The sequence below is a fragment of the Paenibacillus sp. FSL M7-0134 genome (assembly GCF_038007865.1).
GTDB lineage: Bacteria > Bacillota > Bacilli > Paenibacillales > Paenibacillaceae > Paenibacillus > Paenibacillus polymyxa_B.
The window spans coordinates 576,714-634,384 of sequence record NZ_JBBOXV010000002.1 but is presented as its reverse complement, the minus strand read 5'-3'; the positions used below and the strand labels follow the sequence as shown (position 1 = coordinate 634,384).

The window sequence follows — 57,671 nt, the reverse complement described above, 5'->3', positions numbered from 1 at the left end:
CGCTGGCATCCGAGTTCTGTGGACGTTGTTCCTCATGCTGGCTCCAAAGCGAAGGGCATTCGCGAAATTACATCCAGACTGGGCATTGCCGATGAAAATCAATACGCCTTTGGCGATGGCTTAAATGATGTCGAGATGCTGACAGCTATACATAACAGCGTCGCGATGGGCAACGGCTGTGATGAAGCCAAAGCCGCAGCTAAAATGGTCACAAAACGCGCAGATGAAGACGGTATTTTGTACGGACTGCAAAAGCTTGGCTTGTTAAGCTAATAGGATTGCTGATAGACTGGGCATGTTTCGGGAAAAATAAAGTCTGTTTAAAGACTTACATATGAGAAAATAGGAGGTTGTCCTTAAATATGGAGACGGAAGGCTTACGCAATGTCGAACAGCTAGCCATGAAGAAGTACAAAATTTATAAGCAGAGCCTACTCCGGTATTTGGCACGTTCCATGCTGGCGAGTATGTTCATCGGGTTCGGCGTTATTGTAGCCTTCAAGACGGGCAACTTTTTTTACATGGAGCATTCTCCATTCACTTATCCCATGGCGGCACTCACGTTCGGAGCGGCCATCATTCTGATCGCTTACGGCGGCGGGGATTTGTTTACAGGTAACACCTTCTATTACACGTATGCTGCGCTCCGTAAAAAGCTGCGCTGGGGGCAGGTGCTTCGATTATGGGCTGCCAGCTATGGTGGTAATTTGCTGGGTGCAGGGGTATTTGCACTCCTTATTTACTTGACCGGGCTGTTTGACTCCTCCAGCGTGAACAGCTTTCTACTGAACGTGGTTGAGCATAAAATGGAAGCGCCTGCAATGCAGCTATTCTTCCGAGCTATTTTGTGTAATTGGCTGGTCTGTCTTGCCTTTTTTGTTCCAATGTTTATGAAGGAAAATGGCGCAAAGATGTTTGCCATGATGCTGTTTGTGTTCTGCTTTTTCATTTCGGGATATGAGCATAGTGTGGCTAATATGTGTACTTTCGCCATTGCGCTCGTGTTGGATCATCCGGGTACGGTTTCTATCGCTGGTGTGATCCATAATCTCGTTCCGGTTACGCTCGGAAATCTGGTTGGTGGCGTGCTGCTTATGGGGGTTATGTACTATTCGGTGAATCTCCCGTTTTTGGACGAGGAAGAACACTAAAAAAAGAAGCCGTGGGACTTAGGTTCCACGGCTTCTTTGCGTTATTTTAGTAATAGAGCAGATGCTTTCTTGCCTTTTATCCTTCTTGAGCAGGAAAATGGATAAACTCCTCCAACTCCTTGAACAGCTTCTTGGGATTAACATTGTCAGGTACAACCAGAGTTAGCGGCTCATCCAGCTTCAGCACATACATGCCTAAAATGGATTTGGCATCTGCCATGCCGCTTTTGCCATGAATCCAGATGTCATAGGTATAATTCGAAACGATTTGATTGATTTTTTCAATATCCTTCACGTCTTTTACCTTGATGGGTGTCATCATTGCACAGCACTCCCCTGTATTGAATTGGGGCTTACGAAACAAGCCTTAACATCACTTTACCCCATATGAAGCCTGTTGCAAAATCTTAATTTAGAAAATGACATGCGGCGCGGAGCTGATTTTCCAGTAGCTGCCGACCTTTTCAAAATTCACGGTGATTTTCGCATTCGGCTGCTTGGTTTCTGCCGGATAAGGCACGGTTAGCAGGTAGCTGCGCTTCACCGGAGTCATGGTTACCATTTTCGCCGTAGCCCGGCTGAACTCTAGCAAATTGCCACCATCTGCGTTCAACTGAGCTAATCTGCCGTTAACTTCAACGAAAAATTTACCGACAAATTGCTCACTGGCCTGCTTTGTGTAAGCCTGCGTCAGATAGCTGATCAATTTGGTCTTCGTGCCGATGTCCTCGGACAGATAGCGGTAGCTTTTACCGTTCAACTGGAACGACTCACCTACCGGGCTGCCACCACTAATCGCATACTGATAACGAGACTGCGCCTCCAGCACTAGCGGAACCGCACTCTCGTGGTTCAGCTTGTCCAGCTGCGTCGGTTTCACGCTGGTAGCCGCGGCTGCTGGCGCCGAAGTGGACGGCTGTTGCGGCTTAGACGGCTTCACAGTCGACGGTACGGACGGAGCAGCCGCTGGTGCTACCGATGTAGATGGACGCTGTGCTGGTGCAGACGGAGCTACTGGTGTAGCGGCTTTAGCAGAACCTGCGGCTGCAGCCGGGGTCGAGGCTGCTGGAACCGATGGCGCTTGCGCCGGGGCTGGCATCGTAGCCGATGCAGACGCTGCTGGTGCTGGCACCTGGGCTGGGACGGATGCAGCCGGATTGGCCACGCTCGGTTGCGTCGCTTCCGCTGGAGCGGTCACGGCGGGCGCGGCAGCAGCGGCCTGTGCCACGCTCATAAGTGTGGCCGCAATGCATAATGCGGATAGCTTCGTATTTATTTTCATACTCATATACACCTCCATAATCATATGTCTGCATAAACTGCACACGTTTCTATTATAAGAATTTCGCTTCTCGATTGGGTTGCTAAATTGTTTCTATTTGCCTTTTTTTGTTCATTCTGCACGAAGTTTGTCCGTATTTGCCGGGGACGGCTGTTCTGATTGTTTCAACTGCTTTGCCTCCATCTCTTCCAAGGATAGCGACAGTTGCTTAACAGATCGGTCCAGCTCCTCCAATCTGCGACTCAAAGTGACGAGGATGTATTTTAACAGAATCAGACTTAATGCAGCAGGGAATCCGACATTAGTTACGAGCTCGATCATGCCTTCAGTCGTTAAAGAACTCACAGATTCCGCCTCCTTCTTCATACATATGTTCCATCAATAAGAACTAATGTTCCCATTTTTATGGAAATCATACGTATCTTTTGGGCTCTCATGACAAAAAGAGCTCCAATTAGCTAGGAGCCCTCTCTGTTTTTGTTCATTCTAGCTGCTTTCAGACCACTTTCGAACGACATATCAAGGAGTATATATATTCGGCTGCTGGGGCTTGGACATCCCTTCTCCGAGATAAAACCCGGTGTGCGGCGGCTGATTATAAGCTACGTTCTGCCAGGCAACACTCAGGCGATACACTGGATCATGCATAAGCGTATAGAATCGATGTTCTGACTCGTATGGTGTTGTGTAGATCCGCAGCGCCGAATTATCACTTTTGCGCCAAATGACTTCCTCACGCCAGTCACCGAAGAGATCGGCCTGCAAGGACGGTGTTCCTTTGGTTCCGTTATTGGAACTCGTTCCTGTTGCCGTAAGCAAGTTGGAAGTAGTCGAGTTCGTATAGTTCCACTTGTCTATCTTTCCAGCGCTTGATGAGGTATGATCCAGCAGTTCACGGAGGAGATCCCCATCCCACCAGATGCCAAAATTAATGGAAGACGGTAGCGTGTTGGTGATGAGCTGCCCCTTGGCTGAACGCAAACCAATACCCGGTGCCCACTGCTCGTTCCCTTTGGTCCGCGGGTCAATGTCTGCCGACATGCCTCTTCCGGTATCCTTGCCTGTATTTACGCCCCATAAAATATTTCCATTACGCGGGTCGTACATGGCAGCTCCGTAGGTGGCATTTTTGTCCTCGTTCACCTTGAACACTTCATAACCTGAACGGTCGGGGTCCAGATCGCCAACATGAAGTGCATCTCCATGTCCCATCCCCGTGTTAGCCAGCTTCGCTCCATTATCGTCTACAACCAGCGAGCCATACACGATCTCATCCTTATCATCTCCATCCACATCCGCCACGCTCAAACTGTGGTTCCCCTGTCCAGCCGTCCCGGCATTGGTGGAGCTGTTGCTGTCAAAGGTCCAGCGTCGGCTCAGGTTACCGTTCCGCCAATCATATGCGACCAGAACGGTGCGGGTGTAATAACCACGTGCCATCACAATGCTGGGTCTCACGCCATCCAGATAAGCAACCCCGGCGAGAAAACGATCCACACGGTTACCATAATTATCTCCCCAGCTCGATACCGTTCCGCGCGGTGGCACATAGTCAATCGTACTAAGAGCCTTGCCTGCATCACCTGAGAACACAGTTAGAAACTCAGGACCTTTCAAAATATATCCGCTCGTGTTTCGATGATCAGCCGAAGCGTCCCCAATCTTTACACCTGCACCATCCACCGTGCCGTCTGCTGTTTTACATACGATCTCTGCTTTACCATCTCCATCAAAATCGTAGACGAGAAATTGCGTGTAGTGAGCTCCAGCCCGTATGTTCCGTCCCAGGTCGATCCGCCATTTGCGTGTTCCATCCAGCTCGTAGCCATCCAAAAATACATTTCCCGTATAACCGGATTGCGAATTATCCTTGGCATTGGAAGGGTCCCATTTTAACACAATCTCATACTCGCCATCCCCATCCAGATCCCCTACGCTGGCATCATTGGCATGGTATGTGTAGTTCACATTATCCGGAGTTGTGCCTCCCGCGGGCTGCTGGATCGGAACATCCAGGTAGTTGTTGTTCCATACCTTCACCGCAGGAGAAGCGCCCTGCTCTGCTCCATTGACCACGGCACGAACGGTATACGAAGATGAGGTCGTACCTGCCTTGTCCAAAAAGTTGGTTCTCGATGTAATCGGCGCATCGTTCACCTTGCTTGTCCCTCTGTACAAATTAAAGCCGACCGAATCCGCTTCCGTGCCCAGCAAGCGCCAGCTCACCAGTACACCCTCAGGCACCTTAACAGCGACAGCTCCCCGGCTTAGCTTTTCCATTTGCCTCGTAGAAGCAGCAGAGACCTGGCTATCCATCGGGGTGACCACTCCACTCAACATTACACCGAGACAGAGCAACGCAGTATACCGAAACCTTTTGTTCATCTGAATCATTAGCTCCTTTCATGGTTTGTATTTTCAATAGATTTATTTTATGTGACTGATAAGTTATTGTTATTTAAATTTTATGATAGCGCTTACATAAATGTAAAGGGACGAATACGTCCTTTTTGTTCAAAAATCCGGGCTAATGCTTTAAAAATCAGAGGTCCATGAATAATCGTTCTTCATCCGCAATGCTCTGGATATCCTCCGAGCTGATGCTGATATACTGATAGCCCTCTGCCTGTTGTTTTTTCAATGCAAGTTCCTTCATAAAACGTGGGCTGCCCTCTCCCGCATCCTCATCGTAAACAAGCAATAAACCGTCTGTTTTGCGGAAAAGGAGTTCATCCCGTGCCTTAAGTTGCCATATTCCCTGATAAGGCTGGCGGCTGACTACTCCCACATAGTCAACTTCGGCACAAATCTGCTGAAAATATTCCTTTTTGTCCTCTTTCCATTTTTCTTCCATATTTTGATAAGCCATCATAATAGAGCATTTGAGGTGGGGATATTGCTGTTTTAGTGCAGTAACGACCTCACAGGCCCACAAGTCCACCCCGTATTGGCCGGGGGTAATCACCCATTCCAACCCTTCTTCGACCAGGGGAATAAGCCTGCCTGCAATCGCCTTTTTAATATATGGAATGCCTTCGTGCTTCTGACTGAAAATATTCAGCTCATGGGCACGATAGCCCGAAACAAGCAAGTTTTTCATCTTCTCAACGTCCTTCTCCGATTATCATAAAGGTTATTGTACCACTTCAGAGCAGACCACTAAACACTTCGTTTTTTGGAGGAACGAATTGAATATAACGCAAAAGACGAACCTCTTCCAATTGGGCTGGATCAGGATCGTCTTTTGGAGTTTGGTGTTCATTCAGAACTGCTTTTTGGGTGCCTAATGAATTCCTATTATCTATTCTGAGCATAATCCTCACTTGGTATTTTCATTAAAACGACATACAGGCTGGACGTAGTATCTGCGCCGTTGCGATAAGCAAAATGCTCGTCTCCGGTGATATGAATGATATCCCCTTTGACTACCGCCGCTTCCTTATGAATAATGCGTTTGGTGAATTTGTTCTCCTGATATTATTGAAATTGGGTAAGATTATTTTTTTCCATTCCCTATCACTTCTCAGACGATTTTATGCGGACATCTTTAATTCTAATGTTGCTACTAAATATACCGGCATCACTACTTAGCTTGAATGACGGGTAACTAGGGTCTGCCTCAAGCCGCATTCTGCTATCGAACTGCTGCTCCTGCTGCTGATCTACCCAAAAAGAATAAGACTCAGACTGAACTACTTTATCAGTTGTATTCGGTGTAGTGACAACCAAGATGACGAGTACGCCATTGCATCCACAATCCTCGGTGTCATAAAACAACTTGAACATTCCCGGTCGTCCTGAAAGGGCCAATTCTAGTCTTTCAACGGACAAGGAATCCAATTCTAAATGTATGCTCATGAGATGAATTCTCTCCTTTGTAAATGAGATGTTTGGAACCGTCAGCTCCATAAAGACTAAATTTTAACTATGTGTTCATTATAGTCATGTTTTCGTATGTGTCTATGTGACTGCACTCACTGCTATCAATGAACTCTTACATAAAAAGGCAACCCGATTACACCGGGTCACCTCCGTCATCTCTCATCTTATCTAAACCAACATTCTAGTCACAACTTCTATCCTTTGTAAAAAGGATTATGACCTGTGCCTTTGCCCGATGGCATCGCCCCAGGCACCCCGTCCGCTTCAAGCAGCGGACGGACAATGAGCTTCACCGGCCATTCCCTGCTCTCGAATACCGCTTGGAACAGCTCAGCCCGGTCAGCTTCGGGAAGCGGCACCACCCGAAGCGCTTCCTTCCACGCCTGCTCGGTGATATCCCATAATTTCGCTTCCGGGATAGGATACACCTCGCTTAGCGCTTCCATAATCGCAGCCAGGTTCACCTGCGTGCCCAGCGACTGCACATAGAAGATCAGCTTGCGGATCGTCTCATTATACAAGCTGTTCGAGTATCCTGGCCGGATATGATAACCCGGGTCTGCAATGCCGTGTTTGTCCAGATATGGCTGATGCAAACGAACGGAGTCGTGGTCACGGAATAACAGACCGTTCACCTGTCCGTCCTGCAGGACCACGCAGCAGTTCTGACCGTGAATTTCGGGTACAACGCCTACCTTGAACAGCCGCATCACCACATCATAGAATAACGCCGTCAGATCGGTGTAGAATCCCATGACCTCTTCACTGGTTAACTCTCTGCCCAGCAGGTCAGATAACATATGGCGACCTTCCAGCGTCACCCCAAGTGCAGCCATGGGAATGACCTGCACACCTTCTTCCAGCAACTTTGGCGGATAGATGCGAATCTGGGCGGCCAGATGGCGAGGATGATCATCGAACAATCCCATGGATTCCGGCATGTATCCCCACCAATTCCGTTCCTCGCAGAGCCACACTTTACCTGTGAGCGATTCATCGCAGGCCACCGCCTGTCGTAACATCTTCTCCCCAGCCAGACCATTCAGCAGCTTCACCACCGGGAGATAGCGGGCGGCCCCGAGAGACAACACACTGACCGGAAGCTTGAGCATCTGTGTGGATTCTTCCATCGGGGCCATCGAGCGCAGGGACGATGTCGCCTGAACCTCTCCCAATTCAATATCCAGTACAACGATGGTACCGTCCCCGATCTCTCCGTTGAAACGTGGCAAAATGATATGTTCCATCTGCCATGGATGTACTGGCATGGGCATGTATTCTTGCAGATTCAGGCCCTTCCGGGCCAATTCTGCTTCCAGCCTGCTCCGCTGTTCTTCATCCAGTACATCCAGTGTGGACAATCCTTCCTTACATCCCTGTTGTACGGCATCCCAACGCACCGCCACCCATCGCAGCGGGATCTCCTTCCTGAATTCCGCTGCATACCGGGTCACATCCGCTTCTGTGAACCCCACCTTGGCCTTGGAGGTGGGGTGAAATGGACGATCTCGCAGCGCTGCAACCTGCTCTCCCTTGATAAACCAATCGTAGGCATTGAACGGAACTTGTTCTCTCAGACGTTGTACCTGCTGGAGTCCCAGTGCCAATTGCTCGGTGGCTATTTTCACGCCTGCGAAGAATTCCGCAACCCCGGGATGCGCGTATGCTTCATCCGAAAGCGTCATCCGAAGCACAGCCTGTCCTACGACTGCTGGAGATTCAAGAAGCTTCCAGCCTCCATCCGGTGTCTCTCCATAGACGGGTGAACCTTGTACCCATTGATATCCCTGCCTTTTGCCTGCTTTCACCAGAAACAAAATCCCTTTCTGATGCAGCATAAGCTGTCCACTATGTCTACCTGCCCCATTCTCATCCTGCTTATCCTTACCTGCGACATTGCCGTCGGTTCTGTTCCCCGTTCCCCATCTGCTCTGCGAAGGACCTCCATTACCATCCCCCAGAAACATTCGGCGGAACGGTTCTGGTGAAGTAGAGAGTTCAATGAACGGATGCCCTTCCAGCGGAAGCAATTGCTCGGCCAGAAATGCATTGATCAGATCCTCCATAATCCGGCGCTCAGCGTCTTGCAGACTGGCACGCTTCATCACTGTTGACATGGTTATTGTCCTCCGTCAAATAATGGAATGCCGGGTGCGGATGACCCAGAAAATCATGATGCGAGATGGTCCAGCAATAGGCTCCCGACTTCTCGAATACAACAATATCGCCTACCCGCAGCCGCTCTACTTCCGCATCTGAATGCATACGATCCTTGGGTGTACACAGTTCTCCGACCACGTGAACTTTGTTGTCCCGTACCTCTGGTCTTGCAAACGAATGCCCCCAACGGTCCGTAGACATAATGTGAAACGGATGGTTGTGTCCCCATGATGCGGGCAAACGATTATGATGTGTACCTCCTCTTAACACGGCAAAATGCTGACCATGCGATGTTTTGATATCCGTAACCTCTGCCGCATAATAACCGTGGTCAGCGACAAGCATGCGACCCGGCTCAAAATACAACTGTATGCCGCGTGAAGCAAGGCGCCCTCTGGCCTCACTTCGCTCAATCAGGGATGTGAACAGGGACCAGTCGAACCCGGGGCTACCATCATATGTGACACCAAACCCGCCTCCGGCGTTAATTACTTCAAGATGCAGGTCATATGCCTGCTGCCACATCTCCACCTTTTGCAAATACATCTCAATCATCTCGGCATGCAGTCTTGCGTCTACATTGTTCGATAACGAGTGAAAATGAAATCCGCATAAACGCACCAAACCCGCGCCTTCCTCACGAATGACCCGGACTGCTTCCTCCACGCTCTCCTCATCCATGCCGAATGGACTCGGACCACCGCCCATTACAATCCGGATCCGTGGCAATGTGCTGCTTCTCAGATTGATCCGCAGCAGAATGCGGACTTCCTCTCCTCTCCTTGTAGCAATGGCGATGACACGCCGCAGTTCCAGCAGGCTCTCCACATGAATGAAACTCACCTGATGCTCGATAGCCTGCTTCAACTCATTCTCCTTTTTCCCTGGACCGCCAAACAGGATTGGAACCTCGCTACTTACGCTCCTCACCTTGAGCAACTCGCCAATGGAAGCTACCTCGAACCCGTGAACCCAGGGCAGCAAAGCCTCAATAATTCGGGAATCCGGATTGGCCTTTATGGCATAGAACAGCCGTGTGCCTCTGGGCAGCGTGTGCAGCATGTGACGGACCTGCTCCTGAATACCAGCCAGATCGTAGACATAAGCACATACCGGGTCTTCACTATCCCTTTGCAGTTCATGAATCATATTCCATACGCTTGATTTCATGTCAGTCCACCCGCATTTCCATAGTCATTCCGTTTCTGTTCGTACGCCCGAAAAGCCGTATTCCGGTCATCGCCCAACACGTATATGTATACCCCTCGTTCGGCCCACAGCGCCATGCCTTCCTTGCTTCTGGCCACTGTTGCATACGGTACCTGGCACTGCTTCGCGGCTTCGTATAATGCGCCTAGCGCACGCTGCACGTCTGGATGTTCCGTCTGCCACGGTACACCAAGTGATTGCGACAGGTCTGCCGCCCCCTCTAGTACCCAGCTCACCTGGGGATGAGACAGAATGCTCGCACTTTGCCGGACGCCCTCCACACTTTCGATCATCGGTACAACCATCACCTGTTCATTCGCTTCCTGAATATACCCGGTGAGTGGATACTTGCCGAATACCCCCGGTCGCCCACTGTTCAGACTCCGCATGCCAAGCGGATGATAATACGCATGACGAACCGCTTCCTCCACCTGCTCCCGCTGTTCCACATGAGGTATGACGATGCCTTGTGCGCCGCAATCCAATACCTTTAGAATCTCTACTCGCTCTACCTTCGAGATGCGTACCAGCGGGGTCATCCCTGCCAGCTCCGCAGCACGAACCAGCTCTTCCACCGATTCCATATTCGTTGCGGCATGTTCCAGGTCGATAATTACAAAATCATACTCCGCATGTCCAATCATCTCAATGATGACCGGATGTGGGATAGAGACAAAAAGACCGAACACCGGCTGTTTACGTTCAATTTTCTCCTTCAGCGTGTTGGTTCTCATCCGAGAACGTCCTTCGCCAACTTCAGCGGATTGCTGGCCTTACGGAAATACAGTTCCCCATCCCCATACAGGCGGCGCTTGGTCATCTCTTCAATCAGCGCATCCTCGGCAAAAAGATCAAACCACTCGAACCGTTCCTCGTACTCCGGGTGCTCTCGCTGATAGTCCACAATCGTGGCCGCGCACAGCTGCCAGAACGCTTCTTCCGTCAGACCGAAATTCTCCAGCGTCAGCGCAATATCCGTCATGCAAATAAAAAAGAACGCATCATACGTATAGTCCCGGACTTCCGACACGTCACCCGCGTAGATAAAGGAATACCGATTGAACTTGCGGTGGGTCTCCGGTTCGGGGTGCAGCTTCGGGGCTCGTTCTGGATTCAGCAACTTCTCGGGTACATAGCGGACACCATCATGAAGGTCCTTGATGATGATCCGTTTCGGCAGATCATTTTCCAGCACCAAAATGATATTCTGGGCATGCGATTCCAGCGCGATGCCGTGTGCATAGAGCAGATGAATAATAGGCAGCGATACCGTTCTAACGAGCGCTTCACTCCACTTCTGAATGCCATGATGCTTAACTGCACCCTGGATAAACGGTACCCCGTTCGACTGTACCAGCATAAGTGCATTTAAGGGCCAGGCAGTCTCGCCTTCTTGCAGATGAACAGATACATTTTCACGCCAGATCGCCCCTGTTGTGCCATACGCCCGTCCATACTGGATTGCAGGCAAATTCTCGTACCGGAGCGAGAGTCCCATGATCTCTTTCAGAATGGAAAACTCTTCCCGTTGCAACAACTCATCCTCTCGAATGAGTGCTTCCAGCCAGTCGCTGATTAGCGGTGCATTCTGGGTCGTGTGCTGTGCCAAAATGCGTATGCTCGATGTATTGGTAATACTCAGCGACAGCTTGAGATACGGTGCCTTCGAATTCATCCGGTTCGACAGGGAACGAATGGACTGCTGGGCGCGATAGGTTGAGTCCGAAGGGCCGAGAAAAACGATATCTCTGTCCATTCGTTGCCGGGCAAACACCGATTCCAGCTGGTGTTCCCACTGCCACGGATGAACAGGAATGAATATATAGCGGTTACCCTCCGTGTCTTCCGACTGAAGTATCCGATTAAATCGGCTGATATCCTCCTCTGTGAGATGTTGTCTCACCAACTGTTCTGACGTGTAGCCTGTGGAAAGAGACGTTTGCACAAGTCCTTCTTTCACGGCAATCCAGTATACGGTCACATCCGAGTTAAACTCTGGACCGTAAGCAAGATTGTCTTTTAGGGTGAAGCCAAGCCTCGACTTGTAGCTTGGATGGTAGAGATGACCATCGCTCATATGGCTTTCGAGGGCATCATAGTGCAGGTCTTCATCCGGAATCTTCTCAGGCAGCAAAGCCCGGCACTGACTGTCCTTCGCCATCGTCTCCAGCAATTCCTGAATGAAGGCCGTCACATTCGCACCCTCCAGAAGGTTCAGTACCATTTCCTCCAGAAACAGATCCATATCGGTGCAGGGAACGCCCTCTCTTCGAATCGAGCCCTTCGCCACCTTCACTCGGCCAAATGAAAATTTTCGCTCCGCCTCACAGCTGTATGTCACAGCCTGCCCTGACGTACTCCGCCCCACAGTACACCATTCGTTTTCCCCCACCTTACAGTCAAGGATACCCTCGAACCACATGGCTTCCAGCGCCTGCCGCATGATCCGTTCCTGTACATCCGTGTATACTGCCGTCTTGTGACCTTTCTCAGCCCTGTACCCTATGAACCCCACGCCACTTCACTCCCTATTCGGTTCATTATATTGCTCACCGGCACATACGCCGGGGTCTGACTGATCCCCCTGAGACAGCTCACCAGATTTTGTTTCGCCAGAAAACTGTCCGCGGTCAGCAAATGCTGCACATACACGTTTCCAGTTCGATCCAGTTCCTTCACAAGCACTTCGCGGACCTTTGCCCAGAAATGCTCCTCCGATACGTTCACATCCCTTGCCATCGCATGAATGAGGGAACCCAGATGATTGATAATAAAGTAATAGGATGTCCTCGCCCAAGCCTTGTCCCGTGGATAAAACAACAATCTAGAGGGAGCGGTATCCACCTCATGGATCAGCTCCTCATCGACACTGACTCCTTCCAAGTCACGCACGATAAATGCCTCAGGCATTCCGTCTCTTAGCGTCACGAGAGTATTTTGCAAATGAGCTTCAAAGTGAATGCCTCGCTCTCCGGCCGCTCGTACAATGGGCAGCAAAGACAAGGTCAGATAACGTGCAAACCAGCGCTCGGCTTCAGCACGTACGCCACCCAGCATCGTCATAAGTCGTGATCGCATTCCCGGCAAGGGGGCTTCTACCAGACTCGACAGGACATATGTACATTCCGGGTCAAACTCAATCGGTCTGTATGCGACGGTAAACAGACTCGTTAATTCTCCCTCCTGAAAGTCACAAGTAGCTACACCTGTCTCATAGGCAATCTGCGTATGCTGATCTGCACCGAAACAATTCTGCTGCCTGACGTACCTGGAGGCGTCCAGCGTCCTTCGCATCTGCTCTGCACTATTGGTGCGAATCATGTTGGTAATCTGCATGTTCAGCGACAGCTTGATATTGCAATTCAGCTCTGGAATATAAACAGTGCGTACCGAGGAGGTCGGGTAGGCCTTCGGTCCGCCGTTGCCCATCGGAATGAGTTTCTTGTCCAGAATATACTGCTGGACCTCGGACAAGCCCAACACGTACGCATACTGCCAGGGATGGATAGGCAGTAGTTCATACTCATCCCCATGCTCACCCCACTCTGCTTCCCAAGCTTGTTCCACATGCCCGTGCAGGCTGGCATGCAGATTGATCCTAGTGTAATCATCCACCCATTCCTGCATGTACACATCCTTCCTCACAGCAACGTAACAGAGTTGGAACGAGGTACGCAGTTCTGGGCTGTACATCCGTACGTCGTGTTCGGTGAAGCCTTTGGAGTTTTTCGGAAACGGGTGAAAGGGATGACCATATACCAGAGACTGTTCGGAAGTACAGTAATCATATATGCCAAGTCCAGCAGCCTGCTCGATATACAGTGCAAGATTATTCACGCTGTTATCTACCTTTTCCGCAAAATCACGCACATCAGCCGCATGGGTCAACCTGCCTTGCTCATGCCGGCTGTTTCCATACGCCGTGTCTTCACTCAGCTCCCGTGTGATCCAGCGAACCAGGTCCTGATAATGCACCGCTTGCCCGTGCTGTTGTACGCTTCGGTACTCATGCTCTCCCATAGCCGAGTAATACGCTAATTGTCCGGTTATCATCACCCCGCTGGCATGAAAAGCAACTGCGTACGTCATCGCATTCGGATCAATCTGAATGTCGCCCTCCTTCTCCACCGCAAGCTCTCGGATATAACAATTGAGCAGCAGCTTGCAAGAGTGTATACTCGCCTGCTGCTCTGCATCAGACCTGAGCCTGTTTTCCATCTCGAACAATGTTGCCAACCTTCTTTCGGGTTATAAATAAAACAAGGGACAAGGTCACAGGATGGCACAGCCGAGACCCATACTAATCTCTTTCAGTGCCGCCCATCTGGCCGTATCTGCTGGTGTTCTGACCCGTTGAACCATTAGCAGACTAATCATCCAGAGTACCTACACTGCTGACCAGCAGCGGAATGCTGGATGGATGCCACCGCTTGCGGCGGGCAGGCACGTCCATTCGAATATACCGATCACACCATAGGAGCAAGAACAACGCAAAACGCAAGCGGGCTATTGAGCCAGAACAAGCAATGATTTGCCCTTATTCTGCAATCGACTTTTCGAAATGATGTTCCATCTGAAAAAGATACTCCAGGTACAACCGGACGACATCACGTGTGGTCCCCCCAAAGGGGAAGACATGGTGGGTCAGGTCCGGCAATGCGTTGACTTCCAAAATGCCTCCCTGATCTCCTGTCAGCGGCTGGCGGATATTCTCACAACGGATATCAATGCCAGCCACATCAATCCGGAGGGCTCCTGCGGCCTCAATTGCCATTTGTGCATTGTCAGGAAGAATCGCTTCCGTACAGTCCATATAAAATTCACTGATGTTCCCGGCGGCCGAATTGCGAAGATCATATAGCTCGATCTCCCTTCCTGCCGCAGGTACCTCCTCCAGTGTGATTCCCTGTCCAAGCAGAACCTTTCGCAAAGGCTCTGCGTCTTCATTAATCTTGGGAAAGGCCTCGAACTTCCCTATACTGGTATGCTGGATTCGCTGCTGATTCAACATTCGAATCAACGCCCGGATGGTTGAGGTGCCGTCTCCTTCTACATAGACAGGTCGATACTCATTTACTGCCGCCACTTCCCCGTTAATGACCAGTACCCTGTAATCCACACCCGTTACGAATTGCTGCAGCATGATGCTGTTACTATGGGTACCCGCCCGGGCAATAGCCGCTTCCAGTTCCTCGTTTGTTCGAACGTCCAGTGTCACACCTGCACTGCCGCTTGCGTCCAGCGGCTTCACTACAACGGAACGATGCAGTTTCAGAAACTGCGTTGCCTTGTCACCCATTGCCTCGATAACGATAAACGGCGGCACAGGCATTCCCCGCTCATGCAGTAGCATATTACAAACCTGCTTGTTCTTGGCGAGCAGTCCAGCGATCAAGGGTAGACGATGCGATCTGGTTTTATTAATGACTCTGCGCTTATCCCCATAGGATAATTCCAAAAAATCTTCACATTCTGCGAGAAGTGGCTCGCAGGTCATTCCCATTTCTCTTGCTTTGCTTATGATGAGTCGGTTTTGCAGATTATGAATTCCTTTCGGAAACAATGAAAATCCTCCCCGACCGAATGAAGGCGTTCGCTCCTGGTTGTGCTTTCATCGGATTGATTTGATGGAAATAATATTGATAATGATTATCAGTTTCAAACAAAATCTATTTTATGGCAATTTCAGTCACCTTGTCAATAATAAGCTTTTTAGGAAAAATAAGATGGTTTTTGCAGGGAGAGAATCCCCAAATGAAGGAGTGTTCATGGAACAATGGGCACAACAAATAAGGCAAGCTCTGAATTTCGTTATGTCATAAGCTTGCCTGTGCTATTCGCTGTATTGAGATGCAATGAAGTATAGGCTGGGGATGTGGATGATGATCATCGGCATTAATGCTTTAATTTGGGGCAGGTTGGGCAGTAATCTTCTGGATCATCTGCAGCGAGATAATAGAAACAACAGGTTTTGCGCACACGAATGGGTGTATCTGAGACAGCTGTTGCCCGCTTGGGCGTGTTAAACTGCTTGAGCGGATTACGGGATTCACCAAAGAGATGTGCAGGTGCATCACGAATTAGATAATGGAAGTCCTCTTCGACACGCTGCTTTTCTTCAGGCGTGGCTCCTTCAGCAAACTTGTTCTCATAGAGCCAGTATACGTAAATGGCCGTGTTCTCCCACAGGACTGAACGTGAAACCCGCGTTGCCTTGGACAGCGATTGCCACACCTTGGCCAGATTACCGGCGAACATCTGTTCAATCACCTGATCTCTCCATACGCCACGCTGATCCGCCTCCGGTGAGGTCGTCTGCCAATTAGTCAGACGAGCCTTGGGGAGCCATGCCTCCCCCTGATAACTGGATTCGATCGTGCCGTTGGCAATCTCATAATTTAGGCCTTTGTTGAAGCGTGACATGGCATAGAGACCCGAAGCCAAAATCAAGTAAGCATACCGTTTAGCAAAGAGAGATACAGTAGCCGTTTCAGAATCCGTCTCAAAGATGCTACTCACCCCTTGCAAATAGTTCAGGCTTTTGGACGGGTCCAGCAAGTCCGTAAATGGCATCGAAAATGTACGATCTGTCGAAGGCTCCCAGGTCAAACGGTATTCGGCAGCCAAGGCCTGCATCTCTTGATCATCAAGCCAAGTGGCTGTAGCGTGTGGTTTCATTTAACTTCCTTCCCTTCCCGTGCGGAATGCACATTGGTGTGCCAAACAGCGGATCAACCGCAATGTCGCACTCCATCTGGAAGACCGCGCGGACCATGTCCTGCGTAACAATGTCTTCCGGTTTTCCTTCCGCGTAGATGGACTTGTTGTGGACAGCCACGATATGGTGAGCATAGCGACACGCAAGATTCAGATCATGAAGAACCATCACTATGGTGCGCCCCTCCCGTTCATTCAAATCGAACAGCAGATCCAGAATATCAATCTGATGGGTCATATCCAGATAAGTCGTTGGTTCATCCAGCAGCAAGGTCTCTGTTCCCTGTGCGAGTGTCATCGCAATCCAGGCACGCTGGCGTTGTCCGCCGGATAATGCGTCCATGGGCCGATCAGCCAGAGCAGTCAGATGTGTGGATTCCAGCGCGAGCCTGACCATGCGTTCGTCCTCACCGGACCACTGTTTCAGCCAGGTCTGGTGTGGGTACCGTCCTTGCCGAACTAGTTGGTTCACTGTCAGTCCCTCTGGAGCAGAAGGGCCTTGCGGCAGAATGGACATACGTCTTGAAATTTCCTTGGTAGGCAACTTCGCAATCTCCTCGCCATCCAGCAGCACCGAGCCTGAACTGGACTTCAGCAGCCGCGCCATCGTTCGCAGCAAGGTGGACTTCCCGCAACCATTGCTGCCAATCAGGACAGTAGTTTTCCCCTTGGGAATAGTCAGGTTCAGATTCTCAATAATAGGCTCTGCGCCATAGGCGATCGTAAGGTCCTTGGCTTCCAGAATACTCACAGCATTCTCCTCCTCAAAACTGATTTCGATTCTTGAACAACAGATACAGGAAAAACGGTGCTCCTACCCCGGCGGTAAATACCCCTGCCGGAACATCGAGCGGCAGAAATACCGTACGGGCAATCAGATCAGCAGCAAATACAAGCAGGGCACCGACCAGTCCCGAAACGATGAGCATGCTGCCAAACATACGCCCTACCAGCTTCCGGGCAATATGCGGCGCAATCAGACCGACAAAACCAATCGTCCCCGCGACAGCTACAGCACCCCCGGCCAGCAGTACACTGCACAGTAGCAGTGCTGAACGATGACGCTGTACAGTGACCCCCAGCCCGGTGGCTAGATCATCCCCGAATTCCTGTGCGTTCAGACTACGGGCAAACCAGATCGCCAACGGAAGCACGATTACAATCACCGGGATGATCGTTCTGACATCGGTCCACGATGCTCCATACACACTCCCCGTCAGCCAGATATACGCCTGACCAGCCGTATAGAATGGACTAAGGATCAGCATGAAGGTCGTCCCGGCCCCCGTAATGGCTGACACTCCGATTCCGATCAACACCAGTCGAATCGGGCTTACTCCTTTTTTCCAGGCAAGAAGATATATGATGATTGTGGTAATCATCGCGCCCATAATGGCAAACAGCGGCAACAGCTTGATACTGATGGTTCCACCCAGCAGGGTGACAAAACCTACAGCGGCAACGGCAGCTCCTCCCGTTATCCCGATCACATCCGGTGAAGCGAGCGGATTACGAATAATCCCCTGCAATAGGGCACCGGACATGCCTAGTGCTGCACCAACAAGCAACGATAACAGCACACGCGGCAGCCTTAGCGTCAACACGACAAAGTCATGATCGCCTGCGCCCAGACCGAAAATCGTCTGCAGCACATTCAGGGGAGATATGAAATCATTACCCACACTAGTTCCTAGAATGGATGCAATCAATACCAAAACCATACAGATTCCGATGATGAACAGCGATTTGCGCTCCATTTGCAAGGATAACGTATCTTTCTTATTGCGAAAAGTAATCATCTTCCTCATATCTTCGTCCCCCCCTTGCGGGCAATATAGACGAAGAAGGGACCACCAATGAGCGCTGTCATAACGCCAAGCGGAACCTCCTGCGGCATGATGATCAGCCGTGCAACAACATCCGCCGCCAATAACAAAATGGCGCCGCCCAGAATGCAGTAGGGAACAAGCCAGCGGTAGTCGTTGCCAACAAACGCCCGCATGATATGCGGTACAACTAATCCTACCAGACCAATCGAACCGGCCACCGCAACAGAACCACCGGCTAGCAATACCGTAACGACTCCCATAAGCAGCTTAACCAGTAGCACGTTCTGTCCCATGCCTTTGGCGATATCATCACCGGTCAGGAGCAGATTGATCGCCCGGCCCATAAACAGGGATACCACAATGGCAACCGTCATATATGGCAGTACAGGATACAGCATGTCGAGTGTCCGACCGCTCACTGAACCTGCAAGCCAGAACAACACGTCCTGTAATCCCGTTCCATCCAGCACCAGGATTGCCTGCGTGAACGAAGCAAAAAGTGCAGAGATGGCGGTACCCGCCAGCACAATCTTGATGGGAGTCAGACCATCACGACCGATGGACCCAAGCGCGTACACAATCACTGTTGCAATGGTTGCCCCGGCAAAACCAAACCACATCATCGTACTGAGCGAGGACACCGACAGCACCACGATGGCAATAACGATAAAAAAGATGGCGCCCGCATTGATCCCAAACACACTTGGTGAAGCGAGCGGATTACGAGTTAGCGCTTGCATGAGTCCTCCCGCCACCGCCAAACTTGCACCAACAACAGCGGCAATAATTGTGCGTGGTAAACGTTCTGTCAGAAGTACGACATGCTCCACTGAGCTTTCGTCATAGTGTTGTAGTGCATCCACTGCTATTTGAAATGTTATGTGTGTGCGTCCCAGTATCATGCTGGCTACACAGGCGAGTAATAGTAAAATGAATAAGCCGGATAGTCCATACATCTTCGTACTTGCCTTCGTAAAAAGGGGAAACATATTCTCACTCTTTCATTCGTGAAATGCAAAAAGACCTGCCTGCCCATACACTTCGTATACGATGTCCTGGTGCATGGCAGGTCTTGCTCCCATTAATTCAGATTGAACTGCTTGTATAGGTCGTCCAGCATCATGTTGGCCGATGTGTATCCGCCTCCCATGTTCCAGGCCACTTCATCAACCTGTACCAGCTGGTTATTCTTTACCGCATCGAGATTTTTCCAGAGCGGACTGCTGGTCCAATCCTTATAATTCTTCTCAATAGCTTCTGTTTCCGTACCTGAATTGAAGTTGAAGATCATATCTGCGTTCATATCCGGGATGTTCTCTTTCGAAGTCAACTCCACACCCCAGGTGTCTTCATCATGTCCAGGCGGTCTGGTAAATCCAAGCTCTTTCAAAATTTTCCCGGCGTATCCCATATAGAAAATGCGAACCTGATCGGCTCTGAAATTCGTAATAGTCGCTTCAATGGGTAGACGGTCACCCATTTTGTCTTTGAAATCCGCTACCCTTGCATCCCAATCGGCAAGCAACTTGTCCGACTGTTCCTTCATATTCATCGCTTCACCAGCCGTCTTTACCGTCTCTTTCCAGTCAAACAACGTCTCGGTAACTACCGTTGGAGCAATCTGGGACAGTTGATCATAGATATCCTCATGTCTTGTTTTGGTGGCAATGATTAGATCCGGCTTCAACTTGTTGATCTCTTCCAGATTCGGCTGTGATTCCTGACCTACCTGCGTCACGCCATCCAGATCCGCTTTCAAATATTTATATACGGGTTGCTGAACCCAGGATTCCACAACACCTGTTGGCTTCACACCAAGTGCAACAACAACATCATTGGCACCCTGAAACAAGGTTACAATCCTCTTCGGAGTTCCCTTAATTGTCGTTTCACCCATGGCATGTTTGATAACTCTGGTCTGCTCGTCCGCACCACTTTCTACTGAATTGCTCTTATTACCACTTGCAGACTTGCTTGAAGGGTCAGTTGTCCCTGTAGTTCCACCCGAGGCACAACCAGCCAGCACCGATATCATCAGAATAAGTGCTATATAAATATGTAGCTTTTTTGTCAATCCAAACATGTAGTTCAACTCCCCCTTCTCATCCTAATTGATATTAAAAATCATTATCAATTGTATTGTAATTCAGTTGAGTACATTGTTCAAGCATATTGATACTGCTGCGGAAGAACTCCCCATGCCTCTAGTTTCATGTTGAAAATCTCCTTGTACAGTAAAGGCTTGGATGAATACAAAATGCTCAGTATACAAAAAGGTGTAACCCTCCATAGTTGTTGGGTTACACCTTTATAAGTAATTCATGACCTGTCTTCAACAGACAGCGATCGCAGACAAACATACCGATTAAGGTGTATGTCTGCCTACATATTGATAAGTACCTTTCGGGTATGCAATCCACTCATCCTGCTGATTAAAAACGGGCGAGCCACATGATATACCTTGTCTACGAACAAATGTCCCCCCTTGAGGAAACAATTGATTCTGCGAATGAGGCTCTCCAATCACATCTACCACAGTTTCATGATACTTCAGTACATATGCGACCGTATTAAATTCACTTGGGTTATAGAAATGACCCTCTTGATTAAAATAGGCAACATTCGTGACATCCATGAAATTGTAAAAGATGCTGTTTATGATCAGATACGGAATTACTGGATTAACCGGATATAGCGCTATGCTGGATACGTTCATGCGGTTCGTGTTTTTCATGAATTGGTGAACCTCCAGCTCATATCCTTCTATTTTATGAGAGAAGTCACATTCTCGGTTGTAAAACAATTGCAGCACGATGCGACCGTCTCCACCATCGACATATTGTGAAAAAAACAAAAGAAATGCCTCCTGTGGTTCCTGATGAACCTGAAATATAGTCGCTCTGCCAGCAACTCCTACGACCTACTTAAGCTGGACTCTTAAAAAAGTCAAATAATCATTCTCGAGGGGACAGGAGTCTCCTTGGTGCTACAAAGCATACCGTTTATGGTGTATGAGCGCCGACATATTGATAGGTCCCTTTCGGAAACGCATTCCACTCATCTGGCTGATTATAGGCAGACGATCCGTAGGATATTCCTGGCTTGCGGACGAACGTTCCTCCTTGTGGTGCAAACTGCTCATGCGAATTTGGATTTCCTAATACATCTACCACTTGTCCTTGGTATTTTAAAACATATGCAACGGTATTAAATTCGCTCGGGTTGTAGAAATCGCCCTCATCATTGAAATACCAAGCATTCGTAATATCCATGAAATCATAAAAGATACTGTCGATGATTATATATGGCATGGCAGGATAAAGCGGATTAATCGGTAAAGTGGTAACTTTCATTTGGTTTGTTTTCTTCATCCATTGATGAAACTCAAGTGAGTAACCGTCTGCCCGATGGGAAGGGTCTCCATTCCCGTTATAATGCAATTGCAAAACAATTCTTCCATCCCCGCCATCCACATATTGCGAGAAATATACAGCAGGCGCTTGCTGTGGTTCCTGTTGGACCTGAAATACAGCAGCCCTTCCATCTGCTCCTACTACCCATACCAGTAAAGGTTCGGGAGAAAGGGGGATAGAGGTGCCCATGAGTTCTACAGGACCGAGGAATGTCGATGATGGCGTTCCTCTATATACCAGGAATTTAGATTGTCCTGGGAAATAACTGGATAGATCCACGGTTCTGTGCGGCAAGCCATATTTAACCCCAATCGGAGTGATACCGCCGGAAACCAGCTCCGCGTTGCGTGTATTCAACGTGTATTGAACTGAGCCACCCCGATCATCCGCAGCCGTAATAGTAATTTCAGCAAGGCCGCTGCCTGTACCCGAAGCCAGTGTTAAAATGCTGCCATTAAGCGATGCACTCACCAACGTCGGATCACTGGAGCTGACTGTAAACCGAAGCTCATCCCCATCCTCGTCGTTGAACAGTTGTTGCAGATCATAATCCCTTTGTTGTGTAACTCCGGGGGTCAATACCTGCTCGTTTATAGCCGAAATGACTTGAGGAGCATGATTGAGCTGAGGCATGCTGACGGTAACCGGGAACGTCGCTCCCTCTGCACGTCCGTACTGATCATACACACTGAGTGTTACACTTGTGGTCCCTACACTCACTGGGTTTAGCTGTAGTTTCTGACCATTCATATGGGCCGTAGCAATTCCTGGATCATACGTGTCTGCTGTCACTGACAGGGATGCTAGATCCCAGTTCAACAGGAACGGTGAGAGATCCAGTTCTGATGCAGCATCTCCCAATTGAAGCAACTGCTCAGGAATTGCTGTAATAACTGCATTTTCCAATAGATGAACCTGTAGGTCTGTGCTAATCTCTCCGCCTCTATCGTCTTTAGCCGTGATGGTAATCACGGTATTGCCGCTAGTCAGTCCATGAATGACAAGCTGATCATTTTGAACTGTAGCATCTGCCACGGCTGGATCAGACGAACTGATTTCATAACGAATCGGATCATGATCCGGGTCGGCAAAGATAGTGGACAGATCCACGGTTCCGTCAGCCTTGCCTAAAATCAGATGTACCGCGTCTGGTACACGGGTTACCACCGGGCTACTGTTCGGTATAGGCAAAACCGTTACAATCAAGGTAACTGTATCTGTTCCACCCTTGCTGTCGTCTGCCGTCAGGGTAATACTTACACTCCCCGCTTGCAGCGACTGCAAAGATAGCTGATCTCTCGTTATGGCAGTCTGCACGATAGAAGCATCCGAACTGGTCGCTGTGAACACCAGCGGGTCACCATCTACATCCGTAAATATCGTGGAAAGATCCAGCGTCGTATTCGGCTGACCCAATGTGACGGTTAGCGGTTGAGGGTCTTGTCCATGCGGAGCATGGTTAGGAGTGCCCTGAACCGTTAGCTTGAATTCAATCTGCTTTTGGCCTGTGCTGCCATCTTCTCCTTGCTGTCCGTCATTGGCAGTGACATGAACGATCGTACTGCCCGCGCGAAGCGGACTCAAACGCAATTCATCTCCTGTAAGCACCACCGACGCTACAGCAGGATTATCAACAGTAACCTGATACGTTAAGCTAGCATTTTCCGGGTCCTGAACATAGTCGTTCAAATGCAGTACCGAGTCGGACTGTCCCACAGTAAGCGCCTGATCTGATATACCTGCAGATACAGGATTGCCATTCACGATAATTTTGAAGGTAGACGACACCCTTTTTCCCCGTCCATCATTAGCCGATACACTGATGGATGCTTTTCCGACACTGACTGGCGTAAGCTTTAATGTATTGCCCGATACAGACGCCCGTACGATGCCGGATTGAAGAGAAGCTGCCGAGAAGGTCAAGATATCCCCATCAGGATCGGTAAAGAATTGGCGTAAATCGTACAATTGTTCACCAGCGCCTTCTGTAATTACACGCTCTACAGAAGCATTCACGACTTCCGGTGAACGGTTAGCACTGCTGGATGAACCAGATGAGCTTCCAGAAGATGAGGACGTGCCTGTTACACTTGCCACAGCTAGGCCCGTAACAGCGTTGGAAGCTACTCCGGTACCCAGTGTGACCGCAGATACCTGTACATTTCCACTCACATTCACCCTTGCTGCCGGGTTGCTGACTTGAATATTTTCAATACTACCTGTATTTTTCAATTCCAAGGCACCCGTCCCTGTGACGGTCAGCTGCTGGATCGTGCTATTACCTGTCATTTCGACGGACTGGCTGCCATTTACCTGAACGGTCTGAACCGTTCCCTGAAGATTGACTTTGTTCGCCCCTTCATTAACATTCAGCTGCGGCAAGGATGCATCGACGCTAACCTCAATGCTTGCGTTGGATTGCACGTTCATGACTGTCGCGCTTGCGGTACCACTGAGTACAACGTGAACGTCCGGTTTTGTGACATCCATTTGTGTCAACGTTGAGCTATCAAATACAACTGTATTGTTATCTCCGCCGTTAATATGGGTCTGTCCCTGTACCTGTACATCCTGTGCATAAAAATCCTGCTGCACCCGGGCATCCACCGTTAACTGCTGTTCCACTTTCAAATGCAGCACCGATGTAAAATCCCCGGCAATCACCAAATCTCCGTTTAACGTAGAGCCGTGTCCGTCCAGCACAACGTTGCCGCTGAACTCCGCTTCGCCGTCACGAGCCGAACTCCCGCTGCTGCGAAGCTCCAGCCAAGTGACCTTATCCACCGTCCGGCCTATGGCATGGAAACGAATGCCTGCGTTGCGCAGCGCGGCCTGATTATCCGCGTGAAAAATGCCGCGCAGCGGCTCTGCAACGTCATAAGCGATGCCATTGATCCGTATCTGCTTGCCGTCCATTTCCTGGAGCTGCGAAGCACGCTCCTGTGGAAACAAAGCAGATACGAGCAGGCTGGCCGCATCTACGCGGCTTACCGAGTCTTTGGCGTGCAGATTTCCGCCAAATTCACTCATCAGCCCGTCATTCAGCGCCGCCCGAATCATCGGGGTCGCCCACGGGCTGGCGTCCTTCCACGCCGTCGGCAGCGTCTGCGCCGACGGCGAGTCGGTTGTGCTGGCGGGCGTGCCCGCAGACGTACCCGTCCCAGCGGACCTGACCAACAGCGCGACCAGTTCTTGGGCGCTGATCAGGTCATTCGGACGGAAGTGTCCGTTGGCGTCGCCCTGCATCAGCCCGGCCTTACGGGCTGCCTCTATAGCCGGGCGCCCCCAGCTATCGGCGGGCACGTCCGTGAAGGAGGCAGCGCCGTCCAAGTTGCCCGTCGGAAGCTGCAACGCTTTGACTAGCAGCACGGCTAGCTCCTGACGTGTGAGCTTCTGCTCAGGTCTGAGCGTTCCGGCGGGATCGCCTTGGATAATCCCGAGTTCACGGGCTTTTTGTAGTTGTTCCAATTGCTGTGCTGTAAGCTTCTGTACATCCGTCCAGGTGGCAGTATTGTTCCGTGTGGACCCCTTGGATACGGAAGCCGTATCTATCACGGTAGCTTGCTCTGCTCCGGCAGGAAACGAGGGGGTCAGCAGCAGCAAAGCAGCTGCCAGCTGAGCGGTTAACTTCTTATTTTTCATGGTGCAATTCTCTCCCCACCGATAAATGTAATCATGTATTCAAAATCTTAGGATACGTATGTTTTACGGCCGAGGACGACCGATAAAGTCTCCTAAATTAACAGGGTAGTTCGTCCCTTCCACATTCCATTCACCAGATTGATAATGGTCTGGATTACCAATGACCGTACCGCTATTCCGTCCCAAAGCCTGCCCTTGACCAATAACTGCGATATCTATAAGCGTGTTGTTGTAATACAGCTTAAGCGTAACAGGTTCCGAATTGTTATTTTGTAACTGCAGGAAGGTAAAATACCACTCCTCCGATACGAATGAACTCAGATCATCCGCAATAACAAATGTTTGCCCAGGCATAATTACATCTCCGTCATTGGCATTTATAATAATCGGGTCTGGTTGGTCGGATCGCTCAATCCATATTCTATTTTTCTCCAACGGTCTGTTTGTAGGGTTATACAATTCAATCGCCTGGTCCAGATAATCCGGTTCGCCTTGCCACACGACTTCGGAAATGAACAAGTCTCTTTTCTCAACAATCACTGGAATCGTAAAAGATGTCGTTTCACCACGATTATCATTTGCTGTAATCGTAAGGAACGTCAGACCATTACGCAAAGGTTGTATGAAAAGTGCATTCCCTTCTACCTGCCCCCCTGCCACCAATGGATCAGAAGACACCACAGTATAGGTCAGCGTGTCTCCATCCTCATCAGAGAACATATCATTCAGCTGCAATATTTGCTGACCATCTCCCGGGTCCAAATATTGAGGTTCAGGCACACGGGTCACTACCGGACGATGATTTACTGGTTGAGGAGCTTCAACTTGCAGCATAAATGAAGTGAAAGAAACGCCCCCACGTCCATCATTCGCCGTAATTCCAATCATCGTAATACCAGCATTATGCAGTGTTACAAATGAATCTTCTCCATTCTCCGCCACACTGCCTACTAGGGGGTTGGAGGAAGTTATGGTATACGTCAAGGCGTCGCCATCCTGATCCATAAATAACGAGCCCGGATACAGCATCAGCTTGTCCTGCAACACATTAGCAACTACGATAGGTAAATGAGGTAAAGCCACAGGTATGTGATTCTCAGGCTGCGGATCAGGCAAAGGCGCATTCACCATAGCAGCAAACTGAAGTGAGGCTGTACCTCCCTTGCCGTCATGGGCTGTTATCGTCATTAGACTAATGCCGGCTTGAAGCGGCGTAAGCATAAGCTGATCGCCTGTTACTTCTCCTGTGGCCACTTCTGGCGAAGCCGATTCCACCGTGTAGGTCAGTGCATCGCCATCCTCATCGTTAAACAAGTCAGACAGGATAATCTGCTTCCCACCTTCATTTAAGAGCAAAGGAATGTCATTTAGGCTGTTGCTCACGACAGGACTGTGATTAATGTCCTCCTCATAAGTAGAGCTGGTCACTGTATAGCTGAAAAACACGCTCGCTTTACCGCCTTTTCCATCCTCTGCCGTAACAAATACCTGTGTGCTTCCTACTGATTTAGGTTTTAGTGTAAGCTGTTGATTTGCCACTTCTGCTTCTGCTACGTATACATCCGAAGTGACCGCATGATACGACAGCTCATCCTGATCGGCATCGTAAAACACATTTTTCAAATCCACTAGCGTATCTCCAGAACCCAAAATGGCATATTGATCGGCAGGAACGATAGCTGAGACAGGTACATGATTAGATGTTGGCGTTGGATTCGTTGTAGAACTGCCACCGCCACCACCAGATGAACTTTTTTTAGTGCTTGTTGAGGATGTATCCGAAGATGCACCCAACGTGGTATCACGTATAATTTGAGTCTCTGTTCCCCGCTCCGCAAGACGGGTCTGTACAGTCTGTATCCCATTGGCGAGACGTACCTGTGTATCGGCAAAATTCAGTTTAAGCTGCTGCCATACACCACTTCCCTGAATCTGAATAGGCTCATGCGTATCCACGATCATTTCGTTTACGTCTGCATGAATCTCTACATTTTTGGCACCCCGCATCAGGGTTACCTGAGGTAACGTATCACCTTGAATACGCACATAATCCGCTGCAATAGCTAACTTGCCTTTAAATTCTGTCCCTTTGCTATACAAAGTCACCGGTTGTTGGGCTGTACCACTTTGCACAATTTGAAGTGCTGACAGATCAGCTACGTTTCGGTTCGATGCCTGATAGGTCAGGGTAGCCCCTTGAAGCGCCGGCACATTGTCTGCTCCGAACAGTTGCTTCAATTGCTGGCCGATCAAATAGGGCTTTCCATCCATATAGGCGATATCCCCGTCGATACGAGAAAGGATTCCCGTCCGTTCACCCGATTGGAATACATTCACCAAAAAGGCTGCGATATCCTGACGTTTTACCTGTATTTTAGAGTCAAACCGATTATCCGGCGTATCCATTAATCCCAGTTTGAGAGCTGCCTCTACGTTGCTTTTGGCCCATGCGCTCACCTGATCCCCATCAGAAATGTCCTGAACATCTCCGCCTTGAACATGGGTTCCTCCAATCGCTCTCACCAGAATGGCTGCCAACTCCTCACGACTCACTGCAGCATCCGGGCGGAAAGCACCTGATTCATCTCCGGTCATTAGACCTGCCGCACGTACAGCTTCTATATAAGAAGCTGCCCAACTCCCCTGCGTATCCTTAAAAGTTACTGCTTTCTCCGTTGCGTCAAGCTTAAGTGCATTAGCCAGCAAAGCTGCCATTTCCTTGCGCGTTAACGGTTGATCTGGACGGAAAGAACCATCTGGATAACCCGTGATCAGTCCTTGCTTCACAGCCTCCTGTACCGCCTGTAATGCCTGGGATGACATAGTGGACTGATCTGTAAAAGATACTGTACTGGCTTTAGTCACAATCGCTGACGTCTCCCCTTTCGTTTCCGCATGAACAAGCTGGGGCCCCCATGCCATACCTGCCAGCAACGTCACCATCAGCACTTTTTGCCATTCTTTATTCGTTTCTTGATTCATCAGACTCTCCCCCGTGAACGGTTCATTCTTGTTATTAGTGAAAAGATCTTATCATCCGCCTCTGAACCAATTCTGAACAATATTAAAATTTTATCTTTTTCACAGTCTGGACTTTGTAGCAAATGAAAAAAGAGCGCTCAGCCAGATGGGCTAAGCGCTCTAAAACTTCTATAAAACGTTGATGTACATGCCATATCAGGAAACCGTAGGATTCCATTGAAAGGTAGCTGCGGACTTGGAGGGAAGGGTAGATTTGAAAACCTTATTTCCCTGCCGAACCTTAAATGTCTTTGTGTTCTCTCCCGTATTGGCGGCAATCAGGACAAGCGTACCGTCGGGGTTGCGGTAGGCGACCGTTTCGATACTTCCACTATAATGTGTAGAATCAATACGTACTGCACCTGGACGGACAAATTTGCTGGCGTGCCCAATCGCATAGTACTCCACATTTTTCGTAACTGCACCGCTTAACGGGTCGATGGTCACTACACCTCTACAGTTGGCGCAACCCCCATTGGCCGGACCCCCGGACGGGTCAAGTGCGATATTCCAAAAGAGGACATTTTGCGACCAGTTTCGGGGTGCACCAATGATCAGCTTGGACATATCCCAGCTCAAATCATCTCCAAAGCCCGGACTCCACGCTCCTCCACTACATTCTGTCATATATACAGGCTTATCAGGGAAAGCATTATGCACATCTGTCATCGCTGTGGGCTCTCCTTTGTAGCAATGAAAGGCTGTTCCGTGCGTATAGTTTCGAGCCTGTTCATCTCCTAACACAGTCTTGGCATATTCGCTCCCTGTATCCCAGTTATGGTCAAAGGCAATAATGTGAGTAGATAAATGGTTTCGATTTAGGGTCGGGCCCAGGTATTGTTTAATAAAATTCGCCTGTTCTGCTGCTCCCATGCTCATGCTGGGATACTTGGACGTCGTGAATTCTGGCTCATTTTGAATGGAAATCGCCTGAATCGGAATTCCCTCGTTCGCATAAGCCTGTAGATAACGAACAAAATAGTCAGCATACGCCTGGTAGACGCGCGGATTGGTATAGTCCAAATACCAGCCGTTATAAATCTGCTCCCCATATTTCATCCAGGGCGGAGCTGTCCATGGGGTTCCCATAATCTTTAAATCCTGGTTTCTTCTCAAGATTTGCTTCAGCACATCGATCACATCCCGATCCTTGGCGATGGAGAAATGATTCAGCTCATAGTCCTTACCTGTTGCCACATCGTCATAGGTATAGCTGCCAGGCTGCCCCTGTCCATCTACGGAATAATCTGAGGCTCCAATGGTATGGCGAATATAACTCAGTTGAATGCCACTGGCTGTAAACAAATCATTTAGCAGCTGATCACGCTGATTGGCAGACATGCCATAATTCATCAGGTATGCGGACGAACCGGACACCGCTGCTCCAAATCCCTCCATCGTCTGGTAACGAATATCTGGCTTAATCTCAATCGTCAGTGTATCCGCATTCGCTGCATTTTCTTTACTGTTATCCTTATCCCAACGGATCGGGGTTTGTTGGGTTAGGCGATTCGCCGGATCGGGTGTTGTTAGCCACATGTTGACGTTATTTTCTGCTTTCGGCCCCGGAACATTCCGTATAGCCATACTGGCCAGGACCGCACAGATCAAAATGGCTACTGCAGCTATAAGCAGCCAGATGTCAGTACGTCGTTGCTTTTGGAGTTTTTTCATCTATATCCTCCTCTCCCCATCATTATCCTGTCCCCATCCTCCCTACTATTTCAGCTTTCACTTGGGTTTCCCTTTGCATACCTGTTGGACGTTTACATACCGATAGCAAAAAGAGAGCCGGTGCTTGTGCCCGCGCTCTCTTGAATATAACCATTTTAAAACAAATGTAACGGGATTACTTTTTTGCCTTTTCTGTAGAGGTTGCCAGAATCGTAACACTTCCTGTCAATCGTAAATCCTGAGAGGAACTACCCACATAAATGGGCACTTCACCCGCCGGCATAACCCATGCTTTGGACTTTTCATCCCAATAAGAGAAAGCTTTCGGGTCGAGTTCAATGCGAACCTTCTTCTCTTGACCCGGCTTTAATTCTATCTTGGACCAGCCTGCCAGTTGACGGGATGGAGTCTCTACGTTTGTCGGAAGCTTACCGCTGTACACCTGTACAACCTCAGCTCCGGCTGTTTTGCCCGTGTTCTTCAATTTTAGCGAAACTTCGACGGAACTCGTACGATCGGATTTTTTTCCACTCGCATGCTGTTTTGTTTTCAGATCGCTATATCCGAATGTCGTATAGGATAAACCGTGTCCAAAGGAGAACGCCGGTTGAATACCCGATTTCTCATACCCACGATAGCCTACAAAAATACCATCTGAATAGTCACCTATACCGTTCACACCCGGAAACTTCTCTGGTGAGGACACGGGTGTAGACTGCTCGTTAACCGGGAAGGTTACCGGCAACTTACCCGAAGGATTCACATCCCCGAATAAGACGCGTGCTATAGCATTCCCTTGCTCTTGTCCAGCAAACCATGCTTGTACGATGGAAGGGACTTTGTCCTGCCAGGTATCCATTTGCACGGCTCTGCCGCTCATTTGTACGACAATAGTTTTCGGATTTGCAGCCGCAACCGCACGGATTAGCCGATCCTGATTGTTCGGCAGTTCCATATCGAAACGCTCAACATATCCTTCGCTCTCATACGTACGCGTAACAACAATCGCAACATCCGATTTTTTCGCCAATTTCACAGCGTTGTCAATCAACTTATCTGACGTATCTGCCGGAGGTTCCCAGCCCAGACGAACCATACCACCGGAATCACGACCATTGGTCGGATAATCAGCGCGGTATTCAATACGTATCTTGTGCTTTTCACCCGCTTTAAGGGAGATGTTCTTCTTCGTAGTGCCCAGCTTTTCACCTTGATTGTCCACGAAAAGCTTATCGTCGAGATACAGCTTGCTTGATCCCAAACTGGTTAATGACAATGCATAGTCACCATCCTTGGGAGCTGCAATTGCCCCTGTCCAGCGTGCAGATATCAAGCCGTTCAGTGTCGTTGGTGTATTTGGAACTTTAGGGGACTTCGCATTGAAGCCCTGATAATTATAAAATCCAAGGTTCATATTGACTTGGTCATCATTGCGTACAAGAATCGGATTGCCTTCCATCTTGTTATTCTTCCAGTATTCGCCTCGAAGCCCCTGTTCGCCATCTCCATAAGTCGCATATCCAACACTGATATCCTCTTTCTGATCAGATGTAGTCAACAGTGAAGACGGAACAGCCGATGGGCCAGGCATAATGTCTCCTGCAGAGATCGGGTCTGTACCCGGTGCATATTGGACGGTAACACCTTTGCCGACACGATTGCGGATGCCCTCTAACGGACTCACGGTATACGTCGGGTTCACCAACGAACTGCCTCCGCCTGCCACAGTGCCGTTATCTGCATCGGGGCCAATCACAGCAATGGACTTGAGTTTATCTTTAGACAACGGTAATGCATTATTTTTATTTTGAAGCAGTACCATACTTTCCTCAGCCAATTGACGGGCTGTCTTGCCATGGTCACGGGCATCAATTTGATTATTTTGAGCCGGGTGATCGAATAAACCTTTGCTGAACATTTGCACCAAAATGCGCCCAGCCTTATCATCAATCGTTTTTTCACTTACCTTACCATTTTTGACAGCCGCCAGCAGCTGATCTCCCCATTTACCATAAGGGGTCCCCGGTGTTTCCAGGTCCAATCCGCTATTTGCCGATTCGACTGTACTCAGGTTCGCACCGTAATCACTCATCACGAAGCCCTTGAATTGCAGTTCCTTCTTCAAGAGGTCCGTCAAAAGAGTTTTGTTCTCACAAGCAGACTCGCCGTTGACCTTGTTAAAGGAGCACATTGCCCCTCCTAAATCTGCCTCGGCGATGACTTCTTGAAACGGGCGTATGTAAATCTCATGCAACGCACGGTCACTGACTTTGACATTCGTCGTGAAGCGCTCTGTTTCCTGATTATTCATAAGGTAATGTTTCGCAGTCGCCAAAACAGGGTGGCTTTGTATACCTTTGACATAAGCGGTCGCCATTTGCGATTGCAGTAGCGGGTCCTCACCCATAGATTCAAAGTTTCGCGATCCCCATGGAATACGGGCAATATCCATCCCCGGTCCAAGCGCCACATTATGAGTTGTATTAAAAGCCTCGTCTCCAATCAAATCACCATACTGTTTGGCAGCTTGGGTATCCCACGTTGCAGCCAACGCAATTGGAGCAGGCAACGCAGTAGATTGCTTGTCCTGCACATCTGGATTAGCGATGCGGACACCCGCTGGTCCATCTGCCATCGTCAGCGCCGGAATGCCCAACCGCTCCATCGAATTATTATAGAATCCATAGTAATTGTTGACCTTGCCAGTCACCAAATCTATTTTTTCTTCCAGCGTCATTTCCTGCAGCAGCAACGCTGTCCGTTTCTCAGCCGACAGGGCCGTGTTCATCCAAGGCCGATCTGTCTGGCTTCCTGCCGCTCCTGCAATATTCATAGGTCCGATCACAACAGCCGCGATAACTGTCATCATCACCATACGGAACAACCATGTTGATTTCACTTTCACGTTTGTAATTCCTCCTTGATGTTAGATCATGAGGTGAATGCCTATTCAACTCTCACAGGCTTGCAAAGGCTCTCGATCCTGCGAGCTCCGACAAGAATCCAGAGCCACGGGATAAGCAAGCAAGTCAGCAAAAGCCGCAATGGCTCAAGTGACACGTTTACCACCCTACCGTACATTTCCGAAAATTTCATTGAAAGTTTTTGGAAGTACAGCACTAGGACCTTCACTGTTTTTCATGAAAAGAGAGCGTTAACAATTCAGTTAACCGATAATAAAATTACACTTTTGTAACTAATTAATGACGGTTTTTTAACTAATTTTAATCCATAAAAATGATTCATATGTCCCACTCTTGACTTACTCATATGGCGTTACCTAGCGTGCGACCAAAGTCGCTATTTGGGAATTGGAAATACTTATGTATAAGAATTTTTTTCAAAAATCCAATAATCGACTTCCAATGAACAAGATATAGATCGCAATGTTAATTCGTCTATATCTTGCACTTCGGAGTGACTGGAATCGAATTTCGCAAAATCCTGGTATAAAAAACAACGCTCATAAACAAAAAAATTCCAGAGAACCTGAAAGGTCCCTGGAATTAATGTGATTATTCAAACGGATACCGAAGCCCCCATTGTGAACGAATCTGATCCATCAGTTTCATAATTCCTAACGATTCATCTAAAGAAATAGTAGAACTTTCGAGCAAACCTTCGTTCAAGCAACGCCCGACTTCTTCTGCTTCAAAGGCATAGCCTGTAGAGGATCGGTCATCCTGAAAGTTTTGTGCCTCTTCACCGTCCACAACTAAAGTAGCAGATGTGCTGTTCAGGAATGACGGAATGTGGATATAACCCTTTGTTCCATGGATGTATGCCTCATTCGTCAATCCGAGACGGACTGCCCCGTTAAGCATAGCCGTGCGTCCTTTTCCATAATCCAGCAAGATCGAAAATGTCTCGTCAACGCCTGTCTCCCCGATATGAGCAGTGCTCCATACATGCTCAGGTTCAGGACCGAAGACCATTGAAGCAAAAGAAACCGGATAAATTCCTGCATCTAATAGAGCACCTCCGCCCAGCTCAGGGTTCAAAAGCCGCCCCTCCGGGTTCCAATCTATTCGAAAACCAAATTCCGCCTTAACCAGCTTTACCTCGCCAATGTGTCCCGCATGTATCCACTCCCGCACTTGGCGAATCGGAGGCAAAAAACGTGTCCACATTGCTTCCATCAGGAATAGCTTACGCTCACGTGCAAAGCCGATCATTTCCTCCAATTCTTTGCTGTTGACGGTGAAGGGTTTCTCACACAAGACTGCTTTGCCCGCCCGAAGAGCCGTCAGAACATTTTCTTTATGAAAAGGATGGGGAGTCCCTACGTAAATAGCATCTACCTCGGGATCTTGTGCTAATTCCTCATAGCTCCCGTAAGCCCTTGATATTTGATGCTTAGCTGCAAATTCGGTAGCGCTTTCAATAGTGCGTGATCCAACAGCATACCCTTCTCCATTCGAAACATGCGCCAAATCCGCCACAAATTGATCTGAGATCCAGCCTGTGCCGACAATTCCCCATTTGATCTTTTTGCTCATACTTGTGTCCCTCCCAGCAATTTGGTTAACGTTGACTTGCAACATACCCTTTTATTCTAGCAAACGCCTGTCCTAAACAAAAGAAACATTTGCTAGACGACGGTTTCTTTTGTGACCCAGCAGTATCTTCATTTATACCCATTATTGAATGACGTATCTGTAAAACTTTTTATCCACTTTCATGACTGGAAAACCAATCGGCAATTCTCCTGGAGCTATACTAACAAAGCCGTTCTTCTCATAGAAACGATGAGCTGCTACGAATTGTGGTGTTGTTCCAAGATAGATTTCTTCAATAGACCTTACCCTGGCCCATCCTATGGCATGATGCAATAATTGATTCGAAACATTGAATGTTTTACCTCTATAGTTTTGTTTTACAAACATTTTTCTGAGTGCTGTCTTACGGTTCCCAATATCTAACAAAGCTATAGTCCCTACTACGGTTTCTTCACTAAGAGCCACCCAGAAGTTGCCGTTACCACGCTGATAAAAGTTTTCAATATCAAGCAAATCTGGCTGATCTTCTTTGGTTATGGCGATATTATATTCATCTTTTTGAATATGTAAAATTAAATCGACAACTTGTGATTGATACTCGGTTGAGTACTCTTTTAGAAAGATACTATTAATCATCGTTGTGTTCTCCTATTATCGTCAATTGTTATACTATTAGATTCTCATCAAACCACAGAACCTAAAATATTACCCATATCTCCTTATTGGCGCTTGATACACGCTCAGTATTAAATAACTCAACCTCCGCAACTAAACTAAGTTTCCACCTACACAGTAGAGGATTTGAAACCATTGTCTAGGTGCGAACGTTGAGTTAATTATGAATCTCTATATATCAGAATTCTATTCTACGCTTGAAGCTGTGTAAGAATTTGCGGGTCCTTGATCTTCTGATCCTCAGCCAACAAGACAATTTTAGATAGAATCTCCGCTGTTCTTGGGTCTTCGTCCAGAAACGGCAGGAAGATGCGTCCACGATGCTGCGAATGCACCGGAATAATATGCAGTGCTCCCTTCGCTTGCTTATAGACACCCCCGCTTCCCAGATGCACAGCATATTCGCCAAGAGTCCCATCTACACGTGCATAATTCCCATCCAAGCGTACATTGCTAATTTTCAGCAGGCGAAGTGATTCCTGCACAATCACCCTACGCATTTCAATGGTCGTCAGACTGGCCTCTGGATCAACGCCGCCTATATGGGCAACACTGACGACCAGATCCACGTCCCGCATAACTTCGGAGAACAGAACAGGAGGAACTTCGTCCAACGGTACGCTCTTATACGTTGTCCGATCAAAGAACTGTACTGTCTCCAGCGTAGGAGCCTCAGTATCCGCTGGTGAGAACCAGTCTGCCATGGCATACAGGTTCGCAATCAGATTCTCGGCATAGTACACCTTCTGGAGTCCGTCCTCATAGCTGACTGTCCATTGGCGACCTTTCAATAGGGATACCGTTTTATTCGGCTGTACCTGGTGTCCTGCATATCGACGGGAAACTGTCGCATTTGCACGTTCATCAGCATTCAGCAAGTACAGCTCACGGAACACCTGCTTAAATGGCTGGCGTATCTGGCGGTCGAATAAGTCCTTCTGGAAGTCGCTCCAACGACCACTTTCGAACAAATGAAGGGGGTGAGCGATAATCAGCTTGTCTTCTTCTCCTATAGTATGCTGTTCAGCAAAAGGAGCCGTCAATACCAACGTTTCCTCATTAAAATATCCGAGGTGATCATCGGCCTTGAAAACCAGTGTTCGCACCAACGGAGCAAGCACAGGATTACCCAGCAGTCCTCTCAATTCCTTCACCATAAAGGTCGTACCAGACTCCATAGAGCGTTCCAATTCTTTGCGAGCTCTGCGGTACTGATCCACTAGATCTCCTTTAAGCTCCTTCAGCGACGTAACATACTCATCCTTCTTGAAACGAGCCGGAATGGATTTCAGCGTCTTGCCTTTGCTGACAATTTCAATATCTGCCGCTCCTTCAGCATCAATGACGAGCTGCACCGTTGTAGCCTCGTCCAAAGCATGTGGCTCAAAATAAGACCGGAGATCATCCAGCTTACGAGCTTCCATGTCCCATACGAGACGGATTACATCATCATAACCTGCGTTACGTGCCAAATTCCCGAGTGCAATCCGTGAAACCAGTGCCTCACTGGCCTTACGCTGTGCCCCAAATTTTTTGCTTTGTTCCAGAAACCTCTGGATAAAATCATAACGTTCGCGTACATCTGGTTCAGGCGGCTGAGCAAGTGGAATCAGACTGTAGGTCAGCAAATGGTCTTTGTTTCGCTTGTCCTCCACTGATTTTTCCATTTCACTCCGTTTGAGTTTACCCAGCGTCGCATCCGCAAACAACTGGGATCGACGATGATTGGCTCCAGCTGAAATATACTTGGCACAATCGTACAGCAGATCAAATCGTTCCTCGCCCAACGTCTCATAGGCCTCATGAAACCAGTGAATATCGAAGGCACCATCATTAAAATCTTGCGGAACAATCGGCGAGTAATGAGCTACAATCGTTTCCTTCTCGGCCGAAAAACCTTCATTGATATGTGCATGGAAATACCATGCCGCACTGCGAAGCCCTTCCCAACCGAGATAGTCTGCTACAATCTCAATCCACTGTGGAGCATACATAGCAGCCTCCAGCAGACGTTTATCCGTAATTTTAGTGTTTTTCAGCTTTTCCTTGAGCAATGTGGCATCCTCGCCATCACTCGGATAACATGCTTTGAGCAAGTGGCTGAACGATTCTTTTTTGGTAATACGATCACCGTAGCCGTACACATAACCACGCACAAACGTTTCCTTGTCGAGACCCTCCAGAATACGGATGAAATAATCCATACCTTCAAATTGGCTCAATCCCATAACCTTTGGCGTAGCCTCGGTAGGCAAATCTCCTCGAACCAATTCAACCTCTAACAGTCGATCAATAACCGTGCGACGTATTTCCAAAAATTCATGTTTGCTAGAAATCCATGTATTGCGGGCATTGGTTAAGGAACTCATATGTCTTCTGCTTTCACTACCGGCCAGCAGTTCCCGATAGACTTCCCCTACACCGATCAACCCTTTTTCATATGCTTTGAAATAATCCTCCAGATCCAGCGGAGAATAAAAACGATTTTCCGCTCCTGGCAGTTCTGCGTAGTTCACAAAGGTATGGAAAAAGCGCTTAAAGGACTCACCATCATGAACCTGCCCCTTCTCCAGTGCCACCCACGGGCCGGACAATAGATGGAGCATTCCCATATCCTCAGCAGGTCTGTCCTTAGGCACGCCCTGCATTAGTGAATTTAAAGCAAGGTCAATTACGTCAAATGTTTGGTCACCGGATGTGTCCATAAAATAAGCATTAACTAATGTACTTACCTGATCGGAATAGGTCAGCTCTGCCATCCACTTCTGAACCTCGTTAATCCGATCCAAAGGATACATTTGCTCAGCGAAGTCTTTACGCCATCCTTCCAGCAGCTTGTGCTTGCTTTGTTCTGAATAGTTCATGTTAAAAGAAAAGTATCGATAGTAGCGATCCAACGTTCGGTCCATAGGCTCCAATCGGTCATAAAAAACAAGCTCCAGCAGTTCACGCGCTTCCATGCCGCTTTCCTGCAAATAACGGTCCCACTCCTCATATAGAGGATATAAAGACAGTCTGGAATCTACTTCTTCATCGACCTGAACCAGCCGTAGAGGACGAAGGTTCGTCCCAATAAGCAATGTATCTTTGTAGCCCGAATAATACTCCGCAGTATATTCCACATCACGATGATGATGAACAAGCTCATCCAGTCCGCTCAAGAACTGCTTGAGCTTCTCCAATGGACTAACAAAAACATCGGACAATCGAAAATCACCCAGATCAACTTTCTCTTCCAACCAAGCTTCCTTGACATTCGGATCGTACAGGCCAAAACCGTTAGCCCCTGTATAAGCATCCTCCTGTCCCAGCTTGGACAGCAGTTGCTCCTCTTTGGCTGTGGGTTGCTGAATGATATCCGCCAAAGCCCGCAGGCTTTCATACTGTTCGGCACGATCCGGGTCTGCATATATCTTCGTCAATACTTCCAGTCCACCCAATCGTTGCAGCTCCGCCTTAGCACGAAGCAAGCGTTCCAATGAGCCAGCCAGCGGCCCTTCCGATTGTGAGAGCAACACACCAATGACACTTTGTCGCAACGATCCCGTCTTGAGCTTTAATAAGGCTTCCATTTGTTGCATTTCTGGTTCCGACAGCGTCAGCTTACGCGCCTTGGCCACAGCGAACTCACGGATACTCATACTTTTGTCAGACAAACTGGAAAAAATAAAATCACGCTGTACCGTATCCTCAGGGTTTTGCACAAAATGGTTCAACAGTTCGCCACGCAGATTAGGGCTAATCTGTTCCTTTAAGGCTATGATTTCCCCAATCCAGGAAGCGTCCATATCATAACCAGCGAGATACAGCATTTTTTGAATAGGTGCATCTGAGCGGTGATACAGATTTACAAAATCCAGCACCTTGGAGGGCTCGGTGGACTCACCCTTTTTCATATGTACAAACAGGTTATGAAGTCGTTCAAAATCTTTACGCCGCTCCTCTCTGCTCTCCAGCAAAGGAGTGCGCACCACTTTAACAATCCGATCCGCGACCGTCCCGCCTTCTATCCATTCATAAAAATAATTACTTGTATAGTTCGTCAATATCCAATATTGAAGCTCCGGGTCCGTTTCATCCAGATATTCTCTCGCGATTCCGAGGCGCACATCCTTGTTTTCACTGTTAGACAGTACATAAAGCGCTACGATCTTCTGGTAGGGTGCTCCCTGCTCCATGAGTTTCTGAACCTGTCCATACAGATCACGTTCCTCATGTACTGCAGTAGCCCACAAACTCATATATACTTCATTAGCATTTGAGCTGGTCAGCCATTCTTGGCGCAGTTCACTACGAGTCAATGCTTCATATGCCTGCTCGATCAGTTGACGAACGACCCGCTGGTTGGCGGACTCCAGCCCCATGCCCGTCCATACTGCAAGCGCCCGCACTACCGAGCTGTAACGAATGAAGCCTTGGTCGATGATCACCTTTAACAGATATATTAGAGCCTCCGGGGTTCCTTCATCCATTTGTTCCACGATACTTTGGCGCAATCCCTCCTGGAGCTTGGCGGCTGCCAAGAGCTCGCCGATCATGCGATAATTCTCCTCCTGATGACTCAGGAGCATGCCTTTAATCATATTGCGCGTAAGTAACGCAGCCTGATTATCTCCATAAATAATAGCTTTTAACGCCTCAAGCACCTGTAAATTATCGTTATCCAGCTCATAAGCAATCCAGTCACCAATCGTTTCCTGAATCCGGTAATCCCTGCCTGGTTCATAATCCTTTTTTGTTAAATAATCCATTACAGAGAACCCGATACAGTCCATTCGAATCAACTGCACCATTCTTTTATAAATCCGGGAAGTATGGGCCGTAATATCCGAAGTGCGAAACGGTTTTCGCGCATACCCTGTGCTGTATGGATATTCAGTCACATGCTCTGTTAGATGGGCGAATACATCGCCCGCTGTTTGTCCAATTAGAGCACGTAATACCTCTGTCAGTGGCTTAAACAGCGGTTCTCCGCTTTCTGTCGCCCGTTCTTTTAATATTCGCTGACATTCGTTAAATGGCTCCTCGTTCTCCTGTATGTAATGAAGCTTCCCCAGTTCCACAACATACTGGGCTAACTCCTGTTGTTGTCCATCCAGTTGCGCCGCGCGCTCCTTCAGTGTGGTGAAATATTCTTGCTCATTGTTCTCTTGATGCATATTTCGTTTCCCCCTCTACCATAGGCCTCCAGCCAGCATTGTGAAGCGTATAAATACAATCTCATTCCCATCCTTCAGTGACAAAGGAGCATCCAGTTCAATAGTTTCCTCGTCACATACAAAAACTCTGTATAAACCATCTTCAAAGGCCTGCATCGCCGTGTTCACAGCATCCTTAATATCCGGGACACCCTCATTATATATGGAACCGAATCCTACTTTGCCTATCTCGCCTTGTGCCTGAACTTCCTCTCCCGTGAGGAACGGAATCAGCGCGACACTCTCCTGCTTTTCCCGTAGCTTTTGAACATTCAGAGCAACGGTTGCAGTAATCAAATCTCGCAATGTTTCTGGAGCAGGACTCAGTTCTAATTCCTGTCGTGCGAGTGCGGGCTTGCGCTTTCCCAGACTTTTTACAGTTACAAACAGCTTCATGTCGTTCCCCTTCCTTTTTATTCACGCTTTTGGCCCGTTGTCAGCTGAATTTTTTGACCCATATAAAAACACCGTTAACGAAATCGAAAACGAATGTTTGTTCGTATATTTATTTTAATATGTTCCTTATCATTACTCCATCGCCCTTTATGACCAAAATTCGCAGCGGTGTAACACCCTGAAATCTTAAAAAATAAGACTTTATACCCTGTTTTCGATCATTCCTTTCCATATTAAGGATGAAAAAAAGACCTGCACAAGGGAGACCATCTGCTCTTCACAGACTTCCTTCCATTATACAGGTCGTATTTCATCATAAAACGATGTTTCAACATACTTATTTCAGGATTTTGCAAAATTCGATTCCAGTCGCTCCAACGTGCAAGATATAGACGAACTAAACCATTTCGATCTATATCTTATTCATTGGAAGTCGCTTATTGGATTTTTGCAAAATCCTCATTTATTTAAAATGCTGGAACAACGCTGTCCTTGTAATTATCCTCAAAAAATTTACGTACTTCCGGTCCAGTCATTCGCTTTGCCAGCTTTTGAATAGCATCGGAATCTACATTATCCTTACGCGCTACCAGATTAATGGCAAAATGCGTATCGTCTTTTTCGGTAATCAGCGCGTCCTTCTTCGGTGTCAGACCGAGCGGCTTGGCATATGCGGGATACATGGCAGCCATGTCCACATCATCCAGTGACCGCGCCAGCATCAACAAATCCACTTCTTTAAACACGAATTTTTTCTTATTCTCAATAATATCAGCCTGTGTAGCATTATAGCCTACGCCTTCTTTAAGCTTGATCAAACCGTTTTGCTCCATCATTACTAAAGAGCGTCCGGTATTGGCCGGGTCATTGGCAATAGCAATGGTCGCACCTTCGGGCAGGTCTTTAATGTTCTTGTATTTTTTGGAGTACGCGCCATAAATGGCATTGTAAATTGGTTTTACCGCTACCAAATCGGACTTGTTGCTTTCATTATATTGTTGCATAAAAGGAGCATGCTGAAAGAAGTTAGCATCCACTTCATGGCTTGCCAATGCGTTATTCGGTTGGATATTGTCTGAAAGCACGACGATTTCCAGATTGACTCCGTCCTGTTTAAGCAGCGGCTTCACGATATCCAGCACATCTGTCATCGGTGGGATTAGCGTTGCTACTTTCAAGGTCACTTCTTTTTGGGGAGTTGCTTCTTTAGACTGTGTTTCTGAAGCAGCCTGCTTTTGACCACCGCATCCGGCAACCAGTAGCATAACGACAGCAAATAGTGTGAGTAGTTTCAAGTTCGTTTTCATGTTGTTTTTCCGACTCATTTGATGAGGAACCTCCAAGTAAATTGTAATTGGGAAGATAAAAAATGAGTTACAGTACAGCCGCTTCACGTGCGATTGTTCTTCCGATCGCTGTTGAAATGGGATTCTCTCTGATTTATAACACAATTTATAGGTTAGAATCCCATTTCAAAGGCGAACGCTGACGCTTCTCCAGAACAATTCTGTCCGCTCCGCTTTTGAGGTACTGTAAAGTCATTTTTATTTCCCATAGTGGGTGGTGCAAGTGTAGCGAAAAGTTACATTTTTGCCCTATCGCTTGTCGATCCGGCGGGATATGGTGCTTCCGGTGAACTGGATCGTTTGTACGAAAATAATCATGACGACGATGGTGAACGCCATCAAGCCTGTTTCAAAACGCTGGTAACCGTAGCGGATGGCAAAATCGCCTACCCCGCCGCCGCCCACAATGCCCATCACCGTGGAGTAGGAGATGAAGCTAATGGTGGACGTGGTCAAACCCAGTACAAGCCCGGAACGAGCTTCCACGTACAGAAATTTAAAAATAAGCTGGAGGGTGGATGCCCCCATAGAAGTAGCGGCTTCAATTACACCCTTGGGCACCTCAAGCAATGATTGCTCCACCAGCCTCGAATAATAGGCGATGGCCACCACTGACAAGGGAACCGTTGCAGCCATCGTGCCCAGCGCCGTCCCTACGACCAGACGTGTAAATGGAATCATAAACACGACGAGCAGCAAAAACGGGAACGAGCGGATGACATTGACCACACTGTTCAATAAGGTGAACAGCAGTCGATTTTCATATTTTTGCCCTTTGCCGCACAAATACAAAATCGTTCCTGCCGGAAGCCCTAACAGTACAGCTGCTGCGATAGAAATCCCCACCATGATAAACGTCTCCCCGATGGCTTTCCATATCTCTGACTGGTATTGCACAATGATGCTCAGCATTTCATTCATCAGCTTCACCTGCTTCCGCTGTTGAACCTACCGCAGCGTCAACTACACGTTGCGTTGAAAGCAGCTGCCCATCCCGCATTTCTGATACACGGGTACAAATATTGCGTACCACGTCCATATCGTGCGTTACGATTACAATGGTAACTCCCAGTTCCCGGTTGATCTCCCGTAACACGCCCAGAATATCCGCGGTCGTCTGCGGATCAAGCGCCGAGGTCGGCTCATCACACAGCAGCACCGCAGGTCGATTCGCCAGCGCTCTGGCTATCGCCACACGTTGCTTTTGGCCTCCGCTCAGTTGTGCCGGATACTGTTCTGCTTTATCAGCTAAACCGACGAATTGCAGGCATTCGCGCACACGTTCCACTCTCTCTTTTTTCGCGACACCTGCCAGCTCCAACGACATTGCCACATTTCCACTGACCGTCCGATTGTGAACAAGATGATAATGCTGAAAAATCATCCCTATCGATCGCCGCGCTTCACGGAGACGTTTTTCCGGCATGCGAGTCAAATCTTCCCCGTTTACAACCACGTTTCCCTCATCCGGCCTTTCCAATACATTCATCAACCGGAGCAACGTAGACTTACCGGCACCGCTGGCACCTATGATACCGTGAATTTCCCCCTCCTCCACTTGAAGGGACACGGATTGAACCGCATGAAATTGGCCGCTTGAGGTGGTATAATGCTTGCTTACCTGATGCAGCGTAATCATGAAACCTGGCCTCCTGATGATCCATTTCTCAGGGAAAATGTAATAAGCCCGCCAGCCCAGGCGGGTCTGTACGAGCCGTCAATTCCCATTGCATTAATATACCACAGAGCAGAAAACGGGCAAAGCCTTTTGACAACAATTAACGTACATCCCACACCCCCACGTAAGGAAAGCAGATACCGAGTCCCCAAGCCAGCGTAAGCATTATGACAAAATAGAATATGAACACAATATCTACAGCCGAATAGCCAATCGCATAATAATACGTGCGTTTGGTTTCATTAGTAAAACCCTTGGCTTCCATGGCAATAGCAATTCGCTGTGCACGCCGGATACTTTGAGCGAGCAGCGGAATTGCATACCTGCGAAGCGTGGCATACATATTCCATTTGGACACATGCTGATGTAAACCTCGAATACGATGGGCTTGTCTCAATGCCTGGAATTCCTCCACCATCATGGGCATCAACCGCATGGCTGCCAAAAAGCTATACGCATACTTCGGAGAGAGCCTCCATTGCTGCATCAGTGAATAAAAAAGGTCCACTGGACGAGTCGTTAAACCAAACAGCAACCCTACCGCCGCCATACTCAGCGCACGAAAGCCCAGATGTATACCCCGATAAAAGCTTTCCTGCGTAATATGGATCAGGCCCCATGTCCACCAGGTCGTCACCCCTTTGCCGAACATCATCATGCCCGTTGAGGTTGAAATAAACACCAATATAAAGGGAGATCCATACAGCAGCAGCCGCTTCCATGGATGGCCTGACCAGACAAGCAGCAGCAACATAGCACACGCAACATTAAACATGACATTCGGATCATGAATGACTATAACGACCACAAACAGTATGGAAAACATAACGAGCTTTAGGCCCGGATTCACACGATGCAGCCATGTTTTATGATGGGGAAAGGACAGGTTCATACTGTAGTTCCCCTTTCTGAATCCGCCATATATCGGTACAATATCGATGGACAATTTCTGGGTCATGCGTGACCATCACAATGGCCGTGCCTGCCGCTCTCAGCTGCTCCAACATATCCAGCATGACAAAGGTATTACGCGCATCCTGCCCAAAAGTCGGTTCATCCAGCAGCAGCACTTCCGGCTCACGGATCATAGCCGTAGCAATACTCAACCGCCTTTTTTGGCCCAATGAAAGCTGATACGGATGACGCTCGTCCAGCCGCTCCAGTCCGAACTGTACGAGCATCCGATCGACCCGTTCCCGGCACTGTTCAACGGTGAACAAGCTCTTGGGTAACGAATACTCTAGTTCCTTTCGTACGGTGTGTGCTACGAATTGCAGCTCGGGATTTTGAAACGCGAACCCGATACGCTCTGCCAGTTGTTCCGTACTGCCTGCCTCAATTCCGCGCACGCTATAACGTCCCTGTGTGCGAAGTAAGCGCATCATGGAGAGCAGCAGTGAGCTTTTGCCAGCCCCGTTTTCACCGACCACGCCAATCCAGTCGCCAGGCTTCACCTGCGCATGCTCCACATAAATCACTGAACTTAAACCGCGGAGGCCACTAAAATGTTCCAGCTCCAGCAAATCAATCCCTGTACCATTCCCCGTACCATTCTGCTGTGTCACTGATTCACTCCAACGCGGCGAAGACGATTCACTCCATACTCCCGGGTACCACACGCCATACTCGGACAATGCCTGCCGCTGCCCATGAAATACTTCTTCCGCCCTTCCATCCGCAATGATCTCCCCTTGAGCAGAAAGCACCACAATCCGGTCCACATCATGGACAATTTCATTAATTTTATGCTCCACGATCACCAGTGTCTGGTCTACCGAAATGTTTCGAATGGTATCCCACACCTGTGTAGTGCCTTCCTCGTCCAACAAAGCCGTGGGCTCATCCAGAAAAAGCACTTCTGGCTCCATAGCCAGCACAGACGCAATCGCCAGCCGCTGTTTCATTCCCTGTGACATGCTGCCAATGGGCATGTGTATATCATCCGTTGATAGACCAACCTGTATCAGCAGCTCGCGAATACGGGATCGCATCTGCTCACGAGGAACCTGATTATTTTCCAACACAAAAGCCAGTTCCTCGTCTGCATATGACATACAAAACTGCGTATCAGGATCTTGAAATACAATACCTGAGACACTTGGGATTACAGCAGCATCGCATTTCATAGGCACTTCTATCGTGCGTGGAATCAGACCGCTTAACACTTGGAGCAGCGTTGATTTACCGCATCCACTCGGTCCCAGCAACAGCAGCTTTTCCCCCTTGCGGACAGACAAAGACATATTGTGAAAAAGCAGCTCCTGCTCACCGGGGAATTTCAACCGAAGACGGGTGATCGAAGCCACCACATCTTCGGTTGCCTGGCTCATCAATCCAGCCCCTTATAATCTTGTTCCGTTGCGGGTCTCAAACTTCGCGTGACTCCGGTTACCTCCAATGCCCTAGCCAGATAGAACGCGAATACCCCGGCAATCACAATGCTGCCAATCATGCGAAAACCAATATACAAAACATAGTTCCAGGTCGAAAGCTGATCAATATACCCGTAGCTGAAGTCTAAAATTAGAGAAGCGACAGCCGCCCCGGCCGCAGCTAGCGAAGCAACCCACAAGTTTGCGTTCCGATACAGAAAAGCTGCAAAAAACAGCTCCGCTCCCAAGCCTTGCAGCAGGCCATAGTACAAAGTGGACATCCCCCATTCGCTTCCCAAAAAAGCACTGACCGTTGCCGCTGCCACCTCTGCCAAAATTGCAACACCCGGCTTGCGAATGATGAGATAAGCAAACGTGCCTGCCATAAACCACATGCCATACATCAGTTGCTCGGCGTGTAGACCGAATGGTTTCATCAAATCATAGGCAGGTCCCCATATTTTGTAGACTAACCCGAACACAACAGCGATCACAATCGTGACCAAAATATCAGTCAGCTTCAACCCTTTGGACGCTCTTACAGCAGTATTCATTATTGCGTGCTCCCCTTATCCTTATAATTGGCCTCTTGGCCATAAAAAAAAGCTTGTCTGGAGCTGAATCTCCAGGCAAGCTTTATGCGCAGTAAAAGGTGAAGCACCATACAAAACATCATTCGTCGATATGCCTTATATAACCAGTAGTCTAAGCTACTACACTGATACCAAGCCAAAGTCAGGGTCAAGGTAAAATGCTAGGACATACATTGTATCTATCGACAACCGCGAAACAAGCGGCATTCCTGTATAGTGTTCTTGGTTTCTCTACGCTGGCATTACCCAGATCAGATTTCACGGTCAGTGGCAAGGGCCACCCTCTCAGCCTGACTTTCTCAAGCTCCCGACAATGCTTTTTTAATTCACTATAATATATACCACATCTATGGCTTTGACAATCCTATAATCCGAAGAAACGTTTGGCTGTCTCCGTCGTGGCGATTTCGATCTCCATCATGCTTCGGCCTGTACATTCGGCTATCGTAGCAGCAATGTGAGCGAGATACATCGACTCATTACGCCCTTCTTTGGGCTTCACGGGCAAATTACGCGGGGTCAAAAATGGAGCATCCGTTTCAATCATCAGACGGTCCAAGGGAATATCTCTGACCAGTTCACGCAGATGTTTGCCACGCCGTTCGTCGCAAATCCAGCCGGTGATCCCGATATACAGTCCCATCTCTACATACGTATGCAATTCTTGTTCCGTGCCTGTAAAACAATGCACCACTGCTTTATCGACAAGCCCTTGATATTCCCGCAGCATAGCAACAAAATCCTCATGTGCATCTCGTTCATGCAGAAATAACGGCATATTTAGCTCACCCGCCAGTTGGATTTGCTCCCCAAACCATCGGCGCTGCACATCGCGCGGCGAAAAATCACGGTTATAGTCCAATCCGCATTCCCCTATGGATACGACCTGCGGCTGACTCGCCAGCTGGCGGAGCTGCTGAATCGTATCTGCGCTGCAGTCTTTGGCATCATGGGGATGCACGCCAGCTGTCGCATACAGCTTGCCCGGATAACGTGCTGCATACTGAGAAGCCTCCCGACTGCTGCGGACACTGGTCCCGGTAATAATCAGGGGTGAAATCCCTACAGCTGCTGCTCTCTCTACCACCTGTTCCCGATCCGCATGAAACGAACGGTGCATCAAGTTCACGCCAATATCAATTAACGGTGTACCCCTTTCCATCTCAATCCCTCCTTCGCAAACTACAATCTCGGATCAATCGGCTCCGATTCCAGAGATAGCGCGGCAAGGACGCATTCATGAATACGATCCACCGTATCCTTGCGGACAAAACGTTCCACGCCTTCCATACCAAGCGCTCCTTCCATCAGGGCATGACGCTCCTTTTTGTTCGTTCGACGCTGCTTCAGACGCTTTAAATTCTCAGGGGCAAGATAATCCATACCGTAAATGATGTGCAAATACTTCTGGCCTCTCACCTTGATTGCAGGCTGAATCATCTTGTCCCGATTTTTCATCAAAAAGCGTTCCGGCTTGATCACAATCCCTTCATGACCATCCTCTGTCATCTCGTTCCACCAGCGAATGACCTCTTCCTCGCTTGCTTCGTCCGTGATAACGCGGTACTCTGTCTCCATAAACAGGGAAGACAGCCCAGCGAGCTCCCGGTTTTGCTCCATATGCCAAATATGAGAATGGTCGAAAAAAGTCTTTCCGCTGTGTGCCAGTGTATGGAACGGTGCAATACGAATTTCATCCAGACCGTCCACATCCCAGCAATATTTTTGAAAAGCATCTTGAAACGTTACGGCATTCGCGTACTTCTGTTCCATTTCCTCCAACCAGTCTCCAACCTCTCGACCTGCAACCTTCGCCTGCTTCAGCTTGTCTACCAGCTTACTGCGATCCAACAGAGCTGCCTCCCCCACATGCGCATACTGTGCAGCAATCAGTTCCCGAGCCTTGAGATTCCACGGTACAATTTCCGCATCCAGCAATACAAAATCCGTCTGGTTCCGTTCAAAATATCCAGCAGTCCGTAGATCCACATTAAGCTTCTCCATCACTTGCTTCCCAAGGCTTTGTTCAAAGAAAGCTCTCCCACTCCGACTATAGATCGTGCCCAATGTCGGGTAGCCTACATATTGAACAGCGGCCTGTTCGTTTTTGAATAATAGCAAAATAGCCCGGCTACCCATATGTTTTTTCTCGGCCACCATCGTTTGTACTCCTTGCCCGCGATAATAAGCCAGCGCCTCACGTGGATGCTCCAGATATCCTTCCTCTGCAGACACCGCTGGAGCAGGGCTCATCGTCGGTGGAATATACACCAGCTCCTCCATGGGTACCGTCACATGTGACACGGTATCTATAGCGGATTTGATCCATTCTCCTTGTACGCGCACTTCGCCATACGATTCCGTCAGCACACTGTAACCAGCGATTAGCTTGCGTAAATTCGGCGGGGAAAACCGTTTTCTCTGCCACCGGACAAGTGGGCTATCGGGATCATTCGCATAATTCTCATGTGCCGGAACGCTGACAAATTCCTTTTCCGGATAACGATAAGCGGTCAGCATACCGCCAAATACCACACCCTGATCAATATTCACCGTCTGATTCACAAGGGTAGGCTGCGGTCTCGGATCATGTCCCCATACTACTATTTCTCCCGATTCATGGTCTACGAACCAATCCTTGCGGATCGGTGTTCCGTTCGCATCCTGTCCTTCCGTATCTCCATAGCGGCAATAATCAGAAATACGTGCCGACTGTTTGCCAATAAAATGATCCTTAATCCCGGCATGAGCCACAACCACGTGTCGCAATCCATTTCTGCCAAAAATAAGATGAGAGGGTGCATGTAGCAGAAAATCTCTCAACTCGCTTCTAAGCTGTTCCGCCGCTGTCTTGCCCGCTTTTTGTTCATATTGGGCCAGTTCCTCTGCAAATCGTTCATCGCCATGACTGAGAGTCACCTTTCTCCCATCGAGGTAACGGCCGATTTTCCAGCCATGATTGCTGTCAATCATATACGCTAGTCCGGCATCCACGTGCTTTTTCCAGAACTGCACCGCTTGTAACGATTCTGGGCCACGGCTCATCACATCCCCGACAGATACTAGTCTTCTACCATCTGGATGATGGTATAGTCCTTCCGTATCTTCCGTATATCCTAGCCGCTCTATCACTTCCAGCATCTCACGGTAGCACCCATGGATATCACCAATGATGTCAATACCTGAGCCAATCTCATGAAACAGTGGCTGCACACGGCGAACAAAGTTCATTTCTTCTACATCCTTAAGAACATAGCAAGCGTTAAAGCCTTCCTCACGGATACCACGCAGGTTCCGCTTTAACAGCTGTGCCTGCTGCTTGACCCGTTGGCGGCCACGCGGATGCTCCCTGCCTAAATCACGTTCCAGCAGCACAGATTCGGGTACATCCAGTACCCAGGCCATAACAGGAACATGCGCCTTGGCTGCCAGCTGTACATATTTTTGACGATCCTCAGCATACAAATGGGTGGCATCCACAACCGTCAGTTTATTCAAGCGACAGCGCATAGCCAGAATCGTATCCATCGCCTCAAACGCCTTGGCTGACATTTGCTGATACTCATAGAACAGTACGTCCGATTCCAGCCTTGGAAGTCCACTCCAGTCTATAAATTCCGTATCTCCGACCAGCTTGCGAAAATGATCCGAGGATACCACTTCTGTCTCCAATAGAATCCCTTCGCTCACCAGCCTGTCCAATAATGTGGTTTTGCCACTGTTGGAGGCCCCAACCAACACAACCAGTCCAGCATGCGGTAAATGAATCGTACGTTTGGATGAATTGCTCATGCTTCCTTCTGCTCCTTTCTGCGCGTAAATATAGCCATTTGGGTCGGTTTTCCAAAGCCTTCGACCTCTTCTCCGATCCCCTTCAGCGCTACCGAATAAGGAGCTTCCGCAATCCACTGCTCACATCGTTCCTGAAACTCGCTTCTACTCCATTCAAAACGATGATCGCCATGCCGCAGCTCTTGCTGATTCATACGATACACTTCATTATATTCACGATTGGGAGTCGTCACGATCAGCACGCCTGGCTGATACTCCGTCACAATCGTCTTCATCACCCGGTTCAGACGATGCTCATCCACGTGCTCAATGACCTCACATAGAATCATCACATCTTTGCCCCGCAATTGTTCATCATAATAAAAGAGAGAGCCCATCATGGGTGTAGGACTGATCGCGTCGGCATGCCTTTCCAGCTTGGCAAAACGCTCCATGGCTCTCACCTGTGCATACGCAGACGGCTCCACCGCCCAAATCTCTTCAACGCCCGTCATTCGAGCCAGCCGAGCCGAAAGCTTCCCTTCCCCTGAACCAAAATCTACGATTTTCTGTCTGCGAGGCAGCTTACGAATCACGTCCATAATGGCTTGGTATCGCAGTTCATTCAGCCGTACAGTAGGCTGCTGCTTCCCTTCCTCCTGTGGCTGTTCTTGCTGTTGAACCTGTTCGTGCTTATCCTTTTGAGCTTGGACAGTATCCTTTTCAATGTATTTTTTTGTACCTGTTGTTTCAGCAGAATCAGATTGCTCAAATCGCTCAATCAGATTGGTAAAACGAAGCGTGCGTCGAATGATCAGCTCGCGTAGTGGATGCTCTGGCAGCCAGCCCTCACCGTAACGTCTCAGCTTGTCAAACTCTTCTTCACTAATATAGTAGTGCTTATAATTATCCAGCACCGGAATCAACAGCAATAACTGACGAAGCGCATACTGCACCGTCTGATGACCACTTAACGTGACATATCTGACGGTGCTTCGATTTTTTAGCTGAAAAGAATAGTCCGCTTCCCCTCGTTCTATGGCCACATGATAACCCAGCGGAGCAAATAGTCCCTCCACCACAGAATCCGGCAAATCCGAAGCAACGGGCCCAAACGATAACTCCAGCGAAAAAGGGTGCGTCACCCATCCTACATAGTCTTCCTTGGGTTTGCCGTTCAGGGCCGTGCCAAGCGAGCCACGAATATAAGTGCAAAATAAGCTGCTGGTTACAAACTCCCGGTCATTAATATATTGTGTAATGTCATAGCTGTCTGGACTGTTTTTGACCAAATCAATCGAATCTGGCGAAGCCTGAATGACGATCTCAGCCTCTTCCTCGGTAAAAACGGTGTACACCATGCGTACACGTGCGCCTTTTTCTGTGCGATCATACGTATTGTAAGGATTCTTAGCAAGCAAATGCGAAATCATCCCTGCATGGGTTCCGGTTGCTTTTAGCGTGATGTGCATACTCCACTTCTCCTTCCCAGCTTATGCTTTCCATACTTCATTCACCGCAGCGCGGAACAAATCATCCAACTGCTGATCCCGTCCACTCTCCACATGCTGAAGCAAGGGCGCCTTTTGTTCAAAATAGGCAATTTGCTGCTGGATAAAATCATTCACCACCGAAAGCTGTGGCTCAATATCCAGTTCCTCGCCCGCTTTTTTACGTTGCAGCAAATGCCCGATCACCTGATAAAGTTCTGTATCTGACGGAATTAATTCCTCTAGCAAGTCTCCAAATTCAATCGGAGGCATGCTGTTGTAACGTTCAATCCAGCCACAAGCCAGCAGGGGGCGCAGCACGTAAAAATACTTTTTAATCTTCACCTGCTCTCCTTGCAAATAATCCCGATAGTTTCCTCGCGCCATATTCAGATAATGGTACATACAGGACTTCGGAGAGAAGGTTAACGGCGATATCGCACGAATCTGGTCAGCCACTGAATACTGCTCCAGATAGGGAATCGGAGATTGCAGCCATTCCAGCAAAGGCGGATTGGATTTGCGAAACAAATGGAGTGCCTTTTTCAAATCCCAGCCGTTCATATCCAGCAAACTGCTGATTGGCCGCTCAATCACATCCCGCTTATCAAAAATAGACAAATACCATTCTATGGGTCTTACATAGATAAATCGTACATCATAGTCACTGTCCTGTGAAGGAAACCCCCATGCCCGACTGCCTGATTCACAGGCGTATATAATACGTATTTGCTCCTCTTGCTCCAACGCGCGCAGCTCACGCAAAATCGTTTCGCGCATTTCTGGTTGAATGAAACCCTGCCCATGCTTCACATCTGTCATGTTGTTCCCTCCCTTATCATTAAAGTATTTCCCGAATCTGTTCTCTAATCGACTCATCCGTTTCATCTATTAATAAGCGGCGAAAACGCATAGCCGTTTCCTCTCCCGTCCAAACATGTTGCATCACCCTTCTGTTATGTATTGCTTCTTAATTCATCGTGCTATCTTATATCCCTATGATGCTTTATTTTGGAAGTCGTGAACATGGTGGAAGTATTACAAAGATGAATAAATTCCCTTTTTCCTGCATCCCTTCCCTGTTAGAATAAAGGGATACTTGCTTTCGGAGAACGGCAACAGAAACGGGGAATGCATCATGGCGAGAGAGAGTTTTGATAAAGAAATTCAATTCCTGCGCATGCTCACACTGACCAGCGGCGCTTATAATCGGCAGCAATTTGCAGACAGACTGGGTATTTCAGTGCATACCTTTGATAAAACAATCCGGCGTCTCAAGGAAATCGTCCAATCCGTACAACAGCAGTTGCCTGAGGACCAGGGACATGATTTTAATGAAATGCTGCGCTTTAATTATTATGAATCCGCTGATCCATTACTACTATTCTTGTTTCGGGCCAAATCGCTCAAGGAATCAGAAAGCGTCCGCTTATCTCTTCTGCTGACAGCGCTACAGTCACAGCCTCTGACCACTATGGAATTGCTGGATGCTTGCTGCAACGGGCTACCTTCCGACAGTTCGCTGCCGGATGAGAAAACGATTCGTTCCGATCTGAAATATCTGGTCGAAGTCGGCGTGGTTCGCAAGGAACCCGGCGGCAGACCTTATCGCTATGCTGTCCGCAACGATCTGGTGACAGGACTGACGGACGAGGAATTACTGGACTTATATGATTTTGTAGACATTATGGCCAACACCCAACTTCCCTCTGTTCAGGGATATCTGTTGCGAGATCATCTAAAAAAAGCCATGCGCCGTCAAGCCGGAGATCGGGATTTGGCTGAACCTTTTTTATATAAATACCACTATTATTCACGCATTCTGGACGAAGCCCATATTCATCCGCTTCTACACGCCATTCGGCAACGTCGCTGTGTAACTTTTTTATATTTTTCGACGTCCAAACGAAGCATGTACGGGTCACAGAACACAAACCCGCTGTTTGAAAAAGAGACGGAGGGCCGTGAACATACCATTCTGCCCCTGCAAGTCATCTATGATCATCAATATGGACGTTGGTATGTTCTTGGTCATGTAGGCGGTAAAGGAATCATGAAGTTTCGTATGGAGGGCATGACTCAATTGGTGGTGGGCAAGCCTGTACCAGAGCAGTTTCATGCCGATCTGCTAGCGGTGTTGGAAGAAAAAATGCGGTACAGCTGGCTTGTTGATACAGGTCGTCCTGTGAAGGTACGGGTACGTTTTTTTAATCCTGAGGGCGCGAAGCGCAACTTTATTCGGGAACGTGTACTGTCACAGGGACAATGGGGTACGATCGCGGAGGAAGAAAGTGAATCCTTTATCTATGAAATCACAGTGAATGGAATCACCGAGATTAAACCGTGGATTCGCAGCTTCGGATCAAGCTGTGAGGTATTGGAGCCTCAGCGGCTACGTAAGGAATTCAGACAGGAATGGAAGGAGCTGCAAGCCTATTATGAGTCTGTTCGAGAAAATATTTAACTATCAGATCGTCTCTCGGCTGGATGAATCGGGCGCTTTTGCCACCACATCGCAGGAAAGAGTCTGGCTCCAATCTATGCTGACAGACTCGGCAGCAATAGAGGCTTTCACCCCGTCTACGCTTGATAAGCTTCGGCAGATGCTCGCAGACGACGAGCCTCTGGAGGCCGATGGAAGTTTGCGGGAAAAAGCAGGTATCCCTGCTGTCTCCGTATATCATCCGCTTCTGCTCACATTGCGTCCGATCCTACGATCCCGTTCTGGCATCTGTATGACCTACAAACTGCGCAACGGACGCATGCATGAGCGAATGTCCGGTTTTCCATATAAGCTGGAGTTCTCCATGGTCAAAAAAGAATGGAGCCTGCTGTGGTATAACCGCAGACACCGCGCGCTCATGTCTACCAAGCTGTCTAATATCGTGAACGTTACGGAAGATGAGCTTCTACCCGAAGAGGCCGAAAAATTCATCCAACGTATTCTCGGTATACTGGAGTCGCGCAAAGAACAGGGCATCATCGAAATTATTCCTGTATACAACGGAGAAATGTCCCGTATTTTATATGCTTTTTCCTGCTTTGAAAAAGAAGTCGAATATGTTCAGGAAGCAGATACCTATCGTATTACGCTCACTTTCCAGGCAGACGAATGTGAATATGTACTATCCAAAATCCGTTTCCTTGGCAAACGTGTCAAGGTCGTCCAAGGCTCCCGGCTGATTTCACGAATGAAGGAAACAACGGCCAAGGCCCTTGCACGCTACGAAGAGGAATAGCTGCTGAGACAATATGAGATGCAGCCATGTAAATAGCCCTCCCTCCGTCTGTTAATGAGACGAAGGGAGGGCCTATTAAACTACGGTTCGTATAAACGAAGTCATACACTTACATCCACATACGCCTGCTGTAACAAACGGGTCCGCAGTACGAGTTTATGGCAAGGCTTGTCCGCGCGCACTGACGTACAATTCGTACCATTCCTCACGGGTCATCAGCTCACTCTGGCGTTCCGCATCCTGACATGCCTTGATTCGTTCAGGATTGGCGCTGCCAATGACAGGCTGAATCCGTGCCGGATGTTTCATAAGCCAGCCAAGGACGATCGCTTCACGTGTCGTTTCCTTTTCAGAAGCCAGCTTCTGCACCAGCTCTGCCGTCTTAACGACATGCTCAGGCTCCCCTTTCAAAGAACCTCCGCTAAAACGTCCCTGCGCCAGCGGTCCCCAGGCTTGGAGCTGAATATCCTCGGTTTGGCAATATTCCAGCAAACCTTCGCCAAAATGTACATTCGTCCCCGCCTGCTGGTTCACATGTACTGTCTGATCTACAAAATGCAGATGCGCCAGGCTCATTTCCAGCTGATTAGCGATCAGCGGCTCCGTTAGGCTCCGCTCCAGAAACCGAATTTGGCTTACATTCATATTGGAAACGCCAAAATGCCGTACTTTGCCAGACGTCTTAAGCTCGCTGAACGCCTTCGCTACTTCTTCCGGCTCTACCAGCGGATCGGGGCGATGCAGCAGCAGGATGTCCAAATATTCCGTACCCAGACGCTTCAGAATACCATCCACGGACTCCATAATATGTGCATATGAGAAATCAAAACGGCCCGGGAGCGTACCATCCGGCAGAAAAATGCCGCATTTGGACTGAATTACGATTTGTTCACGCAAGCCCGGCTGTCCCTTTAAAACCCGACCGAAAATTTCTTCCGCTTTCCCCATACGATAGATATCCGCATGATCGAACATCGTAATCCCAATGGATTGTGCAGCTTCTACAGCTCTTTCCGCTTCAACGACATGCGCCTGCGTAAACGGTGCATGGCTCCATTCTCCACCAAAAGGCATACAACCGAGCGCCAGCCGACTATCGGAGATTCCACGTTTCTGTAAAGGCATAATCTTCATGCTGCTCCTCCTTCAACCCTCAAAATATTCCCTGCTTTATCCACATATGAATAGTTCGTGAAACCGCTATCACACACCTATTTTACCACTTACTTACGGTCGTGTATCACTTTGGTCCCAATCCACATCTTTTTATCCGAATATCCCCATGCTCAGATAACGCTCTCCGGTATCCGGGGCAATGCAAAGTACCCGTTTGCCTGCTCCCAAACGCCGAGCTTCCTGAATCGCCGTCCATATCGTAGCTCCGCTAGAGGGGCCAACCAGAATCCCTTCCTGGGCAGCAATCGCCCGTGTCATTGCAATCGCATCCTCATCGGAAACCTGCACGATTTCGTCATACACTTCCGTATTCAGCACGGTGGGAACAAAGCCTGGACTGGTGCCAACCAGCTTATGTGGACCGGGTTTTCCTCCAGATAGCACTGGCGAGCCCTTCGGCTCAACTACAACAATCCGCAGATCCGGCAAATGCTGACGCAGCACTTCACCTGTTCCCGTAATGGTACCGCCCGTTCCCGAAGAAGCGACGAACACATCCAGCTTTCCTTCCGTCTGTTCCAAAATTTCAAGTGCTGTGGTCATACGATGGATATCGGGATTTGCCTCATTTTCAAATTGATGCGGGATAAAACTCCCTTCAATTTCAGCCCCCAGTTCGAATGCCTTGCGAATCGCTCCTGGCATCCGTTCTTCCGCTGGTGTCAGTACGACCTCAGCCCCGTAGGCTTTCAAAATATTGATCCGTTCCTTCGTCATATTCGAAGGCATCACCAAAATTGCACGGTAACCTCGGGCTGCCGCATTCATCGCAAGACCAATTCCCGTGTTGCCACTCGTCGGCTCAATAATGGTGCCTCCCGGCTTTAGATGTCCTGCCTTTTCCGCCTCGGCAATCAGATTGCCCGCCGCCCGATCTTTAACACTGCCGCTTGGATTAAAATACTCCAGCTTCACATACACTTCCGCATCCTGCGGCCGTGTGAGCCGTTGGAGTCTTACACAAGGTGTATCTCCTATTAAATCTGTAATACTATGTACCACTTTAGGTGCCATTGTTATATCCTCCTTGGATCGTTCCTTACAGCGTCATTTTACGATCTTAATATCATACTACCAAAATAACATACTTGGCTCCTTCCTACCTGTCGCTTTTGTAAATTACATAAAACTTATCAACTTAGTATGTAAAATTCTTGCAAAATGGGTCGCCAGATATCGCCTGTAATGATATACTCGCATTACTATTTTTTCAGGAGGATACAAGACACTTATGAGTAATCAAGAAAATATGACAGCA

The 57,671-nt window shown here is 48.5% G+C and carries 43 protein-coding genes and 1 riboswitch (2 of these 44 cut by a window edge); of the genes, 5 read left to right on the top strand and 38 right to left on the bottom strand.

The genetic code is table 11. The annotated features are described in order from the left end of the window. Together NSQ58_RS18585 and NSQ58_RS18580 are read left to right on the top strand one after the other, a co-directional pair. Positions 1-273: the 3' end of a Cof-type HAD-IIB family hydrolase gene (locus tag NSQ58_RS18585; protein ID WP_023987190.1), read on the top strand. 510 nt of this gene lie to the left of the window's left edge; only the last 273 of its 783 coding nucleotides appear in the window; its start codon lies off the left edge, out of view; it ends in the stop codon at positions 271-273. Positions 274-362: 89 nt separating this feature from the next. Beyond that, a complete protein-coding gene (locus tag NSQ58_RS18580) occupies positions 363-1,151 on the top strand; it encodes a formate/nitrite transporter family protein (protein WP_071559145.1) in 789 nt (262 codons plus the stop codon). A gap of 76 nt (positions 1,152-1,227) precedes the next feature. On the opposite strand, the gene NSQ58_RS18575 is transcribed toward NSQ58_RS18580, so the two are convergent. The 36 genes from NSQ58_RS18575 to NSQ58_RS18395 all read right to left on the bottom strand — a co-directional run bounded on the left by NSQ58_RS18575 (position 1,228) and on the right by NSQ58_RS18395 (position 52,820). Next, on the bottom strand, positions 1,228-1,473 hold the full coding sequence (locus NSQ58_RS18575) for an HPr family phosphocarrier protein (protein ID WP_023987189.1): 246 nt from the start codon (positions 1,471-1,473) through the stop codon (positions 1,228-1,230). A 90-nt stretch (positions 1,474-1,563) separates the two neighbouring features. Beyond that, on the bottom strand, positions 1,564-2,433 hold the full coding sequence (locus tag NSQ58_RS18570) for a DL-endopeptidase inhibitor IseA family protein (protein ID WP_023987188.1): 870 nt from the start codon (positions 2,431-2,433) through the stop codon (positions 1,564-1,566). 111 nt (positions 2,434-2,544) lie between these two features. Next, a complete protein-coding gene (locus tag NSQ58_RS18565; RefSeq protein WP_023987187.1) occupies positions 2,545-2,778 on the bottom strand; it encodes a hypothetical protein in 234 nt (77 codons plus the stop codon). 174 nt (positions 2,779-2,952) lie between these two features. Continuing rightward, positions 2,953-4,818, bottom strand: a complete 1,866-nt coding sequence (locus NSQ58_RS18560; protein WP_445671676.1) for a rhamnogalacturonan lyase — start codon at positions 4,816-4,818, stop codon at positions 2,953-2,955. Positions 4,819-4,975: 157 nt separating this feature from the next. Then, the gene (locus NSQ58_RS18555) at positions 4,976-5,533 is read right to left on the bottom strand and encodes an SLOG family protein (RefSeq protein ID WP_023987185.1); all 558 of its coding nucleotides are present in this window, start codon (positions 5,531-5,533) and stop codon (positions 4,976-4,978) included. A 416-nt stretch (positions 5,534-5,949) separates the two neighbouring features. Continuing rightward, positions 5,950-6,291, bottom strand: coding sequence for an iron-sulfur cluster biosynthesis family protein (locus tag NSQ58_RS18545; protein ID WP_076295764.1), 342 nt, complete (start codon positions 6,289-6,291; stop codon positions 5,950-5,952). Positions 6,292-6,509: 218 nt separating this feature from the next. Continuing rightward, a complete protein-coding gene (locus tag NSQ58_RS18540; protein WP_341057993.1) occupies positions 6,510-8,432 on the bottom strand; it encodes an IucA/IucC family protein in 1,923 nt (640 codons plus the stop codon). Further along, positions 8,392-9,645 (bottom strand): type III PLP-dependent enzyme, encoded by a 1,254-nt coding sequence (locus NSQ58_RS18535; protein WP_341057992.1) that lies wholly within the window; start codon positions 9,643-9,645, stop codon positions 8,392-8,394. Before NSQ58_RS18535 ends, NSQ58_RS18540 begins: the two co-directional genes overlap by 41 nt. After that, positions 9,642-10,418 carry an HpcH/HpaI aldolase family protein gene (locus NSQ58_RS18530; RefSeq protein WP_340959983.1) on the bottom strand — a complete coding sequence of 259 codons (777 nt, stop codon included), beginning with the start codon at positions 10,416-10,418 and terminating at the stop codon, positions 9,642-9,644. The genes NSQ58_RS18535 and NSQ58_RS18530 overlap by 4 nt, the downstream gene beginning before the upstream one ends. Then, positions 10,415-12,199 carry an IucA/IucC family protein gene (locus NSQ58_RS18525; protein ID WP_341057991.1) on the bottom strand — a complete coding sequence of 595 codons (1,785 nt, stop codon included), beginning with the start codon at positions 12,197-12,199 and terminating at the stop codon, positions 10,415-10,417. Before NSQ58_RS18525 ends, NSQ58_RS18530 begins: the two co-directional genes overlap by 4 nt. Next, entirely contained in the window at positions 12,187-13,902 is a 1,716-nt protein-coding gene (locus NSQ58_RS18520; RefSeq protein ID WP_341058534.1) for an IucA/IucC family protein, read from the bottom strand. Before NSQ58_RS18520 ends, NSQ58_RS18525 begins: the two co-directional genes overlap by 13 nt. Positions 13,903-14,221: 319 nt before the next feature. Further along, a complete protein-coding gene (locus NSQ58_RS18515; RefSeq protein ID WP_023987178.1) occupies positions 14,222-15,247 on the bottom strand; it encodes an ATP-grasp domain-containing protein in 1,026 nt (341 codons plus the stop codon). Positions 15,248-15,579: 332 nt separating this feature from the next. Next, entirely contained in the window at positions 15,580-16,362 is a 783-nt protein-coding gene (locus NSQ58_RS18510; protein WP_053324715.1) for an IucA/IucC family C-terminal-domain containing protein, read from the bottom strand. Then, positions 16,331-17,152, bottom strand: a complete 822-nt coding sequence (locus NSQ58_RS18505; RefSeq protein ID WP_023987175.1) for an ABC transporter ATP-binding protein — start codon at positions 17,150-17,152, stop codon at positions 16,331-16,333. The genes NSQ58_RS18510 and NSQ58_RS18505 overlap by 32 nt, the downstream gene beginning before the upstream one ends. Positions 17,153-17,165: 13 nt before the next feature. Beyond that, positions 17,166-18,209, bottom strand: coding sequence for a FecCD family ABC transporter permease (locus tag NSQ58_RS18500; protein WP_023987174.1), 1,044 nt, complete (start codon positions 18,207-18,209; stop codon positions 17,166-17,168). Beyond that, a complete protein-coding gene (locus NSQ58_RS18495; RefSeq protein WP_023987173.1) occupies positions 18,206-19,219 on the bottom strand; it encodes a FecCD family ABC transporter permease in 1,014 nt (337 codons plus the stop codon). The genes NSQ58_RS18500 and NSQ58_RS18495 overlap by 4 nt, the downstream gene beginning before the upstream one ends. 92 nt (positions 19,220-19,311) lie before the next feature. Continuing rightward, positions 19,312-20,313: an ABC transporter substrate-binding protein gene (locus NSQ58_RS18490; protein WP_068938598.1), complete on the bottom strand. Its 1,002-nt coding sequence runs from the start codon at positions 20,311-20,313 to the stop codon at positions 19,312-19,314. Between the two features lie 282 nt (positions 20,314-20,595). After that, positions 20,596-21,084 (bottom strand): RTX toxin, encoded by a 489-nt coding sequence (locus NSQ58_RS18485; protein WP_075153797.1) that lies wholly within the window; start codon positions 21,082-21,084, stop codon positions 20,596-20,598. A gap of 148 nt (positions 21,085-21,232) precedes the next feature. After that, positions 21,233-25,285, bottom strand: a complete 4,053-nt coding sequence (locus NSQ58_RS18480) for an S-layer homology domain-containing protein (RefSeq protein ID WP_341057990.1) — start codon at positions 25,283-25,285, stop codon at positions 21,233-21,235. Between the two features lie 63 nt (positions 25,286-25,348). Then, the gene (locus tag NSQ58_RS18475; RefSeq protein ID WP_341057989.1) at positions 25,349-28,267 is read right to left on the bottom strand and encodes an S-layer homology domain-containing protein; all 2,919 of its coding nucleotides are present in this window, start codon (positions 28,265-28,267) and stop codon (positions 25,349-25,351) included. Positions 28,268-28,462: 195 nt separating this feature from the next. Next, the gene (locus NSQ58_RS18470; protein WP_341057988.1) at positions 28,463-29,980 is read right to left on the bottom strand and encodes a glycoside hydrolase family 30 protein; all 1,518 of its coding nucleotides are present in this window, start codon (positions 29,978-29,980) and stop codon (positions 28,463-28,465) included. A 175-nt stretch (positions 29,981-30,155) separates the two neighbouring features. Beyond that, positions 30,156-32,885 carry a glycoside hydrolase family 3 C-terminal domain-containing protein gene (locus NSQ58_RS18465; RefSeq protein WP_341057986.1) on the bottom strand — a complete coding sequence of 910 codons (2,730 nt, stop codon included), beginning with the start codon at positions 32,883-32,885 and terminating at the stop codon, positions 30,156-30,158. A gap of 610 nt (positions 32,886-33,495) precedes the next feature. Next, positions 33,496-34,479: a Gfo/Idh/MocA family protein gene (locus tag NSQ58_RS18460; protein ID WP_071559239.1), complete on the bottom strand. Its 984-nt coding sequence runs from the start codon at positions 34,477-34,479 to the stop codon at positions 33,496-33,498. Positions 34,480-34,620: 141 nt separating this feature from the next. Continuing rightward, a complete protein-coding gene (locus tag NSQ58_RS18455; protein WP_103744805.1) occupies positions 34,621-35,115 on the bottom strand; it encodes a GNAT family N-acetyltransferase in 495 nt (164 codons plus the stop codon). Between the two features lie 230 nt (positions 35,116-35,345). Continuing rightward, the gene (locus NSQ58_RS18450; RefSeq protein WP_341057985.1) at positions 35,346-40,313 is read right to left on the bottom strand and encodes a DUF4132 domain-containing protein; all 4,968 of its coding nucleotides are present in this window, start codon (positions 40,311-40,313) and stop codon (positions 35,346-35,348) included. A 15-nt stretch (positions 40,314-40,328) separates the two neighbouring features. Further along, the gene (locus NSQ58_RS18445) at positions 40,329-40,748 is read right to left on the bottom strand and encodes a hypothetical protein (RefSeq protein WP_028542053.1); all 420 of its coding nucleotides are present in this window, start codon (positions 40,746-40,748) and stop codon (positions 40,329-40,331) included. 467 nt (positions 40,749-41,215) lie between these two features. Next, positions 41,216-42,073 (bottom strand): MetQ/NlpA family ABC transporter substrate-binding protein, encoded by an 858-nt coding sequence (locus NSQ58_RS18440; protein ID WP_068938591.1) that lies wholly within the window; start codon positions 42,071-42,073, stop codon positions 41,216-41,218. Between the two features lie 270 nt (positions 42,074-42,343). Next, positions 42,344-43,015, bottom strand: coding sequence for a methionine ABC transporter permease (locus NSQ58_RS18435; protein WP_028542051.1), 672 nt, complete (start codon positions 43,013-43,015; stop codon positions 42,344-42,346). After that, the gene (locus NSQ58_RS18430; RefSeq protein WP_049828456.1) at positions 43,008-43,733 is read right to left on the bottom strand and encodes a methionine ABC transporter ATP-binding protein; all 726 of its coding nucleotides are present in this window, start codon (positions 43,731-43,733) and stop codon (positions 43,008-43,010) included. The genes NSQ58_RS18435 and NSQ58_RS18430 overlap by 8 nt, the downstream gene beginning before the upstream one ends. Before the next feature lie 139 nt (positions 43,734-43,872). Further along, complete coding sequence (locus NSQ58_RS18425) at positions 43,873-44,664, bottom strand: energy-coupling factor transporter transmembrane component T family protein (RefSeq protein ID WP_028542050.1); 792 nt, start codon at positions 44,662-44,664, stop codon at positions 43,873-43,875. Further along, on the bottom strand, positions 44,639-46,102 hold the full coding sequence (locus NSQ58_RS18420) for an ABC transporter ATP-binding protein (RefSeq protein ID WP_028542049.1): 1,464 nt from the start codon (positions 46,100-46,102) through the stop codon (positions 44,639-44,641). The genes NSQ58_RS18425 and NSQ58_RS18420 overlap by 26 nt, the downstream gene beginning before the upstream one ends. Continuing rightward, on the bottom strand, positions 46,102-46,698 hold the full coding sequence (locus tag NSQ58_RS18415) for an ECF transporter S component (protein WP_023987157.1): 597 nt from the start codon (positions 46,696-46,698) through the stop codon (positions 46,102-46,104). Before NSQ58_RS18415 ends, NSQ58_RS18420 begins: the two co-directional genes overlap by 1 nt. A 249-nt stretch (positions 46,699-46,947) precedes the next feature. Continuing rightward, positions 46,948-47,057, bottom strand: a riboswitch (TPP riboswitch). A 44-nt stretch (positions 47,058-47,101) separates the two neighbouring features. Next, on the bottom strand, positions 47,102-47,899 hold the full coding sequence (locus NSQ58_RS18410; RefSeq protein WP_076265211.1) for a TatD family hydrolase: 798 nt from the start codon (positions 47,897-47,899) through the stop codon (positions 47,102-47,104). Between the two features lie 20 nt (positions 47,900-47,919). Next, positions 47,920-50,529, bottom strand: a complete 2,610-nt coding sequence (locus NSQ58_RS18405; RefSeq protein WP_341057983.1) for a polynucleotide kinase-phosphatase — start codon at positions 50,527-50,529, stop codon at positions 47,920-47,922. After that, entirely contained in the window at positions 50,526-51,980 is a 1,455-nt protein-coding gene (locus NSQ58_RS18400) for a 3' terminal RNA ribose 2'-O-methyltransferase Hen1 (protein ID WP_341057982.1), read from the bottom strand. Before NSQ58_RS18400 ends, NSQ58_RS18405 begins: the two co-directional genes overlap by 4 nt. A gap of 21 nt (positions 51,981-52,001) precedes the next feature. Next, positions 52,002-52,820, bottom strand: a complete 819-nt coding sequence (locus NSQ58_RS18395) for a nucleotidyltransferase domain-containing protein (protein WP_341057980.1) — start codon at positions 52,818-52,820, stop codon at positions 52,002-52,004. Positions 52,821-53,136: 316 nt separating this feature from the next. Between NSQ58_RS18395 and NSQ58_RS18390 the strand changes: the two genes are divergently transcribed. Both NSQ58_RS18390 and NSQ58_RS18385 read left to right on the top strand, forming a co-directional pair. Continuing rightward, positions 53,137-54,462, top strand: a complete 1,326-nt coding sequence (locus tag NSQ58_RS18390; protein WP_103744811.1) for a helix-turn-helix transcriptional regulator — start codon at positions 53,137-53,139, stop codon at positions 54,460-54,462. After that, complete coding sequence (locus tag NSQ58_RS18385) at positions 54,437-55,237, top strand: WYL domain-containing protein (RefSeq protein ID WP_341057979.1); 801 nt, start codon at positions 54,437-54,439, stop codon at positions 55,235-55,237. The genes NSQ58_RS18390 and NSQ58_RS18385 overlap by 26 nt, the downstream gene beginning before the upstream one ends. 156 nt (positions 55,238-55,393) lie before the next feature. Here the strand turns inward: NSQ58_RS18385 and NSQ58_RS18380 are convergent, their stop codons facing one another. After that, a complete protein-coding gene (locus tag NSQ58_RS18380) occupies positions 55,394-56,371 on the bottom strand; it encodes an aldo/keto reductase (RefSeq protein ID WP_023987149.1) in 978 nt (325 codons plus the stop codon). Positions 56,372-56,503: 132 nt separating this feature from the next. Next, complete coding sequence (gene cysK / locus NSQ58_RS18375) at positions 56,504-57,427, bottom strand: cysteine synthase A (RefSeq protein WP_341057978.1); 924 nt, start codon at positions 57,425-57,427, stop codon at positions 56,504-56,506. Positions 57,428-57,644: 217 nt separating this feature from the next. Here cysK and NSQ58_RS18370 point away from each other — a divergent pair, with 217 nt between their 5' ends. After that, a protein-coding gene (locus NSQ58_RS18370) for an MFS transporter (protein WP_076295781.1) crosses the window boundary here: on the top strand, positions 57,645-57,671 show its beginning. The gene runs 1,182 nt beyond the window's last position; only the first 27 of its 1,209 coding nucleotides appear in the window; the start codon lies at positions 57,645-57,647; its stop codon lies off the right edge, out of view.

Bases quoted from the DNA above. Each gene is read 5' to 3' on its own strand.
- NSQ58_RS18580 (WP_071559145.1), top strand. From the start codon at position 363: ATGGAGACGGAAGGCTTACGCAATGTCGAACAGCTAGCCATGAAGAAG.
- NSQ58_RS18575 (WP_023987189.1), bottom strand. From the start codon at position 1,473: ATGATGACACCCATCAAGGTAAAAGACGTGAAGGATATTGAAAAAATC.
- NSQ58_RS18570 (WP_023987188.1), bottom strand. From the start codon at position 2,433: ATGAAAATAAATACGAAGCTATCCGCATTATGCATTGCGGCCACACTT.
- NSQ58_RS18560 (WP_445671676.1), bottom strand. From the start codon at position 4,818: ATGAACAAAAGGTTTCGGTATACTGCGTTGCTCTGTCTCGGTGTAATG.
- NSQ58_RS18555 (WP_023987185.1), bottom strand. From the start codon at position 5,533: ATGAAAAACTTGCTTGTTTCGGGCTATCGTGCCCATGAGCTGAATATT.
- NSQ58_RS18545 (WP_076295764.1), bottom strand. From the start codon at position 6,291: ATGAGCATACATTTAGAATTGGATTCCTTGTCCGTTGAAAGACTAGAA.
- NSQ58_RS18540 (WP_341057993.1), bottom strand. From the start codon at position 8,432: ATGTCAACAGTGATGAAGCGTGCCAGTCTGCAAGACGCTGAGCGCCGG.
- NSQ58_RS18535 (WP_341057992.1), bottom strand. From the start codon at position 9,645: ATGAAATCAAGCGTATGGAATATGATTCATGAACTGCAAAGGGATAGT.
- NSQ58_RS18530 (WP_340959983.1), bottom strand. From the start codon at position 10,418: ATGAGAACCAACACGCTGAAGGAGAAAATTGAACGTAAACAGCCGGTG.
- NSQ58_RS18520 (WP_341058534.1), bottom strand. From the start codon at position 13,902: ATGGAAAACAGGCTCAGGTCTGATGCAGAGCAGCAGGCGAGTATACAC.
- NSQ58_RS18510 (WP_053324715.1), bottom strand. From the start codon at position 16,362: ATGAAACCACACGCTACAGCCACTTGGCTTGATGATCAAGAGATGCAG.
- NSQ58_RS18500 (WP_023987174.1), bottom strand. From the start codon at position 18,209: ATGAGGAAGATGATTACTTTTCGCAATAAGAAAGATACGTTATCCTTG.
- NSQ58_RS18495 (WP_023987173.1), bottom strand. From the start codon at position 19,219: ATGTTTCCCCTTTTTACGAAGGCAAGTACGAAGATGTATGGACTATCC.
- NSQ58_RS18490 (WP_068938598.1), bottom strand. From the start codon at position 20,313: ATGTTTGGATTGACAAAAAAGCTACATATTTATATAGCACTTATTCTG.
- NSQ58_RS18480 (WP_341057990.1), bottom strand. From the start codon at position 25,285: ATGAAAAATAAGAAGTTAACCGCTCAGCTGGCAGCTGCTTTGCTGCTG.
- NSQ58_RS18475 (WP_341057989.1), bottom strand. From the start codon at position 28,267: ATGAATCAAGAAACGAATAAAGAATGGCAAAAAGTGCTGATGGTGACG.
- NSQ58_RS18470 (WP_341057988.1), bottom strand. From the start codon at position 29,980: ATGAAAAAACTCCAAAAGCAACGACGTACTGACATCTGGCTGCTTATA.
- NSQ58_RS18460 (WP_071559239.1), bottom strand. From the start codon at position 34,479: ATGAGCAAAAAGATCAAATGGGGAATTGTCGGCACAGGCTGGATCTCA.
- NSQ58_RS18455 (WP_103744805.1), bottom strand. From the start codon at position 35,115: ATGATTAATAGTATCTTTCTAAAAGAGTACTCAACCGAGTATCAATCA.
- NSQ58_RS18450 (WP_341057985.1), bottom strand. From the start codon at position 40,313: ATGCATCAAGAGAACAATGAGCAAGAATATTTCACCACACTGAAGGAG.
- NSQ58_RS18445 (WP_028542053.1), bottom strand. From the start codon at position 40,748: ATGAAGCTGTTTGTAACTGTAAAAAGTCTGGGAAAGCGCAAGCCCGCA.
- NSQ58_RS18440 (WP_068938591.1), bottom strand. From the start codon at position 42,073: ATGAGTCGGAAAAACAACATGAAAACGAACTTGAAACTACTCACACTA.
- NSQ58_RS18435 (WP_028542051.1), bottom strand. From the start codon at position 43,015: ATGAATGAAATGCTGAGCATCATTGTGCAATACCAGTCAGAGATATGG.
- NSQ58_RS18430 (WP_049828456.1), bottom strand. From the start codon at position 43,733: ATGATTACGCTGCATCAGGTAAGCAAGCATTATACCACCTCAAGCGGC.
- NSQ58_RS18425 (WP_028542050.1), bottom strand. From the start codon at position 44,664: ATGAACCTGTCCTTTCCCCATCATAAAACATGGCTGCATCGTGTGAAT.
- NSQ58_RS18420 (WP_028542049.1), bottom strand. From the start codon at position 46,102: ATGAGCCAGGCAACCGAAGATGTGGTGGCTTCGATCACCCGTCTTCGG.
- NSQ58_RS18415 (WP_023987157.1), bottom strand. From the start codon at position 46,698: ATGAATACTGCTGTAAGAGCGTCCAAAGGGTTGAAGCTGACTGATATT.
- NSQ58_RS18410 (WP_076265211.1), bottom strand. From the start codon at position 47,899: ATGGAAAGGGGTACACCGTTAATTGATATTGGCGTGAACTTGATGCAC.
- NSQ58_RS18405 (WP_341057983.1), bottom strand. From the start codon at position 50,529: ATGAGCAATTCATCCAAACGTACGATTCATTTACCGCATGCTGGACTG.
- NSQ58_RS18400 (WP_341057982.1), bottom strand. From the start codon at position 51,980: ATGCACATCACGCTAAAAGCAACCGGAACCCATGCAGGGATGATTTCG.
- NSQ58_RS18395 (WP_341057980.1), bottom strand. From the start codon at position 52,820: ATGACAGATGTGAAGCATGGGCAGGGTTTCATTCAACCAGAAATGCGC.
- NSQ58_RS18390 (WP_103744811.1), top strand. From the start codon at position 53,137: ATGGCGAGAGAGAGTTTTGATAAAGAAATTCAATTCCTGCGCATGCTC.
- NSQ58_RS18385 (WP_341057979.1), top strand. From the start codon at position 54,437: ATGAGTCTGTTCGAGAAAATATTTAACTATCAGATCGTCTCTCGGCTG.
- NSQ58_RS18380 (WP_023987149.1), bottom strand. From the start codon at position 56,371: ATGAAGATTATGCCTTTACAGAAACGTGGAATCTCCGATAGTCGGCTG.
- cysK (WP_341057978.1), bottom strand. From the start codon at position 57,427: ATGGCACCTAAAGTGGTACATAGTATTACAGATTTAATAGGAGATACA.